The 42,769-nt window shown below is 62.1% G+C and carries 40 protein-coding genes, 1 tRNA gene and 2 pseudogenes (1 of these 43 only partly in view); 21 read left to right on the top strand and 22 right to left on the bottom strand.

Going from position 1 to position 42,769, the window contains the following annotated elements; genetic code table 11:
• Nucleotides 1-359: 359 nt before the first annotated feature.
• The 4 genes from LB541_RS22960 to LB541_RS22945 form a co-directional block, all read right to left on the bottom strand.
• Nucleotides 360-1,202: a hypothetical protein gene (locus LB541_RS22960; RefSeq protein ID WP_140671288.1), complete on the bottom strand. Its 843-nt coding sequence runs from the start codon at nucleotides 1,200-1,202 to the stop codon at nucleotides 360-362.
• Between the two features lie 342 nt (nucleotides 1,203-1,544).
• Nucleotides 1,545-2,045, bottom strand: coding sequence for a DUF2285 domain-containing protein (locus LB541_RS22955; RefSeq protein ID WP_140671287.1), 501 nt, complete (start codon nucleotides 2,043-2,045; stop codon nucleotides 1,545-1,547).
• Nucleotides 2,046-2,100: 55 nt separating this feature from the next.
• Nucleotides 2,101-2,295: a transcriptional regulator domain-containing protein gene (locus LB541_RS22950; protein WP_224619681.1), complete on the bottom strand. Its 195-nt coding sequence runs from the start codon at nucleotides 2,293-2,295 to the stop codon at nucleotides 2,101-2,103.
• Nucleotides 2,296-2,423: 128 nt separating this feature from the next.
• A complete protein-coding gene (locus tag LB541_RS22945; RefSeq protein ID WP_224619680.1) occupies nucleotides 2,424-3,038 on the bottom strand; it encodes a hypothetical protein in 615 nt (204 codons plus the stop codon).
• A gap of 174 nt (nucleotides 3,039-3,212) precedes the next feature.
• On the opposite strand from LB541_RS22945, the gene LB541_RS22940 reads away from it, so the two are divergent.
• The gene (locus LB541_RS22940) at nucleotides 3,213-3,488 is read left to right on the top strand and encodes a helix-turn-helix transcriptional regulator (protein ID WP_224619678.1); all 276 of its coding nucleotides are present in this window, start codon (nucleotides 3,213-3,215) and stop codon (nucleotides 3,486-3,488) included.
• Nucleotides 3,489-3,533: 45 nt separating this feature from the next.
• Here the strand turns inward: LB541_RS22940 and LB541_RS22935 are convergent, their stop codons facing one another.
• On the bottom strand, nucleotides 3,534-3,860 hold the full coding sequence (locus tag LB541_RS22935; protein WP_140671285.1) for a DUF736 domain-containing protein: 327 nt from the start codon (nucleotides 3,858-3,860) through the stop codon (nucleotides 3,534-3,536).
• A 607-nt stretch (nucleotides 3,861-4,467) separates the two neighbouring features.
• On the opposite strand from LB541_RS22935, the gene LB541_RS22930 reads away from it, so the two are divergent.
• The 4 genes and pseudogenes from LB541_RS22930 to dinB all read left to right on the top strand — a co-directional run bounded on the left by LB541_RS22930 (nucleotide 4,468) and on the right by dinB (nucleotide 9,713).
• A complete protein-coding gene (locus LB541_RS22930; protein ID WP_140671283.1) occupies nucleotides 4,468-4,653 on the top strand; it encodes a DUF3606 domain-containing protein in 186 nt (61 codons plus the stop codon).
• A 14-nt stretch (nucleotides 4,654-4,667) separates the two neighbouring features.
• Nucleotides 4,668-6,608, top strand: coding sequence for a DNA ligase D (gene ligD, locus LB541_RS22925; RefSeq protein WP_140671282.1), 1,941 nt, complete (start codon nucleotides 4,668-4,670; stop codon nucleotides 6,606-6,608).
• A gap of 105 nt (nucleotides 6,609-6,713) precedes the next feature.
• The gene (locus LB541_RS22920; protein WP_140671375.1) at nucleotides 6,714-8,420 is read left to right on the top strand and encodes a DNA polymerase/3'-5' exonuclease PolX; all 1,707 of its coding nucleotides are present in this window, start codon (nucleotides 6,714-6,716) and stop codon (nucleotides 8,418-8,420) included.
• A gap of 208 nt (nucleotides 8,421-8,628) precedes the next feature.
• Nucleotides 8,629-9,713 (top strand): annotated as a pseudogene (dinB, locus tag LB541_RS22915) (DNA polymerase IV).
• Between the two features lie 49 nt (nucleotides 9,714-9,762).
• On the opposite strand, the gene LB541_RS22910 reads toward dinB, so the two are convergent.
• The 5 genes from LB541_RS22910 to LB541_RS22890 all read right to left on the bottom strand — a co-directional run bounded on the left by LB541_RS22910 (nucleotide 9,763) and on the right by LB541_RS22890 (nucleotide 16,144).
• A complete protein-coding gene (locus LB541_RS22910; RefSeq protein ID WP_019863578.1) occupies nucleotides 9,763-9,930 on the bottom strand; it encodes a hypothetical protein in 168 nt (55 codons plus the stop codon).
• Nucleotides 9,931-10,279: 349 nt separating this feature from the next.
• Nucleotides 10,280-11,209, bottom strand: a complete 930-nt coding sequence (locus tag LB541_RS22905) for a DUF2493 domain-containing protein (RefSeq protein ID WP_140671280.1) — start codon at nucleotides 11,207-11,209, stop codon at nucleotides 10,280-10,282.
• Between the two features lie 355 nt (nucleotides 11,210-11,564).
• Nucleotides 11,565-12,614, bottom strand: coding sequence for a toprim domain-containing protein (locus LB541_RS22900; RefSeq protein WP_140671278.1), 1,050 nt, complete (start codon nucleotides 12,612-12,614; stop codon nucleotides 11,565-11,567).
• Nucleotides 12,615-12,684: 70 nt separating this feature from the next.
• Entirely contained in the window at nucleotides 12,685-14,802 is a 2,118-nt protein-coding gene (locus LB541_RS22895) for a ParB/RepB/Spo0J family partition protein (RefSeq protein WP_140671276.1), read from the bottom strand.
• Nucleotides 14,803-14,947: 145 nt separating this feature from the next.
• Nucleotides 14,948-16,144 (bottom strand): DUF932 domain-containing protein, encoded by a 1,197-nt coding sequence (locus LB541_RS22890; RefSeq protein WP_140671274.1) that lies wholly within the window; start codon nucleotides 16,142-16,144, stop codon nucleotides 14,948-14,950.
• Between the two features lie 226 nt (nucleotides 16,145-16,370).
• Here LB541_RS22890 and LB541_RS22885 point away from each other — a divergent pair, with 226 nt between their 5' ends.
• The 3 genes from LB541_RS22885 to LB541_RS22875 all read left to right on the top strand — a co-directional run bounded on the left by LB541_RS22885 (nucleotide 16,371) and on the right by LB541_RS22875 (nucleotide 18,682).
• Nucleotides 16,371-16,964, top strand: a complete 594-nt coding sequence (locus tag LB541_RS22885) for an SOS response-associated peptidase (protein ID WP_140671272.1) — start codon at nucleotides 16,371-16,373, stop codon at nucleotides 16,962-16,964.
• A 59-nt stretch (nucleotides 16,965-17,023) separates the two neighbouring features.
• Nucleotides 17,024-17,680 (top strand): hypothetical protein, encoded by a 657-nt coding sequence (locus tag LB541_RS22880; protein WP_181169836.1) that lies wholly within the window; start codon nucleotides 17,024-17,026, stop codon nucleotides 17,678-17,680.
• Between the two features lie 147 nt (nucleotides 17,681-17,827).
• Entirely contained in the window at nucleotides 17,828-18,682 is an 855-nt protein-coding gene (locus LB541_RS22875; RefSeq protein WP_140671271.1) for an alpha/beta fold hydrolase, read from the top strand.
• Nucleotides 18,683-18,766: 84 nt separating this feature from the next.
• Here the strand turns inward: LB541_RS22875 and LB541_RS22870 are convergent, their stop codons facing one another.
• Genes LB541_RS22870 through LB541_RS22860 form a run of 3 tightly spaced genes read right to left on the bottom strand, consistent with a single transcriptional unit; the run spans nucleotide 18,767 to nucleotide 24,229 of the window.
• Complete coding sequence (locus tag LB541_RS22870) at nucleotides 18,767-22,033, bottom strand: error-prone DNA polymerase (protein WP_140671268.1); 3,267 nt, start codon at nucleotides 22,031-22,033, stop codon at nucleotides 18,767-18,769.
• Nucleotides 22,030-23,553 (bottom strand): DUF6504 family protein, encoded by a 1,524-nt coding sequence (locus LB541_RS22865; protein ID WP_140671266.1) that lies wholly within the window; start codon nucleotides 23,551-23,553, stop codon nucleotides 22,030-22,032. Before LB541_RS22865 ends, LB541_RS22870 begins: the two co-directional genes overlap by 4 nt.
• A complete protein-coding gene (locus LB541_RS22860) occupies nucleotides 23,465-24,229 on the bottom strand; it encodes an ImuA family protein (protein WP_140671263.1) in 765 nt (254 codons plus the stop codon). Before LB541_RS22860 ends, LB541_RS22865 begins: the two co-directional genes overlap by 89 nt.
• 661 nt (nucleotides 24,230-24,890) lie before the next feature.
• Here LB541_RS22860 and LB541_RS22855 point away from each other — a divergent pair.
• Both LB541_RS22855 and LB541_RS22850 read left to right on the top strand, forming a co-directional pair.
• Entirely contained in the window at nucleotides 24,891-25,547 is a 657-nt protein-coding gene (locus LB541_RS22855) for a hypothetical protein (RefSeq protein WP_224619675.1), read from the top strand.
• A 100-nt stretch (nucleotides 25,548-25,647) separates the two neighbouring features.
• A complete protein-coding gene (locus LB541_RS22850; protein ID WP_140671259.1) occupies nucleotides 25,648-25,845 on the top strand; it encodes a hypothetical protein in 198 nt (65 codons plus the stop codon).
• Nucleotides 25,846-26,011: 166 nt separating this feature from the next.
• Here LB541_RS22850 and LB541_RS22845 read toward each other — a convergent pair whose 3' ends face one another.
• Nucleotides 26,012-26,458 (bottom strand): winged helix-turn-helix transcriptional regulator, encoded by a 447-nt coding sequence (locus LB541_RS22845; RefSeq protein ID WP_411969487.1) that lies wholly within the window; start codon nucleotides 26,456-26,458, stop codon nucleotides 26,012-26,014.
• Nucleotides 26,459-26,500: 42 nt separating this feature from the next.
• Here LB541_RS22845 and LB541_RS22840 point away from each other — a divergent pair, with 42 nt between their 5' ends.
• From LB541_RS22840 to LB541_RS28645, 7 genes and pseudogenes are all read left to right on the top strand, one after another.
• Nucleotides 26,501-27,481 (top strand): nitrilase family protein, encoded by a 981-nt coding sequence (locus LB541_RS22840; protein ID WP_224619673.1) that lies wholly within the window; start codon nucleotides 26,501-26,503, stop codon nucleotides 27,479-27,481.
• A gap of 26 nt (nucleotides 27,482-27,507) precedes the next feature.
• Nucleotides 27,508-28,686 (top strand): hypothetical protein, encoded by a 1,179-nt coding sequence (locus LB541_RS22835; RefSeq protein WP_140671257.1) that lies wholly within the window; start codon nucleotides 27,508-27,510, stop codon nucleotides 28,684-28,686.
• Between the two features lie 16 nt (nucleotides 28,687-28,702).
• Complete coding sequence (locus LB541_RS22830; RefSeq protein WP_140671255.1) at nucleotides 28,703-30,025, top strand: amidase; 1,323 nt, start codon at nucleotides 28,703-28,705, stop codon at nucleotides 30,023-30,025.
• Nucleotides 30,026-30,036: 11 nt separating this feature from the next.
• The gene (locus tag LB541_RS22825) at nucleotides 30,037-30,432 is read left to right on the top strand and encodes a tautomerase family protein (RefSeq protein WP_140671252.1); all 396 of its coding nucleotides are present in this window, start codon (nucleotides 30,037-30,039) and stop codon (nucleotides 30,430-30,432) included.
• A 9-nt stretch (nucleotides 30,433-30,441) separates the two neighbouring features.
• Nucleotides 30,442-30,660, top strand: coding sequence for a hypothetical protein (locus LB541_RS22820; protein WP_140671249.1), 219 nt, complete (start codon nucleotides 30,442-30,444; stop codon nucleotides 30,658-30,660).
• Between the two features lie 567 nt (nucleotides 30,661-31,227).
• Nucleotides 31,228-31,476 carry a hypothetical protein gene (locus LB541_RS22815; RefSeq protein ID WP_140671369.1) on the top strand — a complete coding sequence of 83 codons (249 nt, stop codon included), beginning with the start codon at nucleotides 31,228-31,230 and terminating at the stop codon, nucleotides 31,474-31,476.
• 12 nt (nucleotides 31,477-31,488) lie between these two features.
• Nucleotides 31,489-32,481 (top strand): annotated as a pseudogene (locus LB541_RS28645) (tyrosine-type recombinase/integrase); the annotation flags it as partial.
• A 191-nt stretch (nucleotides 32,482-32,672) separates the two neighbouring features.
• On the opposite strand, the gene LB541_RS22805 reads toward LB541_RS28645, so the two are convergent.
• Nucleotides 32,673-32,748, bottom strand: a tRNA-Ile gene (locus LB541_RS22805).
• A gap of 145 nt (nucleotides 32,749-32,893) precedes the next feature.
• Here LB541_RS22805 and LB541_RS22800 point away from each other — a divergent pair.
• Entirely contained in the window at nucleotides 32,894-33,604 is a 711-nt protein-coding gene (locus LB541_RS22800; protein ID WP_140524832.1) for an SIMPL domain-containing protein, read from the top strand.
• A gap of 278 nt (nucleotides 33,605-33,882) precedes the next feature.
• Here LB541_RS22800 and LB541_RS22795 read toward each other — a convergent pair whose 3' ends face one another.
• Both LB541_RS22795 and LB541_RS22790 read right to left on the bottom strand, forming a co-directional pair.
• Entirely contained in the window at nucleotides 33,883-34,239 is a 357-nt protein-coding gene (locus LB541_RS22795) for a hypothetical protein (RefSeq protein WP_140671247.1), read from the bottom strand.
• 281 nt (nucleotides 34,240-34,520) lie between these two features.
• Nucleotides 34,521-34,967 (bottom strand): YcgN family cysteine cluster protein, encoded by a 447-nt coding sequence (locus tag LB541_RS22790; RefSeq protein ID WP_140496402.1) that lies wholly within the window; start codon nucleotides 34,965-34,967, stop codon nucleotides 34,521-34,523.
• Between the two features lie 197 nt (nucleotides 34,968-35,164).
• Between LB541_RS22790 and LB541_RS22785 the strand changes: the two genes are divergently transcribed.
• Complete coding sequence (locus tag LB541_RS22785) at nucleotides 35,165-37,351, top strand: OmpA family protein (protein ID WP_224619672.1); 2,187 nt, start codon at nucleotides 35,165-35,167, stop codon at nucleotides 37,349-37,351.
• Between the two features lie 363 nt (nucleotides 37,352-37,714).
• On the opposite strand, the gene LB541_RS22780 is transcribed toward LB541_RS22785, so the two are convergent.
• From LB541_RS22780 to LB541_RS22770, 3 genes are all read right to left on the bottom strand, one after another.
• Nucleotides 37,715-38,581, bottom strand: coding sequence for an SDR family oxidoreductase (locus LB541_RS22780; RefSeq protein ID WP_140495895.1), 867 nt, complete (start codon nucleotides 38,579-38,581; stop codon nucleotides 37,715-37,717).
• Between the two features lie 143 nt (nucleotides 38,582-38,724).
• Nucleotides 38,725-39,405 (bottom strand): helix-turn-helix transcriptional regulator, encoded by a 681-nt coding sequence (locus tag LB541_RS22775; RefSeq protein ID WP_140495896.1) that lies wholly within the window; start codon nucleotides 39,403-39,405, stop codon nucleotides 38,725-38,727.
• 8 nt (nucleotides 39,406-39,413) lie between these two features.
• Complete coding sequence (locus tag LB541_RS22770; RefSeq protein ID WP_140524834.1) at nucleotides 39,414-40,286, bottom strand: S1C family serine protease; 873 nt, start codon at nucleotides 40,284-40,286, stop codon at nucleotides 39,414-39,416.
• A gap of 168 nt (nucleotides 40,287-40,454) precedes the next feature.
• On the opposite strand from LB541_RS22770, the gene LB541_RS22765 reads away from it, so the two are divergent.
• Nucleotides 40,455-41,405, top strand: coding sequence for a S1C family serine protease (locus LB541_RS22765; protein ID WP_140495898.1), 951 nt, complete (start codon nucleotides 40,455-40,457; stop codon nucleotides 41,403-41,405).
• A gap of 10 nt (nucleotides 41,406-41,415) precedes the next feature.
• On the opposite strand, the gene LB541_RS22760 is transcribed toward LB541_RS22765, so the two are convergent.
• Complete coding sequence (locus tag LB541_RS22760) at nucleotides 41,416-41,841, bottom strand: VOC family protein (RefSeq protein WP_224619671.1); 426 nt, start codon at nucleotides 41,839-41,841, stop codon at nucleotides 41,416-41,418.
• A gap of 66 nt (nucleotides 41,842-41,907) precedes the next feature.
• Here LB541_RS22760 and LB541_RS22755 point away from each other — a divergent pair, with 66 nt between their 5' ends.
• Nucleotides 41,908-42,501 (top strand): TetR/AcrR family transcriptional regulator, encoded by a 594-nt coding sequence (locus LB541_RS22755; RefSeq protein WP_140675499.1) that lies wholly within the window; start codon nucleotides 41,908-41,910, stop codon nucleotides 42,499-42,501.
• Between the two features lie 42 nt (nucleotides 42,502-42,543).
• Here LB541_RS22755 and LB541_RS22750 read toward each other — a convergent pair whose 3' ends face one another.
• Nucleotides 42,544-42,769: the 3' portion of a LysR family transcriptional regulator gene (locus tag LB541_RS22750; protein WP_140581999.1), read on the bottom strand. It continues 728 nt past the right edge of the window; 226 of the gene's 954 nt are visible here — the last part of the coding sequence; its start codon lies off the right edge, out of view; the stop codon is at nucleotides 42,544-42,546.

Below are 42,769 nucleotides of genomic sequence, written 5' to 3'. Positions count from 1 at the left end.
CCGCGCCATTGCGGCATAGGCGGTCGAGGCTTCAGCGTCCTTCGGCCAGATCAGCCCGTTCGAGAGGTCGTTGGTGCGCTCTGTGAAATGAAGAAGGGAGGCGATTGCGGCATCAGTGGCTCAGAGAGAAAGCGGACTGGTTCGCCAGGATGTCAGCCCACAATGGCTTACCCTGCATCAAAGTCTTTGCCCATCCGTTACCAAGCGCTCACGACGGAACGCTATGAATGTTCTGCTTGAGACCGGCAGCGGACTGATCGCTTTGAGGTGCGAACCCGACGAAGCCGTCATACGCCAACCCATCACGCGGTTAGGATCTCCCTGATTTTGTCGATGCCTTCACCCCGTTGACAACGCTATCAAAGCATGGCCTCGACTGCCTTATGAATGGCTAGCACGTCCGCTTTTACGCCCCACTCCATTTCCAGGCGCGCTGTTACCTTCGATTCTAGCTGCCCCGCGTCAATTCCGTTATTGCGAGGCGCGCTGCGAATGTCCCGGACGATCCAATGGACTGCGTCCTCAAGCGAGAGCGTGTCTGCCACGATATCGTCTACGTGCCGGAGACACACTCTGAGCAGGTTCATTACCCCTAAGGCCAAATCGGGCGTTAGCTGGATGCCGGCAAGGCTTCGGAAGTCGACCCCATGAAGATCGGTACGTCCATTGTTCCAGAATTTGTTGAGCGGGGTCCCGTGGGACCGAATGTAGGTCGCAAAAGCAGATGTTGGTTTGGCGTTCACATGGGCAAAGTGGTTGCGGAGATGTCTGAAGTAACCAAGGGTTTTGAAGTACCCGGATGCTGGATCAGAGCCCTTCCACCGACAGACCTTGAGGCGCAGTTGCTCTTCTTCGGCATCATCAAATATCGGGTCGCCAGATGTCGTGACGAGGCTCTCTCTCAGGTGTTGCACGTCGGACATGTAGGCAAGTAGATGTTCTACGGATGCCACCACACCCATTTGAAGAGCAACCAGCTCGGCCTCACCTGCGAAGGTGGCGAGATCCGAAACTGATCGAAAGATAGAAGCTGCGTACGGGTTATTGGGAAATGCCGCGGTTGAGAACTCCTTTGGAATTGCATTGACCATTGGCGCGAGGCGATTGGCGAAATCCCACTGCTGAAGCGCGGAAAAGCAAATCTGATCGTTGACGCATATGAGCTGCTTGAGAAAGCGGCTCGCTAGCGGTGTCTTCTTCATCTGGACCCTCTGGCACGGCGGCAGCATTGTGAGCCTGGTTTAGCAAAAGGGGCGGCAGACGTCGCCACAGCCCAGCCCAAGCTTGAAGCTGCGGGGAAGACCATGGTTTGGCCGCCATCCGCCGCCCCACTACCACATTCTGACGCGACTTCGTTCAGCCAAGACGTACCCAGCGGCCAGCTCGCTTTTCAAGCCGACTCTCAGGTCTCATGTCCGCTCGAGAAATCCCCGGCGCACTTCGAACGACCGGAATGCGGCGCAAAGCCGCCATCCTTTTCAGGATTGAGAGTAGAAGTCGGCTCGCCAACAGCGCAAGTAGGCGGACAACTCGACCGGCACTTGTCAGAGATGACGCCGCCGCGCGCGCAGCAATTGGCGGTAGCCGCGCTCGACCATCTTCAGGCCGTCGTGCACGAGGCGATGTGTCTGATAGCGAAAAGCTGAGTCGTGCCAGTCGGCGGCACTGACCAGCCGCCGGCCGAATAAGGCGGTCGCGACTTCAAGATGGGATGCCTGCTCCTCCCGACCATCGAGGCATCGCAGCATGTGGCCAATGCGCCGGCGCTGGGCCGCGGTCAAGCGGGCATCGGGAAGGTGTTGCCTGTGGGTCGAGCGGATGAACCGTTTGATCGCCTGGAGCCTGTCGTACGCCATGTCGTCGAGTGGAATGATGGCAGCCAGCGGTTCGCCTAGCTGCGCGTCTTCGAGAAGCGCCAGTTGCGTGCCGTCCGGCGCGGAGCGCACGTGATGGCCCACTTCGTCACGCTGGCCAGCGGTCAGCGGAACGTCGAGGGCGCTGCCCTCCCGCGCTCGCAGATTCGGCGGAACCTCGACTAGGTTCACGACCCCAGGGTCGATCTGAGGCGCCCAATAGACGGGCTGCTCGAATGCAGTTTGGTCAGGCCTGGCGGCGAAACTGCAAACCCCAGCGCTTGCGCAATGCGTGCATCGCCTTGGCCGAGCGAGAGGACGCGAAGTCCTGCTGATATTTGGGATTGCGCCGCAGGAACTCCCAGGCAATCGCATCGGCGGCGGCCCCTTTGACGAACGCATATGCCTGTGGGTCACGCCACTGCGATGTATCTAGCTTCATCCGCATCCTTCCCTTCTCAAGGATTTGATAGGGGGATGCAGCGTTGAGCGAAATCCTTGGATTCCGTCATTGACGATTGAGCAAGGAGCGATCTCGGCGCAGAGCAGTCAGGCCGAGACTTGCGGTGCCTACTGGCTCGCGCCTTGCAGTGTCTTGAATGTGTCCGTCCAGGCACGACAAGCATCATCATCACCCTGGCTCCACGCGCTGAAGGCGCGCCAGGCGGCGAAAGATGATGCAGGCTGCTCGAACAACACGCAGATCGACTGATTGCCGGCGGGCCAGCCGGCAGGCTGGTCGCTTATCGCTTCATGCGTGAGCCGTTGCAGATCGGCCAAGGCAGAGCGGATGTGCGGCAGCGGAAATTCGCAGAGGTCTGTGTTGTCACTTGCCTCCCGAAGGATGACGGCGAGTTTAGCCACGACACCCACCAACGATTGTGCAGGCGTCGCCGCAATATCGGCCAGCAAGGCGTCGGCCCTCTCGGAATCATCCTGCTCCACCGTCCGGGCATCGAGATAGCGGGCGACGCTGGTCCCCTCGCCGTATCCAATGATTTCGCCGGCATGCAAATTCGCGCCACGTTCTAAGGGCCCCTCCTCCGCCTGCTGCTGCCGGACACAGGAGGCCAGCATCTCAACGTGAGCATCGATCCAAGCAAGGGATAGAGCCACGACCGGGTCCTCCGTCAGCTGGTTGTCGACGATTGATGAGATTTGTGAAGACGGCTGGTTCCCACTCACTTTCGTAGCACCCTTTCTCACTCGTGACGAAAGGACAAGTCGTGTCTATTGTCAGAATCAGCAAAGATTCTGAGCTATCGACGACGTCGTGCAGGTGGGGCCGAGCGAGCTATTACGCCAGACCTCATCAATGACTTCCGTAGGGTTGCATACTAAAAGCGGCTTTTTTGACCTATGTCAACCAAAAAGAACGATTTTGAGAGCGAAGCGATTTCTGTTCAGCAGTGTCGTGCTGCAAGAGCTATGCTTGGATGGAGCCAGGGCGACCTGGCCGAGGCAGCTGCTGTTTCGAGGACTACGATAGTAGACTTCGAAAGGAGTATTCGTATTCCCCATCGAAACAATCTTGCGGCGATCCGCCGTGCGTTTGAGGCCGCGGGTATAGAATTCCTTGCGGAGAACGGCGGTGGTGCCGGCCTGCGATTTGCGCGAAGGTCTGATCAGACCTAGACAACTCTCGCCCGGCGCGATTTGCCGGGCGAGGCGTTGGCCAGTTCACTCGCCGTTGCGGCGGTTGGGGCGCGACCAGATGAGGCTGTGGCCCTCGCCTTCCTCGTCGGCGAAGAGGTTGGCGTAGATCGGAGCGGTGAAGCTCGGATCGTCGAGCTTGAGGCCGAGATAGTCGCGGCCCTCGGTGGAGCGCTTGGACCAGGCGGCGCCGATTTCGGCCTTGCCGACCACCACGCGGTGGCTTGGAGCGTTCTCGCCGCTGGCCCTTGTGTCGGGGACGATGCGCACGCCCTTGGCGTGGACGCTGAGGGTGACGATCTCGCCGGTGAACTCGTTCGCATTGGTCTTCTTGAAAGTGCCGATGGTAGCCATTTTCAATCTCCGTTCTTCGTTTCCGAGCCCGCACCATGCGACCTCGATGGCGATCGTTGGGCCGAAGGCGACCGCCGCCGCATCGCTTGCGACCGCAGCAAAGCGGAGGATGGCGCAGGCGCGCGTTTCTTGGTTCCGCGAGGAAGGGCTTCGCCCAGGGGAAGAAACGCGCGCCGCGCCATTGCGGCATAGGCGGTCGAGGCTTCAGCGTCCTTCGGCCAGATCAGCCCGTTCGAGAGGTCGTTGGTGCAGTCCGCGAACTGGTAGAGGAAGGAAATGGCGGTACATGCGATTAGAGACCAAGCACCGGGTCTCCAAGATGTCTTTCGATGTCGCTTTGCAGAGGCTGTAGCAAGCCCTTATCACGTCGGCATGAGGCGACCGCCACCTGGCCCGCAATGGTGGCTCGGCGCCCGATCCGCGCGAGCTAACCAAGTTGGGCCGCCGCGACCTCTACATTCCGGATCTGCACATCGACAACATGAAGTGAGGACGCTGGTTCTCCGGCGCGCCGCTGAATTTCTTGCCGGCTCAGGATCGCAAGACGACCCAAAACGTTAGAGGTCGAACGTCGTGACGTCGCAGCTATGGAAACAAGGAGTCGACAATGGCCGACAACAAATCGAAGCGAGGCGCCGCCGACCGGCGGCAAGTCTCCGGCGGTGAAGGCTACGAGGTCAATTACTTCGCCCGCAAGCACGGCATTGGCAAAGATCAGGCCGAGGCGCTCATCAAGCGGGTCGGCAACGATCGAGACAAGCTCAATGCCGCCGCGCAGAACCTGAAGAAATAGGCCGCGCGCCGCGAATGGCGCTTCGGACATTCGTCTTGGCGAGAGTCAATTCAGTGAGCAAGTCAGCGTCGCGTCGCCTCACAATTGGAGGATCTTTAACTCCCCCTAGGAAGCCAGCGTCGCGGGGCGCGGCCAAACTCGCGCCACCTGCCTTCCGGCCTGTCCAGCTCGCAAAACTGGTGGACACGGTTCCCCCTGGCGATCGCTGGATTCACGAGATGAAATACGACGGCTACCGCATTCTCGTCGCGGTGGGTGGCGGAGAGGCGCGCGCCTATACGCGCTCCGGTCTGGACTGGTCCGACCGCTTTCCCTCGATCCTGTCCGAGGCACGCAAGCTCAACGTCCGCTCCGCGCTCATCGATGGAGAGGCCGTCGTAACCGACGCCGAGGGACGATCCAGTTTCCAGGCGCTTCAGAACGCATTGAAGGGTGCTCCGGCGAGCATTGACTATTTCGCATTCGATCTGGTCGAACTCGACGGCGAAGACCTTTCGAGGCTTCCGCTCCTGGAGCGGAAGGAGAAACTGGAGGCAATTCTGCCGGCCGGAAACCCTATCTTTCGCTACTCCGATCATATCCAGGGGCGTGGAGAAGAATTGCTGAACCGCTTCTGCGACGCCGGCCTGGAAGGGGTAATCTCCAAGCTCGCGGATTCGGACTATGTCGGAGCCCGAGACGGCAGCTGGCTGAAGATCAAGTGCATCAAACGTCAGGAATTCGTGCTCGTCGGCTGGACGCCGTCGGACAAGGATCGCCCGTTTCGATCCCTGATTCTCGGCGTCCAAGATGGCGGAAAGCTGCGCTATGCCGGCAAGGTCGGAACCGGTTTCGATACCGCCGAGATGGCCCGGCTGATGAAGACCATGGCGTCGCTCGAGCAGAAAGCCGCCACGGTCGATGCGCCGCGCGCGGAGGTTCGCGGCGCCCACTGGCTGCGTCCCAAGCTTGTCGCCGAGATCGCGTTCACCGAAATGACCAATGAAGGAACGCTGCGTCATCCAAGCTATCTTGGCCTGCGCGAGGACAAGAGGCCGGGGGCCGTCGTGCTCGAGACGGAACACCGCACGGCAACCCTGACGTCGCCGGCAACCAGCACGATCGCGATCAGCAATCGCGGCCGCGTCATCTACCCGGAATCCAACATCACCAAGGGACAGCTAGCCGATCATTACGCCGAGCTCGCCGAGATCATGCTTCCGTGGGTCGGCAACAGGCCGATCAGTCTGGTCCGCTGCCCGCAGGGCCGCGCGAAGAAGTGCTTTTTCCAAAAACACGACGCCGGCAGCTTTGGCGACAAGGTCCACCACGTCGGGATCACCGAGAAGGACGGACACGAGGAGCCGTACCTTTATCTGGACGACGCCGACGGCCTGATGACCTGCGTCCAGATGGGAACGATTGAGCTGCATGGATGGGGAGCCCGCATCGAGGACGTCGAAAAAGCCGACCGGTTGGTGTTCGATCTGGACCCGGATGAGGGCTTGGATTTTGAAGCCGTGCGCGCCGCTGCCTTTCAATTCCGCGACATCCTCAAATCGCTGGGACTGACGACTTTCCCGATGCTGACGGGCGGCAAGGGGGTGCATGTGATCGCTCCGCTGACCCCCCAGGCAGAATGGCCGGAGGTAAAGGATTTCGCGTCTCGCCTGGCTCAGGCGGTCGCCCAGAGCGATCCCGCCCATTTCACGGCGGTGTTGTCGAAGGCCCGCCGCAAGGGTCGCATCTTCGTCGACTATCTGCGCAACCAGCGCGGGGCGACCGCGATCATGCCGTACAGCGCGAGAACCCGGCCGGGTGCTCCCGTGGCGGCGCCGATCACCTGGGCGGAGATGAAGACCATCGATGCACCCTCGCATTTCCATATCGGCGACGCTCCGGAATTGAAGAAACGAGCGGCTTCCAAGGCTCTGGCGGGCTGGGGGCGCGCTGACCAATCCCTGCCACATCTGTAGCGCCCCGCGGGCCGCGGAGAACCCACGCCCGTTTTGCCAACGCCGCGCCATCGGGGCCAAGGATTCTTTGGAACTTGCCAAGACCGGCCTCGTTTGCCTGAAGCAATGGCAAACACCGACACGAGGACCATCGCCAATCTACTGAGGGAATACGCGCATAGGACATCCCTGCGTGGCGGTAATCCCTATCGCACAAAGGCGTATCTACGTGCCGCTGACAGCCTGACGGCACTCTCCCAACCGCTTGATCGCATCATCGCCGCCGGCGCGCTCACCAGTATCCCGGGGATCGGGGACGCCATCGCGGACATCGTCACGAAGCTCCATCAGACCGGCACGCACCCAAGCCTCGATAAATTGCGGGAAGAGGTGCCGGCAGGCGTGATGGAACTGTTTGCCGTTCCTGGTCTTCGGCCCGACAAGATATTGAAGCTTCATGAGGCGCTCGGCGTGAGTTCGCTGGCGGAGCTCGAAACCGCGGCGAAGGAAGATCGCATCAGGCCGGTCAAGGGGCTTGGCGCCGCGCTTCAGACGAAGATCCTGGAGAACCTGGCTATCGCGCGAAGCGGTCAGACACAGCTTCATCTCCATAAGGCCGCTGCTCTCCTTGAGCATGCAATGGCATCGTTGCAGCAAGAACATCCGGAGTTCTCCCGCGTCGAGATCGCCGGTGAATTCCGGCGCGGGTGCGAGCTCGTTTCCGCCTTCGCGCTGGTAGCGCAAGGCAAGGAGCCGGCCGAGGTCGGTGATGCGACCCTGCGGGTTGTCATCACCGACAAGAAACATTTTGGCGCCAGACTCCTCGACGCGACCGGTTCGGCAGATCACCTCAAGCAGCTGAAGGCGGTCGCGACCGACAAGGGATTTGTGCTGAAGGATGACGGTCTCTATCGCGGCCGAAAGCTGGTCGCCTCAGCGACAGAAGACGAAATCTACGACACCTTGGGCCTGCAGTTCATCGAGCCCGAACTGCGCGAAGGCAGGGATGAGATCAGACGGGCGGCCATCCACGAGCTGCCCGCACTTGTTCGCGACCAGGACCTGCGGGGCATCCTGCACTCCCATACGACAGCGTCCGACGGCACCGAGACGCTCGAAGCGATGGCCGAAGCCACGCGCAAGCGCGGGTTCGACTATTTTGGTGTCGCTGATCATTCGCAGTCCGCTCACTATGCGGGTGGCCTTTCGCTGCAGGAAATAACCGAACAGCATCGCGAGGCCGACCGGTTGAACCGGCGGTATGGTGAGAAATTCCGCATCGTGAAAGGCATTGAGGCTGACATTCTGGCGGACGGCTCGCTCGACTATCCGGATGATGTCCTGGAGCAGTTCGACTTCGTGGTCGCCAGCGTGCACAGCCGCTTCAGACTGCCCAAGAAGGAGCAGACCGATCGGCTCATCGAGGCGATCGGCAATCCCCGAACGACGATCATCGGCCATATGACAGGCCGCCAGCTGTTGCGGCGCCCAGGCTATGATCTCGACATCGCCAAAGTTCTGCGAGCCTGCGCCAAATTTGGCGTCGCCGTCGAAGTCAACGCACATCCATGGCGTCTCGATCTCGACTGGCGCTGGCATCAGGAGGCGCTCGACTACGGCTGCATCTTTAGTATCAATCCGGATGCTCATTCAATTCGCGAGCTCGACTACATGCACTGGGGCGTTGAGATGGCGCGAAAGGGCGGCGTCCCTGCGAAGCGAGTCCTCAACGCGATGCGCCTGCCGGCTCTGCTTTCCTATCTGGCAAAGCGCAAGCGCCCATCGAAGAGAATCGGCCGACCACGCGCGACGGCGAGGGAAGCCATGCTGTGATCCAATTGGCTGGCCTGGTGCGGCTCTATTCCAACAGGTGCGCGTTTCCGCGTTTGCTATTGGAATGGAGCAACAATCCCAGCTAACCGACGTGCCCGACCGACAATGTTCCTGCCTGCAACGGCCCGATCCATCGATCTCCGGAACTGAAGATTGTAGTATCCGGCAGCACGAAGCTTATATCCTGGCGGAATGACATTGCAGGCAAATGGTCTCTGAACGCGGCGCTGACCGGCGCAAGATCATCCATGTCGACATGGATGCATTCTACGCGTCGGTCGAACAGCGCGACAACCCAGAACTCCGCGGCAAACCGCTTGCAGTCGGCGGAGCGGCCGCCCGCGGGGTGGTGGCGGCTGCAAGCTACGAGGCCCGCGCCCACGGCGTTCACTCCGCCATGCCTTCGGTGACGGCAAAACGCAAATGCCCCGAATTGATCTTCGTGCCGCCCCGCTTCGACGTCTACCGCGGGGTCTCGGGTCAGATCCGCGACGTGTTCGCCGAACATACCGATCTCATCGAACCGCTCTCGCTGGACGAGGCCTATCTCGATGTGACCCAGAACCGGCTCAACATTTCGTCGGCCACGACCATCGCCGAGATGATCAGGGCAGAGATCCTGAGGGTGACCGGTCTCACCGCTTCCGCGGGAATCTCATACAACAAATTTCTCGCAAAGATGGCCTCCGACCAGAACAAGCCGAACGGCCAGTTCGTCATCACGCCACGCCATGGGCCTGCCTTCGTGGAGGCTTTGCCGATCAAAAATTTCACGGTGTCGGTCCTGCGACAGCCGCGAAGATGGAGGCGCTCGGAATCGAGACCGGCGCCGATCTCAAGAGCAAGTCGCTTGCATTCCTGCAGCAGCATTTTGGAAAGTCGGGGCTCTGGTACTATCAGATTTCGCGCGCCATCGACGAAAGAGCGGTCGAACCAGATCGGCCGCGCAAATCAATCGGGGCCGAAGACACGTTCGCAGCCGACATCTTCGACCTCGATGCATCGCTGGCTGAAATCAAGCCGCTGGTTGCCAAAGTGTGGGGATACTGTGAAGGGAAAGGCATCCGGGGAAGGACCGTCACGCTGAAGGTCAAGTTCGCCGACTTCCAGCAGATCACGCGCAGCCGCACGGTGGCGATGCCGATCGAACTTTCCGATTTCGAACATCTCGCAGCCGACCTCCTTGAATCGGTGTTTCCAGTGCACAAGGGAATCCGCCTGTTGGGCGTCACGCTTTCGTCGCTAGGCGATGTGTTGCCGCCCGATCAACGGCAGATGCGGTTCGAGCTGTAGCGCGGCCCTGGGGCCGAACCCAAGGACCACCGGCCGCAACTTGTCCGGATCATCGCTCGTGTGGATCGATCTCGCGCACGATCTGGGAGACCTCTCCTTCATATTCGTCTGCCCGCACGACTGTGAGCGTTCCGTCGCCGGCGCGGAAGATGACGATGCTGACCATCAGGCTGGTGGCGAGGCTGAAGGCGAAGGCGTTGGCTTCTACGAGGGACATTTTTCCGGCTCCTGTTCTTGAAGCGGGGAGCGATCCCCGCGTGACAGGCGCCCGATGTGTCCGGCCGAGGGCCGCGATCACCGTGAAGGCAAGGGCGAAACGGCGGCACGCTTTGCGTAGTCCGACCCTTTTTGGGTTGATGGCATCAGGCCCTCGGACCGGACCAAGGAATTGCGCCGACCAACGCGGGGATAGGTTTCCCTGTTCTCCATTCCAGGACGGGATGAACCTCGTGTTTCGCCACTTCGCATTCATTGACGCCAAATCGTCAGGAGCGATCGTCCAATCAACGCGCTGAGAACGACGGAAATCGGCGCGAATGACTTGAGGCGGGTGGACTGGTGGCCCTTCACGTCGCGCCGAACTTCATGACCGGAATGCCGAGCCTGCGGGCCTTGTCGGCGAGATTGTCCTGAATGCCGGAGCCGGGGAAATGAATGACGCCAATCGGCAAAGTGTCGAGCATGGCGTCGTTGCGCTTGAAGGGCGCGGCCTTGGCATGCCTGGTCCAGTCCGGCTTGAAGGCAATCTGCGGCACGTTGCGGCTGTGAGCCCATTTGGCCGCGATCAACTCGGCACCTTTTGGTGATCCGCCGTGTAGCAGGACCATGTCCGGATGTTTGCCATGGACCTGATCGAGTTTTGCCCAGATCAGCCGGTGATCGTCGAAGTCGAGACCGCCGGTGAAGGCGACTTTCGGTCCGGGTGGCAACAGCAGCTGGCTGTCTGCATGCTTCCTCGCGGCAATGAAGTCCCGGCTGTCAATCATTGCCGCGGTCAGGTTGCGATGGTTGACGACAGAGCCCGAACGCGGGCGCCAGATCGAGTGTGTGTGACGCTCGTAATGCTCGCCGGCCTGGTCGCGCATCAATTCGAAGGCGTTGCGGCGTTCGAGCAGCGTCTGACCTTGGGCGATGAGGCGCTCGAGTTCGACCGACTTGACCTCGGATCCATCCTGTTCGCGCTGCAGCCGCTGCTGGCCAACCTCGTTTTCATCGAGCTCGCGTTCGATCCGCTTGGTCGCGCGATGGAACAGGTTGACCGTACCCCATAGCAACTCTTCGAGATCGGGTTCCAGGCGTGTGTCGGCCATCGCCACCAGGAGAGCGTCGAAGATGTCGGCGATGCTGGCCGCGACCACCCGGCCTTCGGGAAGCGGGCGCGGATCGGGTTCGTCGTCGAAGGGACGGTAGCCATAGAGCTGAAGCTCCTGAAGGACATGGTCGATGGGAGATGATGCGGGTTGCGGCTCGAAGTCGGTATCGTGCTCGGTGCTCATGACGGCTTGCCTTCGTGGTACCGGCCGCGCCCATCGCGGCCTTCATGGCGACGAAGGCGACGGACGATCCGGACTTGCACCCTAAGCGCGAGCGCAGGGCCGAAACGAAAGTGAAGGATGGCTGCGCCCGGCTATTTTGGTTCGCGATGGAAAGGCCCGAAGACGGGGTCCCGCGCGCCTCGCCGTACGGGGTGGCAGGGCCGCCGGAAAATAGCCGGGCGCAGCCATTGCCTGTCCGGACCGGCCGGCGCCCGATCGCCCTCTGGAAGGCCGTGGGCCGGCCCTCACCCCAGCGAAGGTTCACCTGCGACCCGAGCCACGCATCGCTGGCACGCCCCCCTCCTTCCCTTCCAGGTCAGGCCGCCAGCTTCATGAAGCGCTCGACATCCTGTGGCGCGATCTGAACCCGCAGGATGCCCCTCAGCGCATCGGCGCCGAGCAGACGCAGATCCTCGTTGAAGTCACCAAGTTTCGGCGTCAGAACCATAGCCTCGATACCGGCCGCGCTGGTGCGTTCAATGAGGGTTGCCACTGCTGCGTCGCCTGCCGGATCATTGTCGCGGACGATGTAAAGGCGCCGCAATGTGTCAGGAAACAGGATTGCCGACAGATGTGCCGCCGACAAGGCTGCGAGTGCCGGCATGGCGGGCAGGACAGTGCGTTGCGACAGCATGGTCTCGATGCCTTCGCCGGCGGCCATGACATCGCAGCTGCCGCCGAAGCGGACGGCGTGCCCGAGCAGTTCGCCCATGGCCCGTCTCGGTGTCTCGAGCGGAGCGCGGCCGAGATGGGCTTCGCTAAAGCCGCCCGGATCGAGCCAGGTGCGGTGCACCCCGGTAAGCTGGCCTTTGAGGTCGGTGACCGTCGCGATCATTGCCGGCCATGCTTCAGTCGGGCCGTGGTCTGGACGGTAGTAGCAGCGGGGATGAAACCGCAGGCTCCCGGTCTCATGCAAGGCTGTGATCGCGCGTGCGCGCAAATACGTCTCCACAAGTGTTCCCCATATCGGCTGCGACATGGAAACCAGCCGCCGCGCCGCTTCAGTGGAACCGCCGGCAGCGGGAGCGGCTTGTTCCCACCGGCCCTTTAGTTCGTCCGTGCGCGGCATGGACAGAAAGCTGCGCGCCTCGTCGCAGACCTCCTTGAAATCGACAAGGCCAAGCGATTCCCGAATGACGTCCAGAAGGTCGCCATGTTCGCCGGTTGCGGCGTCGGTCCACTTGCCTGCCGCGCCTTTGCCGGCATCCGGCCCCTCAAGGCGGACAAACATTGACCGCCCAGGCGAATTGCGAACATCGCCAACCAGCCAGTACCGGCCCTGGCGTTGACCATTGGAAAGATAGCGACGGCATACTGCCTCAGCATTTGCGGCAAGCCTTCGCGCAAGCTCGGTGGCATGGTGCATTGCGGACTCCAAAACGAAAAATGGGCCCGTCGTTGCCGACGGGCCCTCGGGTTACGTGTTGCTCCTTCAGCTATTCGGCCGCGACCGCCTGTGTATCGACTGCGGCTGCTTCATTGTCGGTCTGCAACTCTGCTTCCGCGACAGCCAATTCGCCGCCGCCTTCCGCCGTTTCCCCGACCCGCTGTTCGATGGAGCCATCGATCGCGGTCGACGAGGGTTCAGCGACCGTAACGCCTGGTCGGCCGGGTGTGCGCAGTGGCTCCGGCAACCATCCGGTATCCGCGAGCAGTTGCTGCGCCGTCTCCGCCATGTCGTCCTTCTTCAGATGCTCGATCCGATCGCCGGCTCGTGTGCCCTTTGCCTCGCGAACAGACGCGAGAATACGCGCCTTGGTGACACGGCCGAGATAGGTGTCGACCGTTGGCACCCATCCGGCCGCCACCATGTCGAGATCAACGGCCTGTGCGAGCCGGTCAGCGTGGGATAGCGCACTCGGTCGACGATTATACGCCTCGTAGATCGCGTTGACCGAGAGGGACACACAATGCGCGAACAGCGCCTGACGGCTGTCGATTTCGAACGTCTGCAAAGCTTCCCACAGATCCTCAGGTTCTTTCGGGAGCACCGCCACCCATGACTGATGACGAGCATCGACTGCGTCTGCCATGCGGCTGTCATTCAAGCTCGGTGTCTGGGCGCCGAAACTGATGATTTTCAGATCGAGTTCCAGGCACGTATCCGAGCCGTAGCGATAGAAAGCCCGGAGCGTGAGCGCATGAAGCGCAGCGAGGAATGCGACATCAGGCTGCTCGCCGAGCGCATGGCGCAAGGCAAGCGTTCGATGGGCAGTCAGCTCGGTCATCAAGCGATCCGGTATCGGCTTCAGGCCGTTGTCTTCGTCCTGCTCGATCGTGGTCTCTGGGCCGGCGGTAGAGCCATTGAGCAGGCGCTCCGCTCGCGCCGCGCCGGCATCAGCCGCGGTCTCGTCATCGACCCCCGCTTCAACCGGCCGTTCGTCTTCGGGGCGAACATATCCACGCTCGACCTTGAGGTTACCTGATGCATCAATGCTGACAAAGGCGCCCGCGCACCCGATCTCATCGGGGTTGAAGATCTCCGGCCTTTCGTCAATCGCACTGATCGCAGTTTCGATCTCGCCGAGCCGTTCGTCGACCTCCTCGGGTAGTTCGTCGGAATCGCGGTAAGCCTCCTCAAGCCCGTTCAACTCGGCCTCGAGTGCGTCGCGTGTGACTTGCTCCTGCTCGGTGAGAGCGGGCTGTTCGCCACGAAGGCGGCGGAGGCCGTAAGTGTGCCCATAGGGAAAATCGGGGGCGACATCGATCCACTTCCAGCCCTCAGCCGAAATTGCATCGGACTGCACCCGCAGCTTGTCCGCAACCAGTCTTTCCAGGAGGTTGACATCCTGCAGCCAACCGCCGTCGTCGCCTTGGAACAGGTCACGCAGAATGACGCCACCAGCCTCGGCATAGGCGTCGAGGCCGACGAATTGTGCACGCTTGTCGGAAACGCGAACCGCTGCCTCGGTCAGCATGCGGCGGATGGTATGTGATTCTTTGTTGTAGCTCTGAGCGAGACGCTCGAAGACCTGCTCTTGTCGTTCATGGTCGCCATTGACGGTGAACGCCATGAGCTGATCAAGGGTCATGCCGTCTTCGGCATAGACATCAAGGAGTTTGGGCGACACCGACGCAAGACGAAGCCGCTGCTTGACGACGGACGCGGAGACGAATTGGTTGGCGGCGATTTCCTCTTCAGACATGCCCTTCTCACGAAAGGTCAGGAAGGCGCGGAACTGGTCCAGCGGATGAAGCGGCGCGCGCTGTATATTCTCAGCGAGCGAATCTTCCTCGGCCAGACCGCCTTCGCGTATGACGCACGGCACAGGTGCGTTCTTGGCAAGTCGCTTCTGCTTGACAAGAAGTTCGAGTGCGCGATAGCGGCGCCCGCCAGCGGGAATCTCGAACATGCCGGTCTCGTTGCCGTCCGCATCGCGCACAGGCCTGACGGTGATGCTCTGTAGCAAGGTTCGCCGGGCGATGTCCTCCGCCAGGTCCTCGATCGACACGCCGGCTTTGATCAGCCGTACGTTCGCCTGGGAAATGACGAGCTGATTGAAGGGGATGTCGCGCGAGGACGACAGGGTGATTTTCTTCGCAGCAGTAGCCATTGAGATGCACTCCGCGACGGGCGGCCGAAAGCCTCTCTCTCGACCTCCAACCCGTCATGAAGCTACGGCCCACCTCTCACTCTGAGAGGCGAGCCATAGATCCGGACGGCAGGAAAAATGCGAATCCGCAGAGCCCAAGTGGTTGTCAGGTGGCGCGGTCGAGTAGCCGCTTCGCCTTGGCTTCCAGGTCGAGGCGCGCGTCCTGATGCGTCTTGTCCCGTGCCATCGCGGTGATGCCCTGGACAAAGTCGAAAACGCTCTCCGGCTTGTGGCCCTCCTCGCCTAGCACGGTCTCTATGATCTTTGTGGCCTCGGCTTTGCTGAAGCCGCGCTTGCGCAGGAAGTCGGTGCGGTCTTCGTCAGATCTCGCCACGATCCGCTCGCGGGCCGCCTTGATACCATTGACGAAGGGCACCGGGCTGGAATTGGCGAACCGTGCGAGCGCTGGTGCCGCCTCGTGGGCGAAGCGTGACGCGGCATATTTCGAGTGACGGATTACGATCTCCTCAAAATCCTCGACGCCCCACAGATTGCGATTCTGGCAGACGGCGCGGAGATAGAAGGACGCCATCCCGAGAGTCCTCGCACCAACCTCCGAATTCCAGCAATAAAAGCCGCGAAAGTAGAGATCCGGCGAACCGTCAGGCAATCGTCCAGCCTCGATCGGATTAAGATCATCCACGAGGAACAGGAAGACATCACGATCGCTCGCGTAAAGAGTCGTCGTGTCTTTGCTCACGTCGACACGGGGATTGTAGAGTCCAGTCGACCAGTTCAGCACGCCGGGCACCTTCCAGCGCGTGTCGCCGGTGCCGTCGCCGGCGATTCGCTGAACTGCAGCGACCAGCTCATGATCGTAGATCCGGCCATAGTCAGGCCCGGTAACAGCGCGCAATTCCACGCGTCCATCGCCTGTCTCAAGCGTCTTGATATGCTCGCCGCGGTGTCTGGCCAAGCCATATTGCAGATTGATTCCGGCCAGCGAAGCGGGGAGTTGGCGAAGGTATGTCGCCGGCGCGCCGATCAGGCCCGCGAGTTGTCCAAAGCTCCAGTGGGTCGGTGCAATTGGCTCGACCGGACCAGGAAGAACCAGTGATAGGCGTTCGGCGTTGTCTCGGCTGGCTTCAACGCGAACAGTCGTGGTCTCGACGGTGCGCGTCCTGCTGTGTTGGCTGCGGGTGTGGACGGACGCGAACAGATCTGACAACGAAAGGAACCGCTCGTCATCGGGTCGAGAAAACCATTCCGACGACACGCGACCGATCCGGTGCCCCCGGGCCACATCGACTTTGTAGCCGCCGCTAGCGTCCCGCACTGCATCCAGAACTTCAACATTACTCATGGCTGATCTCCATGACAGACCGCCGGAAGCCTCTCTCCCGATCTTCAATCCGTCACAGCCAAGAAGACAGCCCTCTCACTCTACCCGAGCCTGCCGCGACGTTCGGGTCGCGGAAGCGACGGATCGAGAGAAACACCGGGCTCTGGCGAAGTGTCAGGCCTTTTCCTTTCAGCTTCAGGCTTTAGGTAACAATGGGCCGTGATTTCGGCTGCGCGAGGATCAACCCATGTGCAATGATTACGAGCAGCATATCGCCTGGGCCGAATATTGCCGGATGATGCAATCGCTGGCGCTCGACATTCCTAGCCATCAGACCGAACTGGATTTGCCACAGGCGGATGACATTCGCATCAGTGACCCCGCTCCGATCATGCGCGCCGCCGGCGACACGATCGAACTCACACGCATGACCTTTGCCTTTCCGCCTTCCGGTCCCAAAGGCGGGCCTGTCTTCAACTTCCGCTCCGAGGGTCGGAATTTCTCCAACAGCAAGCGCTGTCTCATCCCGGCATCAGCCTTTTTCGAATTCACCGGAAAGAAGTCACCGAAGGCGAAGCATCGCTTCACGCTCAACGGTGCTTCGTTCATGGCGATCGCAGGCCTGTGGCGCGATGGCGAAGGCAACAAGCCGCCAACATTCGCCATGCTGACGACTGAACCCGGGCCTGACGTGGCGCCCATCCACAATCGCCAGATTGTGGTGCTGCCTCCGCAGGATTGGGCGGCCTGGATCCACCTCACCAAGCCCGAGGCGGAGCTATTGAAGGCCTTGCCTGCCGGGTCATTGGCGGTGGAAACCGTGCGACAAGGGAGCGACTAGATCAGATGCCTGTGCGCTTTGCGCGACCCCGGGAGATCCTCAATGGCATCGCTGCGGCAATGGTTGCCCCACGAGATCGCAGCTCTCGCCAAAGCGCGGGCGCTTCGTTGCCCCTGGTTGCCGAGTGGCCACTTCCGCCATCGGCGACGCTTGGCTCGTCGGTGCGCACGAAAGGAATCGAGCGTGAAATACGGGCTCACCTGCCCTGGGCGGTGAGGAAGTACGCCAAGGCCGAGACTGGTCGCATCATACTGCGGATGGGCGAAGACGATGCAGAAGAGTTCGAGGCCGCCTCGAGCAAGATCGCCAAGATGCTGGAAACCATCGAAGTGTTGCCGGTCCTGCCGCGCGAAGCCGAGGACATCCTCACAATCTCTTCGCGGGAGCGTCACAAGTGGCTCAAGGACGGACGGCTGCTAAGCATCGGCACGCGCACCGTGAAGATGCGCGGTCGATCCAAGGCCGTCACCTTCCACGTTTTCGATCCCAAGCACATCGAGGAGATCCTTGATCGCGATCTGCCAAGCCTTTGGCGCGAAGAGGACGCGCAGCAAGTTACGGAGAACAGGCGACGCGGCGCCGGCAAGGCCGCCCTGACGCGGGCGGGAAAGAGTAGCGGCAAGGTTCACGGTGCCGGGAATGACCCCAGAGAGGACGCGCCCCGGCCCAAGTTGAAGGGCTGGGATGCGTTCGACGATGAGGGACTTCTCCGTTAGATCCGTCTTGGAGCCAATTCGCGTCGAGAAGTGGCCCTAAGCGAAAGCTTCCCGGAAGCCACGCTGCAGTCGCGATTGCCCGTCCTGAACCATTCCATATTCAAAGAGTTCTTCAAGCTGACAACCGCCCATTTTTAAGGATGGCCGATGTTCGAAAACTTCGTGCTTGAAATGATGGAAACCGAGGACGGGCCGATACGGCTGCGGCATGGCGGATCTGGACCGCCGCTGCTTCTGATCCATGGCCATCCTCGCTCGCATATGACGTGGGGCCAGGTCGCGGACTTGCTGTCAGCACATTTCAGGATCGTGTGCCCCGACCTTCCGGGCTTCGGGCGCTCCTACATACCGGGCGACGACCCAGAGAGCAGGTTCTCGTCCAAGCGAGCAAAGGCTTCGGCGCTGGTGGAGGTGATGGAAAGGTTGGGCCACCACACTTTCTTCGTCGCCGGGCATGACCGTGGCAGCCTGGTCGCTTTCAGAATGGCGATGGACCATACCGACCTGGTGCGAAAACTGATTGCCGTGGATGGATTGCCAGTTATCGAGCATCTGGAGCGTGCCGACTGGAAATTTGCCCGCGATTGGTACCACTGGTTCTTCTTCGCTCAACCCGATAAGCCGGAACGGGCGATCCTGGCAGACCCGTTGGCCTGGTATAGCGCGTTGCGGCCAGATGAGATGGGACGCGAAGCCTATGACGAGTTGGTTTCGTTCATCCACGATCCCACTATCGTCCATGGGATGGTCGAAGACTACCGCGCAGGTATCAGGATCGACCATCGCCATGACCGTGAGGATCGCGATGCCGGCCGGAAGGTGGGCTGTCCGATGCTCTGCCTTTGGTCGCTCGACGACGACCTGGAGCAGATCTATGGCAACCCGGTTGCGATCTGGAAGCTCTGGGCGGATGACGTGAGCGGCTACGGGATCAAGAGTGGGCACCACGTCGCCGAAGAAAATCCAGCCGCTCTCGCAGCAGCGTTCAACGCCTTTCTCTGAAAAATGACAGAGCAGCGATTGAGCGATCGCCCATGCGTATCGACGAACCCAGCCATTGTTCGGCAGACCCGTTCTTGCGACGCCCTATTTGAAATCCCGCGTCTTCACCTTGATCTGGTCGATGTGCAGATAGGGATCAATGATATTCCTCGGCCTCGGCCCCTTCGGCATGCCGCGCGGGTCGGGCGTCGGACTGCCATAATGAAACTCGTCGCCCCGCCCATGCGGCAGCGGGAAGGCAGTGTCCCGATCACCAACGCTGGCCAGATCAGACGAGAGATCGCTGAGTCGGTGTGCCACGAGATGGACCACATCGCCTTCCCTCTGGATGCGCCCATAGACGCCAATCATGCCGGCGCCCAGCACCACCCTTCGATATTTTTCGAAGATCTTCACCCACACCACCAGATTGGCGATGCCGGTCTCGTCCTCGATCGTGATGAACATCACGCCCTTGGCCGAGCCCGGCCGTTGGCGGACCAGCACGAGACCAGCCGCTTCCAGCCATTGTCCGTCGCGCGCCTGCATGGCCTCCCGGCACGAGACGATACGCTTGCGACGCAGGTCTGCCCGCAGGAAGGAAAGCGGATGGTCGCGCAGGGTCAGTCCGACATGCCCGTAGTCCTCAACCACCTCACCGCCGGCGGTCATGGCACGCAATGTCACGCCCGGCTCCTGGATCTCCGGCGCCGTCCGCTGTTCACGGGCAGATGCGGCTGCAAACAGCGGCAGCGGCTCGTCGCGCAGCGCCTTGATCGCCCACAGTGCCTCCCTCCTCGCCAGCGACAGTGACGGCTGAAACGCATCGGCCTGGGCGAGCTCGACCAGAGAAGCAGCGGGCACGCCGGCGCGATGCCAGAGGTCGTCGACGGAGCCAAATGCCTGGTCAGCGCGCACAGTGATGATGGAAGCCGCGTCGGCATTGGCAAGGCCGCGAACCATCCGCATGCCAAGCCGAACGGCAAAGCGATCCTCGTCCCCAGTGGGTTCGAGCGTGCAGTCCCAGCGCGAGGCGTTGACGCAGACTGGACGCACTTCGACACCGTGGTTGCGGGCATCGCGAACGATCTGCGCCGGGGCGTAGAACCCCATCGGCTGGGCGTTGAGGAGGGCGGCGCAGAAGACGTCGGGGTGATGACATTTCAGCCAGGACGAGGCGTAGGCGATCAGCGCGAAGCTCGCCGCATGGCTCTCGGGAAAGCCATAGCTGCCGAAGCCTTCGAGCTGCCTGAAGGTCTTCTCGGCAAACCCGCGCTCATAGCCGTGCTTCACCATACCGCCGATCAGCTTGGCGCCGAAGCTGGAAACGCCGCCGGTGTGTTTGAAGGTCGCCATGGCGCGGCGAAGTTGATCGGCTTCGCCCGGCGTGAAGCCGGCGCATTCGATCGCCACGCGCATGGCTTGCTCCTGGAACAGCGGTACGCCCAGCGTTTTTCCAAGAACTTTCTCCAGTTCAGGCTTGGGATAGACCACCTCTTCCTTGCCTTCGCGCCGGCGCAAATATGGATGCACCATGTCGCCCTGGATGGGGCCTGGCCGCACGATCGCGACCTCGATGACCAGGTCATAGAAGGTCCGCGGCTTGATGCGCGGCAGCATTGACATCTGGGCGCGGGATTCAATCTGGAAGGTGCCCAGCGTATCGGCCTTGCGGATCATCGCGTAGGTGCGCGGATCCTCAGCCGGAATCGTCGCGAGATTGAGATTGATGCCCTTGTGTTCGGCCAAGAGATCGAAGCCGCGCTTCATGCAGGACAGCATGCCGAGCGCCAGTACATCGACCTTCATGAACTTCAGCGCATCGATGTCATCCTTGTCCCATTCGATGACCTGACGATCCTTCATCGCGGCGGGTTCGATCGGCACCAGATCGTCCAGCCTGTCACGCGTCAGGACGAAACCGCCGGGATGTTGCGACAAATGCCGCGGCGCGCCTATCAATTGCTTGGCCAAATCCAAAGCCAGGCGCAGACGGCGGTCGCCGAGATTGAGGTTCAGCTCTTCGGCATGTTTTGGCTGGACACCTTCGTCCGACCAGCCCCAGACCTGCGATGACAGCATCTTGATCAGGTCTTCGGGCAGGCCAAGCGCCTTGCCGACGTCGCGCAAGGCGCCTTTCGAGCGATAGCGGATGACGGTCGAGCACAAGGCCGCGTGCTCGAGGCCATAGGTTCCGAACACCCATTGCATGACGATTTCTCGCCGCTCATGCTCGAAATCGACATCGATATCAGGGGGCTCCCGGCGCTCTTCGGAGACGAAGCGTTCGAACAAGAGGTCATTGCGGTCGGGATCGATCGAGGTGATGCCGAGCACATAGCAGACGGCGCTGTTGGCCGCCGACCCCCTGCCCTGGCAGAGAATGTCCTGGCTGCGCGCAAACCGAACGATCGAGTTGACCGTCAAAAAATATGGCGCGTATTGCAGCTTCTCGATGAGCTGCAGCTCATGTCTGAGCGTGCCGATAACCTTGTCCGGCACGCCCTCGGGAAAGCGCTCCGTCGCGCCTTCCCAGGTCAGTTTCTCCAAGGCCTGCTGCGGTGTCAGGCCCGGCAGCATGCGCTCTTCGGGATATTGATAGGCAAGTTCGTCGAGGGAGAACCGGCAGCGCTCGGCAATCTCGGTGGTCCGCGCGAGCGCTTCCGGATAGCGGCCAAAAACCCGCGCCATTTCTTCCGGCGGTTTCAGATAGCGGTCGGCGTGGCGCTCACGCCGAAACCCGGCATCGTCGATCGTGACATTGTGCCGGATGCAAGTGACGACATCCTGCAGGATGCGCCGTGACGGTTCGTGGAACAGGACATCATTGGTGACAACCGTTGGCACGTGGGCCTGTCCGGCAAGGTTGGCCAGATCGTGCAGGCGCAGCGCCTCGTTGGGACGGCGCCGCAAGGTCAGCGCCATAAAGGCGCGATCGCTAAATGCGTCGCGCACCCGGCGCAGCCAGAGTGAGCATGTGTCATCTGCCTGGTCGGGCACGAGTACTGCAAGGAGGCCCTCGCCATAGGCGACAACGTCAGCCCAATGCAGCACGCATTTCGCCTTGCCGCCACGCTTCTTGCCCAGCGACAGCAAGCGGCAAAGGCGCGAGTAGGCCGGGCGATCGGTCGGGTAGACCAGGATGGAAATCTCTTCCGCGAGGTCCAGCCGGCAGCCGACGATCAGCCTGACGCCGGTTGCCTTTGCAGCCTCGTGCGCGCGGACAATGCCGGCCAGACTGTTGCGATCACAGATGGCAAGGGCGAGCATTCCCATGCTGGCTGCTTGCGCGAACAGTTCCTCACAGGAACTCGCGCCCCGCAGAAAGGAAAAATGCGAGGTGCATTGCAGCTCGACATAGCACGCGTTCATCCGAAGATGCCATGCAGGAACCAGCGATGCGAGCCGGTCGCGGCATCCTCGCCGTCGCCTGCGCGATAAATCCAGAACCGCTCGCCGGCTTCGTCCTCGACCTGGAAATAGTCGCGCACGGCAGCGAGCTCGGCGTCGCGCTTCCACCATTCACCGAAAACCCGCTCAGGTCCATCGGCGCGCTTGACCCGTCGACGGATGCCTCTCCAGGTAAAGCTTGCTGGCGGATGATCCGGCAGCAGCGCGATGGCCTCGATCGGCTCCGGCACGGTAAACAAGCGAGCCGGACGCGGCCAATGGTCTGGCCATGCGTCGCCGGTCTCAGCGGATCCGGCGGCTACGCGCCGGAAAGATCGCTCGGGTACATCGCTGGCAACCGGGGTAAACCGATAGAGCTTTTCCTCACCGACACGATTGCTGAGTGTGTCGATCAAATCCGAGATGTCTGCGTCCCGTTGCTCGATCAGCGACGAAACCGTCTGCCTGGGCATCAGTGATTCTGCCAACGGCGCGGACAACCTCATCAGCTCGATGCCGAAGCCCGGATCGACCGTCTCGATCTTGTCGCAGAGCAGCCGCGTCAGCCGCTTCACATCGAGAACCGGCAAGGCCGTGCCGACGCGAATGGCTTCGACGCGGTCGTCGACGCGGTAGAGTAGCAGGTCAAGCCGCCGGGCGCCGAGCCCTTTGGTCTCGAGCTCGACACACAGCGCTTGAACAAGCCTGCCGACATAGCGCGCGATCGTCTCGGCCGCGCCGATGGACTCGCCAAAGGCACGTTTCACCTCGACCACATCGGCTGGCCGCACGGGCTCTATCGGTTCGGCAAGGCGCCCAGCGGCCTGGTCAAGGCGGCGGCCGAGTTCCGGTCCGAAGCGCAGCGTCAGTGGCGCACGTGGCTGCCTCAGAAGCTCGCCTACCCTTTCGAAGCCCAAAACCCGCAGACCGCCGACGATTGCATCGGGCAATCGCAGTGCCGCGATGGGCAGAGGAAGGATTGCATCGCAGCTTGCGTTGACGGCGACCACGCTGACGGTCTGGTTGACGTAGCGCGCGACGGCGTGGGCGGCACCCCAGCTATCAGCTAAAGCGGCCCGTGCCGAAATGCCGGCCTGGCCGAGGCGGTCGACCATGTCAGTCAGCATCAACCGTTCACCGCCATGGAGGTGATCGGCGCCCGTGGTGTCCATGACCAATCCGTCCGGAGGATCCGCGGCGACGATCGGCGCGTACCGCCGCAAGGCCCACAGGGCCAACCGCTCCAATGCCTTCGCGTCGGCATCGGGTTCGGACTCCATGACCGCCAGCCCCTTCACGAGCGCCTGCGCCTTCGTTGCCGGCATTCCCACGCGCAGGCCCGCTTCCAGTGCCGCGCGATCGGCCGCAACCACCAAGCGGCGATTGCCTTGCCGCCCGACCAGCACCAAAGGCTTATCCGGTGGCGGCGAGACGTCGCCCAATTTCCTTCTGAGCCGGTCGGTCGACCAGCTTGGAAGGAAGAGCGAGACGACCCTTTGCATCACAAGCCTCCACTTCGATATCCAGTGTTTCCCCTCCACGAGACCGGATCAGTTCAAGTTGCCATCGCGCCCGGCCAACGCCGGGTACAGGCAGCGGCCGCGATGGCAGCACGGAAACCCGCCAGCGGGTGACAGACGCCGTCGGCTGTCCGAAATCGGCAGCTTCGGTCTGCCGGCGCCAGCGGCGGATGGCGATGCCGATCGCGCCGGAGCCTTCCGATGCCAGTTGCAACCGGCGCGAGGCAGTCATGGACAGACGCGCCACTTCCGCGACCACAGCTCCAAGCCCGACATGCCGCAGACCTTCCTCGAAGCAGGCGAGCAAGGATTTGTCGTCACCGGCTTCGACGTAGATAACCCGATCGGGATGCAGCCCGACCTGGGCGATTGCCGGCGCAAACAGATCCTGGCGCGTCACGCACCACAGCACCTTGCCTTGCGTCCTCGCTGCAATCCCGGCTGCAAATAGCGACGCTGCGGCGCCATCGATCGCTCCATTGCCGCCGCCGGCAACCTCATGAAGTGCGCCAAGCGCCACACCGCCCCCTGGCAGATGACTGTCGATGGCAGCGACGCCGAAGGGAAGCACCGCTCGTTCGCGCGTATTGCCGCCTTCGAGACGCGCAATGCGATTTCGAAGGTCGGAAATGGCAGCGTTTGGCGCCGATGCACTCATCTGTCCCCTGAACGCGAAATGCTGATAATATGTTCCTCATTTGTTCTCTTCCTAATGAAGAGTCAATGGTACGGCGAGGTGGCGCTGCGGAAGAAATGTTTGGCGCGACCGCCTGGTGACACCGACAGAGTTGTTTGCCGACAGGACGATACGTCGAGGCCACGATGCTGCGCTGGACGTCGCGCCGGCGACTGCCGGCGCCCAAAGGAAAACGGCGCATAAACCGCAGTCCGGCGCGCGTCCGCAGCAGCGGATGATTGTCGCGCGCGGGACGAAGGAAATTCGCCTCCGCCGGGGGCGGTTAACAGGACAGCCGTAGGAGCGTCAGCATAGCGCCGGCCGCAGGACGGGACGCGGGACCGACTGTCCCCGTCCGCGGTGGTCCGCGTGCAGCATCGACCCATGAATGCAGTTGCCTTGGAAATTGAGCACGGAGCCTCAACCGATTGCCAGTGTGACTATCCCATTGAAAAACGAGCCTATTTTCCAACCATCAGGAGTCTATTGACACCTTTGTTCTTATTTTGTTCACTGTTGGGAGGATTGACACAGGAGGCGAACCATGGAACTTCGCTTGAACATTGAAGGTGCAACGCCCGAGGAACTGGCACGCGGGGTCGCGGCAGCCGAAGCAGTCTTCGCGCGCGCCGGCATTACGGCTTTGCAAGGCGCGGAAGGTTTGTTCGCGTTGGAAGGCTGGGATATCAAAGGCTTTCCGGAAGACGACCAGCCAACCGAGGACGAGGACCAGGCTGCTTCAGTCTGGATGGAAGCCGACGAGGCTGCGACAGCTGCATGTTGTGCGGGCTGGCCGGAGGATAAAGTTCCAAGCCATCAGATCATGGAATTGATCGACGTTCCCCGAACGCGGTTGCAATCCGAGGCGCTTCCGGACACGTGGCCGGCGCGCAGGCAGCTTTATCCTGACGTCGTCAAACGGCTGGAGGTTGCAGCTGGCCCGGACCGCCAGATCGATTTCGATATTGCCTTCGTTCTTGGTTGGGTGCCCGAGCGGCCGACGCTGGATCGGGTCGAGCCGCTTTCGGAAGATGGCGACCGTATCCCCTTCTTCACCAGCGACCTTGCCCAGGTTGAGGAAATGGCCCGCAAGGCGCTCAAGGACTGGAAGATCGAGATTGACCGAGATCCCTATGATGCCCACGTTTTCGACCCTGCAGCCGCCGATGATGGTGACGAATTGCGCATGGCGGCGTGGCGCGATTTCGACGGCTCCTTGCTTATGGAGAAGCCGCCTGCAAATCCTGCAATCGCGCTGACCCTAGCAATGATGCGCGGCCAATCCATGCATTTCGAATAATGGTGAACGGCAATGACATGACCGCGATCGTCTATCGATCGTGCTTTGGCACTCCGGCCGAGCGGCTGACGAGGCCACACCGCGTCTGAGGAGAGAGACGATGTCAGAAAAACCACCCTATATGCCGACCGGCATTGGAATGGGCATGATGAGCGACGACGAGATCAAGGTCGGCGTTCTGATATTCGAAACAGCGCAAGGTAACTTCGACTTCGCCGTCAATCTGCAGGCAGTCGATGTCCTCACGAAGGCAATCAATAAGATCGAGATGCATCTCCGCTCCGGCCGGACGCACTGAGTGTCCGACGATGTGCCAGATCAGAAAAAGCCGAAGCTGATCCTTGTCGTGGCATAGGACCGCGGCGACGATGGCGACCGGTTCACCGCATACGGCCCGACCGACCAGCAAAGCGAGGACCGGCGATCCGCACGGCAAAGGCGCTGGCTTCAAACCATCTCGGTGTCTAAGCACCAACCTTGCGCACCTCGGTCGAGGACGCATCAACCGGGCGCCCTTCGGCATTGCGAAGAATTAGGGGGGCGACTGGTTGGCCGCTAGCCTTTTCCACGAGCACTGAATGCGCTTCGCCAGGGTTGAAGCAATGAGCCTCTCCCCACTGCCTCAGTCCCACCACCACGGCGAATAGACCACGCCCCTTTTCAGTCAGCACATAGTCGCTGTGCGCCCCACCGTCTTTTGGCTTTTCTGAGCGTAAGATGTCGGCCTCTTCAAGCGCCTTTAGCCGGGCTGCAAGAATACCCTTCGATATCCCCAGGTTGCGTTGGAACTCCCCAAAGCGGCGCATGCCATCAAATGCGTCACGCACGATCAACAGGCTCCACCAGTCGCCGATGACATCCAGAGCCCGAGCCACCGGGCATTCGGCCTTCTCCATGCTCTTGCGCTTCACGCGGCTTCTCCAAATCACCCAAATGTGGTTCTATAATAGTACTTGACATCTTTTTTGCAAATGGTTCTATCATGGAACCACCAGCAGAAAGGGTCTCTTATGTCCAAACATCAAGACGAGATTGGGAAGGCGGTCGAACCGCGCCGCAACAGCCCGGTACGGGTAGCAGTGGTTCAATTCAATCCCCAGGTTGGATTGGAAAATCGCAAGGCCAATCTTGCCGCCGTCCAGCAGCGCCTCGAAACAGCCGCAGCAGAAGGAGCAGATCTCATCGTCCTGCCGGAGCTTGCCACGACCGGCTATACCTTCTTCTCGCGCGAAGAGGCGTTTGCCCATTCCGAACCTGTTCCGTCCGGCACCACGGTCCGGGGATGGGAAGAGCTCGCCAAAGCCAAAGGCGTTTACATCGTTGGCTGCTTGCCCGAGTTGGACGGAGCCAAGCTCTACGATACTGCCGTTCTGGTGGGACCGGAGGGCTACATCGGGAAATACCGCAAGACCCATCTGTGGAATGAGGAAAAGCTGTTCTTCACTCCTGGAGATCTAGGCTATCCCGTGTTCGACACGCGGATCGGCCGTATCGGTCTTCTCGTCTGCTGGGACATCTGGTTTCCCGAGACAGCTCGCATCGTCGCGCAGCAAGGCGCCGACATCATTTGCATTCCTACCGGTTGGGTATGGACGCCTCCGCCCCTCTACGATGCGAGCGGCACCTGCATGGCCGCCTATCTCACCATGACGGCAGCGCATGCCAATAACGTTTTCATCGCGACCGCCGACCGCATTGGTGTAGAACGCACCTCCGGCTTCATGGGCAATTCGCTCATTGCCGCAACCAACGGCTGGCCAGTTGGCCGCATCGCCGGACCGGATGAGGACACAATCCTCTACGCCGATATCGACCTCGTCGAAAGCCGCACGGCGCCCATCTGGAACCAGCTCAACGATCTACATCGCGATCGGCGCGTCGATCTTTACGACCAGATGCTGGGCTATCGGGGCGGCAATCCGCACCCCCGCTGAAAAACAATAATGGGAGGAAAGACAAAATGGAGACGCCCTCAATTGGCGGGCGCAGGCCTCGTTTGCCAGCAATCGCCTTGCGTATGCCAGTGGCCACCGGTTCCGGCATCGTCGTCCTCACGATCGCTCTGTTATGGCCGGACAAAGGTAGCTACACCCCTTGGAGCGGCGAAGCCGCTCCAATTGGTGACCTCGCCAGATGGCTCCTCTCGGCGTGGACTGAGCCGGCGTTCTATACGTGCGCGTTCGCCGGAGCGGGGCTGCTCATCGGAGCGATATTTGCCTACTATCTGGAGGCGGCCCGATCTCCTTGGCGGGGCATCGGCCTAGCCTGTGGCTCGGGCCTATGGCCATGGACGGTGGCTAGCTCCCTGCTTGGTCTCGTTTTCAGCAATATCGCCTGGGGTTGGACACTCCGCGACACCGGCACGTGGCAGCCTACCTTCGTGGCTGTAGTGTCGGTCGCGCCGACCATCGTACTCACTTATGGAGCGGGCTGGAGACCAGCGCTGACTGGAGCGGTGCTATCCGCCGTCCTCGTCGCACCATTGTCCATCGCGGCCACGCATCTCGTTTGCCGCCCGCTCGGATTGCCGCTTGTCGCGGGTGTGACCGGAGGCATGGCGATCGGCGCGTTCCTTTCATTTGCGGTCTGCCATTTCCTGCCTTGGCTGTCCTCCTATTCCGTGCAGACCGGCGGAGCAAAGGCACAAGAGGTAAAGGCGCCTGATCGCGGCCTTGCTTGGGCGCTCCGCCGGATGCTCGCTGATTTCTCCGAGGCACAGTTCTTTGGCAATGAATGGGCAAGTATCGGCCTGATCCTGGGGGCTGTGCTGGCGTACGTCGTCGCGCCCGGCGTGCCTGTCTATGGCAGTGGGCTATTGCCCATGGTGCTGACTGGGCAAGGTATCGCGGCTATGATCGGTATGACGCTCTGGCATCGCAAATGGACTCAGAGCGGCTTTTATCCAACGTTCGTACCAATCGTCTCCGTGGTGCCTGCGGCAACGCTGGCGTTTGGAGGGGCGACCATGCCGGTGCTGGGCAGCGCCGTGCTTGGCGCCATCATCGGGGCGCCGCTTGCCGCCGCGATTTCGGCCCGGCTGCCAGAGGGCTTCCATCCCTTCATCGGCAATGTGGCATCAATGGCCATCAGCACCGTCGCCATCATCCCGGCGCTCGGCCTGCGCTTCACCGCGTCATGAGTATGAGGCCTGAAGCATGACCCATTCACCACGCCCGTCATCCAACACCGGTCCAGCTTTCTCGCATCGTGACCGGGTAGGCCAATGCCTCGCGCGCATCGCCGATCCTGCCGGTGAAGGTTCGAAAGCCTTTCTCACAGTCTGGAATGAGGAAGCTCGGATTGCAGCCGAAAGCCTCGATAGGTTAAACGATGCCGGCTACCGTTCTGCGCTCGATGGCCTGCCGGTCTCCATCAAGGATCTGCTCGACGTAAAGGGCGAGGTCACGCGCGCGGCAGCGCGTCCTCTCGACGACACGTTGCCGGCGCGTGAAGACGCACCAGTGGTGGCACGCCTCAAGCAGGCTGGCGCGATCCTGATAGGTCGCACGAATATGACCCCGTTCGCTTACTCCGTCGTCGGCCTCAACGGTCATTTCGGGACGCCAGGCAACCCGGTTGATAGGACCCGAACCCCTGGTGGCTCCTCCTCCGGCGCTGCGGTGTCGGTTGCGACCGGCATGACCGCAGCGGCGATCGGTTCCGACACGGTCGGCTCTATTCGCGTGCCGGCGGCACTTTGCGGGGTCGTAGGGGTGAAACCAACGCAACGCGCCGTACCCCTGGATGGCGCCTTCCCGCTGTCCACGACGCTCGACAGCATTGGTCCGCTCGCACGAACGGTCGAGGATTGCGCAAGGGTGTTGGCTGTGATCTCCGGAGGCCAATTGCAGTTATGGCAGCGAACGAATGTCGAGGGTGTCCGCCTAGCTCTCCCCGGCGGCCGCTTCCTTGAAAGCCTTGACACGACGGTATCGGGTGCCTTCGAACGAGCCTGTCGGCGACTGAGTGCGGCCGGCGCCCTCATCCGCGATCAAACCTTCGAAGCCCTGGAAGCAGCAGCCGACGGCTCTCTAGCGCGCACAATACAATCCGTTGAAGCCTTTACCACGCACGAAGCGCTGCTAGCCCGCCGCGGCGGGGATTATGATCCCCGCATCCGTGCCCGCATCCTTCAGGGGCGAGAAGTTTCAGCTGCGGACTATGTCCGCGCGATCCGGATACGCTCCGGGCTCATGGCAGCATTCATGGCGGACATGGCGGAGGTCGACGCCCTCATCTTGCCGACTGTGCCGGTTGTGGCGCCCCGCTTCACCGAATGCGAGTCGGATGAAGACGGCGTTCGCATCCGACTCCTGAGGAACACGGCGCCCTTCAACGTCCTCGACGCCTGCGCCGTCACCCTGCCAATCCAGGACCCGGGCGAACTGCCGGTCGGCCTCATGCTCGCAGCACCGCCCGGGCGTGATGCTCAGCTCATTGACATCGCACGCGCCATAGAAGCCGCGCTTCGCACATAAGGAGAAACCCGATGCCCTATCTACAACTCGATGTCTCACGGGCTTACCCGACCGACGTCAAACGTGAACTCGCACGTCAATTGGGCGAGATTTATAGCCGCATCATGCAGGCCGACGTGCGGCGCATTTCGATCGCGATTCGCGAATTGGGCGAGGGCGGACTATGGCGATGCACCGGAGAGGAGCCCTACCCCGCCGCTTTGCTCATGTGTGACATCCGTCGCGGACGCCCGGCCGAGCAGCGTGCCATGCTCGCGGAGGCTCTAGTCCGCGCCTGCATGGAGAGCCTCAAGCTGATGATCAACGAAGTCAATGTCGAGTTCACGCAGCATGCGGGGGACGAAATGTACCACCCGATGCTCGGCGGTGTCAGCGATGACTGGTCCGAGAACGAAGCCAGTAGCTGATACACGCCGTTGGGACGACGTGACGGGCCGATAGCGGCGGTCTATCTGCACCCGCTACGCGCCGAGTTCGCCGACGGTCCAGGTGATGGTCGCTGCAACAACAAGGCTTTCCCGGAAGCCGAGACCGAAATGGCTCAAGGCACAAGGTTGATGCTGAGCATTGTCGTCGAACTCACGAGCGCCAATCGGACCGTGTCGAAATCGCAAGAAGAAGAAGCGAAGGCATGACCTCGACCGCAGGCGCTCAGGCAGCATGCGCAAGGTCTTTCCTGGACTGATCGAAGCCGATCCGCAGAAGGCCTGGGAAATACTCCATCGCGGCCGAGGAATTCATCACCGACAGTCGAAAGAAGAGAGGACCCAAACTGGACTGACGGGCCACGCCGCAAGCTGTCCCAAGCTTTCGATGGCGGTGTCGCTTCTGCGCCTGCATCGCTCGGATTGTGACCTTCCAACATGGCGGGCACATTTCTAGGACGTCAATAATCACCTAGACAGGAGCGTCGTCCTGGATGACGCGACGAAGCGCCGTCACATGATGCCAGCTGTGAGCCAAGTGACTAAGCCTACGGGCGGCAACGAAGTGCAAAATGCGGCGAGGCTGAGTGGGGGGAAAGGCGGTAGAGCTCTCTGGACCGCCCCCCGAACTCGCACAACCATCCTATTTATACGCCCTGACCGCCATTCAACGCACAGTCTGATCGGATCCCTTCCGGCGCTGGCTGATACAATCCAGATCTTGATCTCTGAATGGAAGCCCACGCACAAGCACGGGCGCATGCCAACAGCGAGATCATGAAAAGCGACACCCTTTCCTATCCTCCTCGGGGTCTCTCACGCGAAGAAGCGGCTCGATATGTTGGCGTGGGCATAACCAAATTTGACCAGATGGTTGCTGACCGCCGCATGCCGAAGCCGAAGAAAGTTGACGGCCGCGTGATTTGGGATCGCCTTAAACTCGAAGCGGCGTTTGCCGAACTACCTGGAGACGATCATGAGAATATCGTCGACTTCCTGTTGCAAGGGAATCACCGCAGGGAATAGATTCACTCCGCTATGACCGACAAATATCCCGGCCTGTCCTCCTACACCGATCGCCACGGAAAACTACGCTGGCGCTATCGGACGAAGGAGCGTGTGGTTGGTCTGCCTGCTCCCAACCAGCCGGGATTCAAGGACGCATATCAGGCAGCGGTCGAAGGCCGGAAAGTCCCCAAGGCCCCTGTCGTCCAAATGCCTGGAGCCGCCCTGCCCGGCACGTTTGGAGCGGCCTTTCAACGATTGAAGGTTTCGGTCAAGTGGTTGGCGCTTGACGAAGCCAGCAAACGCAAGAACATGCGGCTGATTGAAGAATTTCTAGAACTGCGGGTGGTCCCAGATCACCCCCTTATCTGGCGCGACGTACCGGTTAAGAACCTTAGACGTATCCATATTGAGGAGCTTCTTGGGCGCTTCATAGCCACACCCCATAAGGCCAAGCACCTGCTGGTGGGCATACGCAAGCTGGTCTATGTCGCACTGCGGCAAGATTGGATTGAAATCGACCCCACTGCGGCAGTCGAGTGGCGCCCGGCCTATGCGGGTTGGAAAGCCTGGTCGCGCGAGGCGATGGCGCAATTTGAAAAACGTTGGCAGCTCGGCACTGCGGCACGCACGTGCTACGGACTGGCGCTTTGGCTGGGCAACCGCCGCGGCGACGTTGCGGGCCTGCGCTGGGACCAGAGGGTCACCCGCCGTGTCTTCATCGATGGCGTCGAGCGTCACTTCGACGGGTTTGATATCGTTCAGGGCAAGAACAAGGGACGAACAGGCGGCAAACGCCTGTTCGTGCCGATCACACCGATGCTGTCCGAGATTCTGGATGCGGCTGACAGGCGCGGCGAGACCGTCCTGGTCAACGCCTATGGTCAGCCCTTCTCCGCCAAGTCCTTGACTGGAATGATGGCGCATTGGTGCAACCTTGCCGGTCTTCCGAAGGGCCTTACCCTGCATGGTTTGAGGAAATCGCTCGGTGTGTATCTGGCGGAGGCCGAGGCCTCGACCAGGCAGATGATGGACGTGCTCGGGCACGAGGATATCGATCATGCGGAGCTCTATTCGCGCGAGGCATCGCAGGTACGGTTGGCGGTTCAGGGCATGGATCGAGTCGTGCGGCTGGTCACGCGCAAGCCGATGCTTGGCGAACCTGTTGGCGAACCTCGTGGCGAACCACCCTATAAAACGTTGATAAATAACGAAAATGGTGGGCCCGGAGGGACTCGAACCCCCAACCAAGCGGTTATGAGCCGCCGGCTCTAACCATTGAGCTACAGGCCCCACGCGGGCTGGATTAATGTTTTTCGCATCGCGGCACAAGGCTTTCCGGGACCGCTGGTCACAATCGTCCAAATCAGCCCATAATCGCGCCATAAGGAGCCGCGTGCGCCCGCTGGGCGCGGATATGCTTACCCGAGGAGATTTCATGACCAGACCTCTTTTGCCCCTCGCACTCGCCGCCGCCATCGCCTTTCCGGCGCTGGCCGCGGCCGCTGAGTCGCCGACACCGCCCCGTATCGTGGTTTCGGGCGAAGGGGCGGCGACCGTAGCGCCCGACCTGGCGGTCCTGACGCTCAGCGTCATGCGCGAAGCCAAGACGGCGCGCGCCGCACTGGATGCCAACAACGACGCCATGGCGGCCGTGATCGCCGCGATGAAGTCGGCCGGCATCAAGGACCGCGACCTCCAGACCGCGGGCATCCAGATCAATCCGCGCTATAACTACACAAACAAGCCCGACGGCGGCCAGGAGGCCGAATTGATTGCCTACCAGGTAACCAACACGCTGTCGGTGCGCGTGCGCGATGTCGACAAGACCGGCGAGATCCTCGACAAGGCGGTATCGCTGGGCGTCAACCAGGGCGGCGGCATCGTCTTCACCAACGACAATCCGGCTGCCACCGTCACCGAAGCGCGCAAAAAGGCGGTGGCCGATGCCATGGCCAAGGCCAAGACGCTGGCGGAAGCCGCCGGCGTCAGCATAGGCCGGGTGATCGAAATCACTGACCAGAACATCGCGCCGCCACCGATGCCGATCAACGCCAAGGCCTTCGACGCGGCCGTCGGTGCTGCTCCGGTGCAGGCCGGCGAGAACGCCTACAATGTCCAGGTCACCGTTACCTTCGAACTGAAATAAGCGTCTTCGATGGTCCATGGCCGAGCCCGACCCTGAACCTCCGCCGTGGTGCATGAAAAACCCGCGGGATCGCTCCCGCGGGTTTTTTGAGCCGCATTCTTCCCGAAGGAAAGCGGCTCCACTACTCCAGACCGACCTTCGCAGAAGGTCGTGTCTCCAGACTGATCCTGAAAGGATCATGTCTCCAGACGGATCTTCGCAGAGGGTGGTGTCTGCGACTGACCCCGCAGAAGATCATGCCGCTACCAACCCTCGCAGAAGGTCGCGCCTTAAGAGGCTCAGCGGTTGATGATCGGGCAACCACGCTCATTGGCGAACACGATGACGACGCGGTCGCCATACTGGCGGCCCATCACCTTGACCGTGCGGCGGCTGACGTCGACGACGCGGGCACGGTGCAGCCCCATGCGTTCGGCCTTGTTCAGGGCCCAGTCGGGCGAACAGCCGCGGCGCCAGTCGTCGCGGCGTTCATCGCGGCGGTGGCGATAGCCGTCATCGCCGGCATAGACGCCGAAGCGCGGATCGTTGTTGTTGCCGAAGCCCAGGTAAAGGCTGTCGGCATGGGCGGGAACGGCCGCCAGCGTGCCGAGGCCGACGAGGGCCGAAAGTGCTGCCGTTTTCACCGTGTTGAACATGGTCTTCTCTCCTTGTTGCGGGCTCTCGCCCGTCCTCTTGAAATCGATGATGGGAGAATGCACCCGCCTGTCTGAACTATTTACGAACCCGCCGTTCATCCGCGGTTCATGTGGCGGAAAAAGGAAGCTTCTGCCGGTTTTCCAACAATGTGCCCCAAACGTCTCGCATGGTTCCTGGTTCCTGCGCGCCCTTGCGGACACCGGCCTCAGGGCTCGTCATCCCGATGCGAGCTATGGTTCCTCGTCCCGATGCGCGCTATGGCTCGTCATCCCGATGCGAGCTATGGCTCGTCATCGAGCATATAGTCGAAATAATCCTCCGGCTCGGCCAGGTCCGTCTCGCTGGCCTTGACCCGGCCGCGCATCGACATGCCGGCCTCATGCACCGTCTCGGCACTGCCCGACACCAGACGGTGCCACCAGTAGAGATCGCGCCCCTCCGCGACCAGCCGGTAGGCGCAGGTGCTGGGCAGCCAACTGATGGTGCGTACATTTTGCGGCGTCAGCCCGACGCAATCGGGAACGCGCGCCAGCCGGTTGTGATAGTCCGAACAGCGGCATGTCTGCGCGTCGAACAGGCGGCAGCCGACGCTGGTCCAGTAGATGTCGCCAGTATCCTCGTCCTCGAGCTTCGACAGGCAGCATTTGCCGCAGCCGTCGCAGAGCGATTCCCACTCGGCCGGGCTCATTGCTTCCAGCGTCTTTGTTTTCCAGAACGGCGTTTCCATCTCCGGCATGTGGCCCCAGCCGCCGCGAAGGTCAAGCAGGGCAAGGGCTGGAATGGGGCGGCACCCCCGTCGAAAGACATGAAGTTGCCTTCAAAAGGCCGGCCAATCGCCCCGTACGGTCCCTAACCATGAGCCGCCGGAACCAATTTCGTTAAAATCGGTTTCGGCAAGGATGGGACCCCACAAGGAGAATTTCGATGAAACGCCAACCACGGATTCTGGCAGGCACCGCACTCGGCCTGCTGATGGCATCCGCGCCGTTGGGCGCATCCCCGCTTCAGGGAAGTGCCGCGTTCGGCCCCATGCGAGACAGCGCAATGCCGCTGGTCCTGGCCCAGGACACCCAGACTGACGATGCACAGCAGAGCGACCAGGAACTGCTACGCAAGAAGAAGCGCGATCAGAAACAACAGCAGACCGAACAGGCACCCGCACAGCAGCCCGCGCCAGCCGCCGAGGAACAACAGCCACGCAGGAAGAAGCGCGATCAGCAGCAGGTCGAGCAGGCGCCCGCTGGTGAAGCCGCGCCCGCCGTCGAGGAACAACAACCGCGCAGGAAGAAGCGCGATCAGCAACAGCAGACCGAACAGGCCCCCGCGCAGCAGGCCGCACCAGCTGCCGAGGAACAACAGCCACGCAGGAAGAAGCGCGACCAGCAGCAGGTCGAGCAGGCGCCCGCCGGTGAAGCCGCGCCCGCTGTCGAGGAACAGCAGCCGCGCAGGAAGAAGCGCGACCAGCAGCAGCAGACCGAGCAGGCGCCAGCCGGTGAGGCAGCACCCGCCACCGAGGAACAGCAGCCGCGCAGGAAGAAGCGCGACCAACAACAGCAGACCGAACAGGCACCGGCGGGCCAAACGGAACCTGCCAACGACAACCAGCGCAACAAGCGCAAACAGGAGCAGCAGGCCGAGCCCAGCGCCGTGCCGACACCGAAGGAAGCACCTGCCGCAGAAGCACCCAAGGCAGAACCGGCACCCTCAGGCGAGAGGCCGGCAGCCCAGGGCGAACAACCCCAGGACAAGAGGAAAAAGAACGCCAGACAACCGGCTAGCGAGCAGCCGGCCAATGGCGAACAACAGCAAACCGGCAGGCAGCCTGCAACGGGCGAGCAGCCGGCCACGGGTGAACAGCCCAGTGCCGGCAAGGCCGCGCCTGTCCAGGGGCAAAACCTCGAGCAGGCCGAGACGCCCGCCGACAAGAACGCTGCCCCCATTCTCGACAGCCAGAAGGATGCCCGACGCCGCGGCCGCGGCGAGAACGGCCAGGCCAGCAGGAACCCCGCCAACCAGAATGGCGAGCAGCAAAATGGCGAGCAGCAGAATGGTGGGCAAAACGCCCGGCAGGGCGGTGCTCAGGGCCGCCAACCCGCGGTCGCTCCCGTCGACCAGGGTCCGCCCCCGACCGACGATAGAGCTGCTCAGCAGGAGATCAAACCGGAAAAAATCGTCCCGGTTACCGAGGAGAAGGGCAAACGCCTCGAGCGCGCACCGGACGAGAACATCCGCGACCGCCGCCGCCCCAAGGGTGTCGACGTGCTCAAGGAGATCGGCGATCGCGTCATCATTCAGCTCAACGATCAGACATACGTTCAGAGCAGTGACCGGCCGCGCCTGACCCGCGGCGCCAAGGATGTCTACTATGAGGATCTGTCGCAAGGCCGCACGCGCGAGACAGTCGAGCGCGACAACGGCGTGCAGATCGTCACCATCCGCAACCGCTACGGCGACATCATCCAGCGGTCGCGCATCATGCCCGACGGTCATGAGTATGTGTTGAGCTATGTCGACGAACGAAGCTACGACGACGATAACGATTGGCGCGATCCGGGCGACGACCTACCACCGATGCGGCTGACCATTCCGCGCCGGGACTACATCCTTGACTCCGAAGAGGTCGAAAGCCCGGACGACTACTACACCTTCCTCGAGCAACCGCCGGTGGAGAAGGTGCAGCGCCTCTATTCGATCAACGAGGTCAAGCGTTCCGCACGGGTGCGCGACATTGCCCGACGCATCGATCTTGACACGCTGAACTTCGAATTCGGCTCTTCCTCGATCTCCGATGCCGAGGTGCAGAAGCTCGAGGGTGTCGCCACGGCCATGGAGAAGCTGTTGAAGAAGAACCCGGCCGAGACCTTCCTTATCGAAGGCCACACGGACGCTGTCGGCACACCGGAGGCGAACCTCGCTCTGTCGGACCGCCGCGCCGAAGCGGTGGCCGAAGCGCTGACCAACGCCTTCGGCATACCGCCTGAAAACCTGACCACGCAGGGCTATGGCGAGGAATATCTGAAGGTCGACACCTCAGGCCCCAATCGCGAGAACCGGCGTGTCGCCATCCGCCGCATCACCTCGCTGGTGGCGCCGGTGGCGAGCAACAACTGACCACGATCCGGGAGCCGGAAACCGGCTTTCGGAAAAGATCATGGTCCACAAATGTCTGCATTTCCAGGCGCTTGAGCAGGCTTCTGGAATCGGATCGGTAAAAAGCCCATCCCGGTTTCGCCGGGATGGGCGAGATCGCGGCAACGGCCCAAGTTCAACAAGAATTGTCCTGGCGTCGGGTCCCGCTCATTGAATCGCGAGATGGCCTACCCCAGATTCAGGATCGGGCGTTCCCTGCCCCGTCCCGACTCCAGCGGGACGCACTGAGCCCCGCCGGCCCTCTCCGGCGGGGCTTTTTGCTCAGAGCAACTCCAGGAATGTCTGAAACCGAGTTCCATCCGGAATTTGCGCCTCGATACATCTTTAGAAAGCCGTCCTGATCTTCGTGTCGGAATTGGCAAACACCTCGTCCGGGACAAAAAAGTCGCCGGCCAGCGGCCCGGCCGCACCCGGCGCATACACCGAAAAATCGCTGATCCCCTCGGCGCGCAGCACTTCCTCGTCGATGTAGAAATTGCCGGTCGCTTCGCGTGATGGCCGCATGAAGATGGCATGCGCGGCATCGGCCATGATTTCGGGCGAACGGCTCATCGCGGCCACCGTCGCGCCGCCCAGAAGATTGCGCACCGCCGCGGTATCGATGGTCGAGATCGGCCACAGCGAATTGACCGCGATGCCGTCCTTGGCGAACTCCGCGCTCATGCCCAGCGTGCACATGGACATGCCGAACTTGGCCATGGTGTAGGCGACATGGTTCTTGAACCACTTGGCCTTCATGTCGAGCGGCGGCGCCAGATTCAGGATATGAGGATTCCCGGCCAACTTCAGGTGCGGAATGCACATTTTGGAAACGAGAAACGTGCCGCGCGTGTTGATCTGGTGCATCAGGTCGTAACGCTTCATGTCGGTTTCCAGGGTCCCGGTGAGCTGGATGGCGCTGGCATTGTTGACACAGATATCGATGCCGCCGAATTTTTCGACCGTCTTCGACACCGCTTCGGCCACTTGCGCCTCCTCGCGAATGTCGCACAGGACCGGCAGCGCCTTGCCGCCGGCTTGCTCGATCTCTTCAGCGGCGGTGTAGATCGTGCCCGGCAGTTTCGGATGTGGCTCGGCGGTCTTGGCCGCGATCGTCACATTGGCGCCGTCGCGCGCGGCGCGCAAGGCGATCGCCAGCCCGATGCCGCGCGACCCGCCGGAGATGAACAGCGTCTTTCCCTTGAGCGACATTTTTCCTCCGCTTGCATTGTCCGGTGGCGCGATCCTTGCCTGTGGCGGTCCCGGATACAAGAGCTTGCGGCGGCAGGCCATGCTGACGCTGCGGAGGGTCCATTCGTTGGCGATGATCGTCAAATTCCGGCTGAGACGTCACCTCAGACCAACACCAGCCCCTGCCGCATGGCAATGGCGATGGCATCCGTTCGGTTGGCGGCGCCGAGCTTGATCAGGATCGCTGCGACGTGGAACTTCGCCGTATGCACGGAAATGTCGAGCCGCCGCGCGATTACCTTGTTGGGGGCGCCCTCGGCCAGCAGCGCCAGCACTTCCGCTTCTCGCGGCGACAGCGCCGGGCGGGCGGCATGCTCGTCGGGATGCTCCTCGTCGAAAAGGCCGTCGCCGCCAATATCGCCGCCGTGGAAATCATCGCGGCGGCCAGGAACGGATCCGCTGTCGCCAAAGACGCGGTAGCCGGCCGCCGCCAGCCTGGCGGCGGCCGCAATCAGCATTGCATCCGCCGCCGTCGGCAGCACGGCGAACACCTGCCCCTGCGGCCGTGCCAGGCCGGCCTGCGAAGACAACAGCACCCGCGCGGTCGCGGCGGGAACGGCGTCGCCCTTCCCTGTTCCCGCACCCGTGGGGCCGGCGGTCTCGTCGACGATGGCGACATCAACCGCTTCGCTGCTGCCCGGCGTCACCGGCAGCAGATCGTCGGTCGCGGCAAGCGACGCGGACAGCCGCTCGGCGCGCGCGGCATCACCGAGCGCGACCAGCACGACCAGCTGCCGCTCGCCGGTGCCGCTTTGCGTCATCTCGCCTGTCGCGATCGCGTCCATCAATCCTCTCAGTTAAGCGGCTTTTCGCCGATCGTCAGCGCCACGTCTCGCTGTTCTCCGCCGCGCACGACACCGAGCGTAACCGAAGCTCCGGCGCTGTCGGGCCCGAGCCTGCGGATCAGCTCGCGCGGGCCGCTCACCGCCTCGCCGTTCCAGGCGACGATGATGTCGCCGAGGGAAAGGCCGGCGGCCTTGGCCGGACCGTTGTCATCAAGGCTCATGACGATGGCGCCGCGGGCCTCGCCGTCGCGGATCGGATGCAAGCCGGCGCCGAGATAGCCGCGGGCGACATGGCCTTTTTCGCGCAGCGTCGCGACCGCCCGCTCGATCGTCTCGTAAGGCATGACCAGCGCGCGGCCGCGCGGCCCGAACAACAGCATGCCGATCAGCGCGCCCTTGGCATCGAGCACCGGGCCGCCCTCGAAACGGCCGCCGGCGCCCACCGCCAGGTTGATGCGCCGGTCGATGGTGCCGCCGCGCATTGAGCGCCAGGCCGGGCCGACTTCGCCGACCGAGCCTGAAACTGCCAACGCCGAACCCCGGCTGTTGCCGATGGCGACGGCAATGTTGCCGGGCCGCACCGCATCCGCTTTGGCCAACGGCTCGGCATTGGTAGCACCGGCCGGCTTGAGCAGGGCGACGCCGGTCGAGGGATCGCGGCCGACAAGATCGGCCTTCACCGTCTCGCCCGAAGCCAGCGTCAGCTCGATCTCCTCGCCGGCCTCGACGGCTTCCTCGGCGGCAACGAAGTAGCCGTCGCGCCAATGGAAAGCGCTCGCTGTGCGATGATTGTGGGTGGTGAAGCTCGCGGTCGCCGGTGCCGCCTTGGCTGCCAGATCGGCAATGGCTTCCGAAAAGGCACTTAGATTGAATTCGCTCATAACAGTCTCCTGGGTTCATCCATGCCCCAGATATCGCGCGGCAGCGCGCTTGGAGATACTCGCCTGACGGCTAGTCGGCCGGGCGACTGGCCATCTGGTCAGGTCGCGGCGGATGAAGCCGCTCCGCACATATAGTCATCGTTGCGCCTGAAAACATGGAGCCTGCCAATGGCCGTTGCTGCCGCCAAATTCCAATCCGACGCCGCGCTGCTCGACGCCTACTCGACGACGGTGGCCGATGCTGTCGACCGCATCGGCCCGGCCGTCTGCCGCATCGAGCGCATCGGTGGCCAGGGCGGGCATGGGTCGGGCTTCGTCATTGCGCATGATGGGCTCGTCGTCACCAACTTCCACGTCGTCGGCGATGCCAGAACGGTGCGCGTATCGATGCCCGACGGCGCCTCCAGCGAAGGCCGCGTGCTCGGCCGCGACGCCGACACCGACATCGCGCTGGTGCGCGCCGACGGCAGCTTTGCCGATGTCGCGCCGCTGGGCGATTCCAAGCGCCTGCGGCGCGGCCAGATCGCCATAGCCATCGGCAACCCGCTCGGCTTCGAATGGACCGTCACCTCGGGCGTCGTCTCGGCGCTCGGCCGCTCGATGCGCGCTTCCACCGGGCGGCTGATCGACGACGTCATCCAGACCGACGCCGCGCTCAACCCCGGCAATTCCGGCGGACCGTTGGTATCCTCGGCGGGCGAGGTGATCGGCGTCAACACAGCCATGATCCATGGCGCGCAAGGCATTGCCTTTGCCGTCGCCTCCAACACCGCCAACTTCGTCATTTCGGAGATCATCCGTTTCGGCCGCGTGCGTCGCGCCTTCATCGGGGTGTCGGCCGACACCGTGAACCTGCCCCGTCGCGCAGCCCTTCTGTCGCAAGTGTCGAGCAAGACTGCGGTTCGGCTGCGCGGCGTCGAGAAGGAGGGCCCTGCGGCCAAGGCCGGCCTCAGGGAAGGCGATATCGTCGCCGCGATAGACGGCCGACCGGTCACCGGCGTCGACGACCTGGTGCGTTTGCTCGACGCCGAGCGGATCGGCCGCGAGACGCGGTGCACGGTGGTGCGCCGCACCGGTGTCAGCCAGGTGACAGTGACGCCAGTGGCAAGGGCTGGTTGAGGGTTTCCACTCAGGCGCTCACTGCACCCTGCGCATACTGTGCCAGGAATTCCTCGCTTGGCGGGATCGGCTTGATGACATCGATCAGGACGCCGTTGGGATCCCTGGTGATGAAATGGCGCTGGCCAAAAGGCTCGTCGCGCAGGGACCGAAGGATGGACAGGCCGGCGGCTGTGATCCGCTCATAGACCGCATCGGGATCACGGACTTCGAAGTTGATCAGCAGGCCCGAGCTCCGACCCCGTCCCTCTTCCGGGATCGTCTCATGGTCGCCTCGCACGATACCGAGATTGACGCGCTTGCTCTCCACCGATTGCAGATGCACGTACCAGTCGCTCGTAAACAGCGGCCGGAAGGCGAAATGTTCGACATAGAACGCCGCTGTGCCGGCAACGTCCCCGGTCATCAGCACCGGATAATAGCTGGTCGTCTTCATCTTTCCTTCTCCCGTCAAGCAACATACAGTCTGCATGTAAATTGAATTAACATACAGGCTGCATGTATGCAACAGAGATCAGCGCGCCGTTCCAACCGTGACCGCACCGAGGCGACACGCGCCGATCTGATCGCCGCGGCGCGAAAACTGTTCATCGAAAAATCCTACGCCGAGACCGGCACACCAGAGATCGTCGCCGCGGCCGGCGTGACGCGCGGCGCGCTCTACCACCACTTCTCCGACAAGCAGGCGCTGTTCGGCGCCGTCGTCGAGCAGGAGGCAGAGGCCGTGGCGCGGGAGATCGAGGGCGCAGCGCCGCCTTCGCTCAATGCCCGCGACGCGCTCATTGCCGGCTCCGACGCCTATCTTGCCGCCATGCGCGCGCCCGGCCGCACGCGGCTCCTGCTGCTCGACGGCCCGGCCGTGCTCGGCCGCGCCGAAATGGACGCCATCGACAACCGCCATGGCAATCGCTCGCTGCGCGAAGGGCTGGTCGCGGCGATGCGGGCGCGGACCATAAAGAAGCTTCCGGCCGAAGCGACGACCGCCCTGCTCGCCGCCGCCTTCGACCGCGCGGCACTTGCCATTGAGGCGGGCGGTTCGGCCGAAGACTACCGCAACGTTCTCACGGCACTGATCGATGGGTTGTCCCGCGCGTGATCCGAGGCTTCCCGCCGATGAGATCCAGGGCAAAGGTTGGAATCAAATCTGTGCGCTGGAAATTTCCGGCTCTTCGTCGGGCACCTCGCCCGGCTCGAACTCGTTGAAGCAGCCAAGTTGGCGCTTGAACTGGTCGATCAGCCAGGCCGCCGCCGGCTTCGGGCTGCGGTCGGCGCGGTGCATGGCATAGAGCGGCGAACGCACCTCCCTGAAAGGCTCGAGGTCGAGTTCCACGAGACGGCCGGTAGCCAGATCGTCAGCGATCAGC

The organism is Mesorhizobium sp. BR1-1-15 (assembly GCF_020165475.1).
Classification (GTDB): domain Bacteria; phylum Pseudomonadota; class Alphaproteobacteria; order Rhizobiales; family Rhizobiaceae; genus Mesorhizobium.
The sequence above is the reverse complement of the archived record's forward strand: the minus strand, read 5'-3'. Positions and strand labels throughout refer to the sequence as shown.

What these genes read in the sequence shown, in the direction of transcription:
- LB541_RS22960 (WP_140671288.1), bottom strand. Translation starts at nt 1,202, where the DNA reads ATGAAGAAGACACCGCTAGCGAGCCGCTTTCTCAAGCAGCTCATATGC.
- LB541_RS22950 (WP_224619681.1), bottom strand. Translation starts at nt 2,295, where the DNA reads ATGAAGCTAGATACATCGCAGTGGCGTGACCCACAGGCATATGCGTTC.
- LB541_RS22940 (WP_224619678.1), top strand. Translation starts at nt 3,213, where the DNA reads ATGTCAACCAAAAAGAACGATTTTGAGAGCGAAGCGATTTCTGTTCAG.
- LB541_RS22935 (WP_140671285.1), bottom strand. Translation starts at nt 3,860, where the DNA reads ATGGCTACCATCGGCACTTTCAAGAAGACCAATGCGAACGAGTTCACC.
- LB541_RS22930 (WP_140671283.1), top strand. Translation starts at nt 4,468, where the DNA reads ATGGCCGACAACAAATCGAAGCGAGGCGCCGCCGACCGGCGGCAAGTC.
- ligD (WP_140671282.1), top strand. Translation starts at nt 4,668, where the DNA reads ATGGCGCTTCGGACATTCGTCTTGGCGAGAGTCAATTCAGTGAGCAAG.
- LB541_RS22920 (WP_140671375.1), top strand. Translation starts at nt 6,714, where the DNA reads ATGGCAAACACCGACACGAGGACCATCGCCAATCTACTGAGGGAATAC.
- LB541_RS22910 (WP_019863578.1), bottom strand. Translation starts at nt 9,930, where the DNA reads ATGTCCCTCGTAGAAGCCAACGCCTTCGCCTTCAGCCTCGCCACCAGC.
- LB541_RS22905 (WP_140671280.1), bottom strand. Translation starts at nt 11,209, where the DNA reads ATGAGCACCGAGCACGATACCGACTTCGAGCCGCAACCCGCATCATCT.
- LB541_RS22900 (WP_140671278.1), bottom strand. Translation starts at nt 12,614, where the DNA reads ATGCACCATGCCACCGAGCTTGCGCGAAGGCTTGCCGCAAATGCTGAG.
- LB541_RS22895 (WP_140671276.1), bottom strand. Translation starts at nt 14,802, where the DNA reads ATGGCTACTGCTGCGAAGAAAATCACCCTGTCGTCCTCGCGCGACATC.
- LB541_RS22890 (WP_140671274.1), bottom strand. Translation starts at nt 16,144, where the DNA reads ATGAGTAATGTTGAAGTTCTGGATGCAGTGCGGGACGCTAGCGGCGGC.
- LB541_RS22885 (WP_140671272.1), top strand. Translation starts at nt 16,371, where the DNA reads ATGTGCAATGATTACGAGCAGCATATCGCCTGGGCCGAATATTGCCGG.
- LB541_RS22880 (WP_181169836.1), top strand. Translation starts at nt 17,024, where the DNA reads ATGGTTGCCCCACGAGATCGCAGCTCTCGCCAAAGCGCGGGCGCTTCG.
- LB541_RS22875 (WP_140671271.1), top strand. Translation starts at nt 17,828, where the DNA reads ATGTTCGAAAACTTCGTGCTTGAAATGATGGAAACCGAGGACGGGCCG.
- LB541_RS22870 (WP_140671268.1), bottom strand. Translation starts at nt 22,033, where the DNA reads ATGAACGCGTGCTATGTCGAGCTGCAATGCACCTCGCATTTTTCCTTT.
- LB541_RS22865 (WP_140671266.1), bottom strand. Translation starts at nt 23,553, where the DNA reads ATGCAAAGGGTCGTCTCGCTCTTCCTTCCAAGCTGGTCGACCGACCGG.
- LB541_RS22860 (WP_140671263.1), bottom strand. Translation starts at nt 24,229, where the DNA reads ATGAGTGCATCGGCGCCAAACGCTGCCATTTCCGACCTTCGAAATCGC.
- LB541_RS22850 (WP_140671259.1), top strand. Translation starts at nt 25,648, where the DNA reads ATGTCAGAAAAACCACCCTATATGCCGACCGGCATTGGAATGGGCATG.
- LB541_RS22835 (WP_140671257.1), top strand. Translation starts at nt 27,508, where the DNA reads ATGGAGACGCCCTCAATTGGCGGGCGCAGGCCTCGTTTGCCAGCAATC.
- LB541_RS22830 (WP_140671255.1), top strand. Translation starts at nt 28,703, where the DNA reads ATGACCCATTCACCACGCCCGTCATCCAACACCGGTCCAGCTTTCTCG.
- LB541_RS22825 (WP_140671252.1), top strand. Translation starts at nt 30,037, where the DNA reads ATGCCCTATCTACAACTCGATGTCTCACGGGCTTACCCGACCGACGTC.
- LB541_RS22815 (WP_140671369.1), top strand. Translation starts at nt 31,228, where the DNA reads ATGAAAAGCGACACCCTTTCCTATCCTCCTCGGGGTCTCTCACGCGAA.
- LB541_RS22800 (WP_140524832.1), top strand. Translation starts at nt 32,894, where the DNA reads ATGACCAGACCTCTTTTGCCCCTCGCACTCGCCGCCGCCATCGCCTTT.
- LB541_RS22795 (WP_140671247.1), bottom strand. Translation starts at nt 34,239, where the DNA reads ATGTTCAACACGGTGAAAACGGCAGCACTTTCGGCCCTCGTCGGCCTC.
- LB541_RS22790 (WP_140496402.1), bottom strand. Translation starts at nt 34,967, where the DNA reads ATGGAAACGCCGTTCTGGAAAACAAAGACGCTGGAAGCAATGAGCCCG.
- LB541_RS22785 (WP_224619672.1), top strand. Translation starts at nt 35,165, where the DNA reads ATGAAACGCCAACCACGGATTCTGGCAGGCACCGCACTCGGCCTGCTG.
- LB541_RS22780 (WP_140495895.1), bottom strand. Translation starts at nt 38,581, where the DNA reads ATGTCGCTCAAGGGAAAGACGCTGTTCATCTCCGGCGGGTCGCGCGGC.
- LB541_RS22775 (WP_140495896.1), bottom strand. Translation starts at nt 39,405, where the DNA reads ATGGACGCGATCGCGACAGGCGAGATGACGCAAAGCGGCACCGGCGAG.
- LB541_RS22770 (WP_140524834.1), bottom strand. Translation starts at nt 40,286, where the DNA reads ATGAGCGAATTCAATCTAAGTGCCTTTTCGGAAGCCATTGCCGATCTG.
- LB541_RS22765 (WP_140495898.1), top strand. Translation starts at nt 40,455, where the DNA reads ATGGCCGTTGCTGCCGCCAAATTCCAATCCGACGCCGCGCTGCTCGAC.
- LB541_RS22760 (WP_224619671.1), bottom strand. Translation starts at nt 41,841, where the DNA reads ATGAAGACGACCAGCTATTATCCGGTGCTGATGACCGGGGACGTTGCC.
- LB541_RS22755 (WP_140675499.1), top strand. Translation starts at nt 41,908, where the DNA reads ATGCAACAGAGATCAGCGCGCCGTTCCAACCGTGACCGCACCGAGGCG.